Source organism: Amycolatopsis sp. NPDC004368, assembly GCF_053602515.1.
The window spans coordinates 1-52,587 of the sequence record NZ_JBSGDT010000030.1 but is presented as its reverse complement, the minus strand read 5'-3'; the positions used below and the strand labels follow the sequence as shown (position 1 = coordinate 52,587).

General features: G+C 69.1%; 70 protein-coding genes, 2 tRNA genes and 1 pseudogene (1 of these 73 only partly in view). 49 read left to right on the top strand and 24 right to left on the bottom strand.

Features of this window, described 5'->3' with window-relative positions:
- The 5 genes from ACWEOE_RS31985 to ACWEOE_RS31965 all read left to right on the top strand — a co-directional run.
- Positions 1-296, top strand: the 3' portion of a protein-coding gene (locus tag ACWEOE_RS31985; RefSeq protein ID WP_452015818.1) for a GNAT family N-acetyltransferase. 721 nt of this gene lie to the left of the window's left edge; only the last 296 of its 1,017 coding nucleotides appear in the window; its start codon lies off the left edge, out of view; its stop codon occupies positions 294-296.
- 152 nt (positions 297-448) lie between these two features.
- Positions 449-1,165 carry an ABC transporter ATP-binding protein gene (locus tag ACWEOE_RS31980; RefSeq protein ID WP_452015737.1) on the top strand — a complete coding sequence of 239 codons (717 nt, stop codon included), beginning with the start codon at positions 449-451 and terminating at the stop codon, positions 1,163-1,165.
- On the top strand, positions 1,162-3,087 hold the full coding sequence (locus ACWEOE_RS31975; protein WP_452015735.1) for a YhgE/Pip family protein: 1,926 nt from the start codon (positions 1,162-1,164) through the stop codon (positions 3,085-3,087). Before ACWEOE_RS31980 ends, ACWEOE_RS31975 begins: the two co-directional genes overlap by 4 nt.
- Positions 3,084-3,656, top strand: a complete 573-nt coding sequence (locus ACWEOE_RS31970; protein ID WP_452015733.1) for a TetR/AcrR family transcriptional regulator — start codon at positions 3,084-3,086, stop codon at positions 3,654-3,656. Before ACWEOE_RS31975 ends, ACWEOE_RS31970 begins: the two co-directional genes overlap by 4 nt.
- A 268-nt stretch (positions 3,657-3,924) precedes the next feature.
- Positions 3,925-4,752: a DUF72 domain-containing protein gene (locus tag ACWEOE_RS31965; protein WP_452015816.1), complete on the top strand. Its 828-nt coding sequence runs from the start codon at positions 3,925-3,927 to the stop codon at positions 4,750-4,752.
- Positions 4,753-4,785: 33 nt separating this feature from the next.
- Here the strand turns inward: ACWEOE_RS31965 and ACWEOE_RS31960 are convergent, their stop codons facing one another.
- From ACWEOE_RS31960 to polA, 4 genes and pseudogenes are all read right to left on the bottom strand, one after another.
- Positions 4,786-4,923 (bottom strand): CU044_2847 family protein, encoded by a 138-nt coding sequence (locus ACWEOE_RS31960; RefSeq protein WP_452015731.1) that lies wholly within the window; start codon positions 4,921-4,923, stop codon positions 4,786-4,788.
- 166 nt (positions 4,924-5,089) lie between these two features.
- Positions 5,090-5,539: pseudogene (locus ACWEOE_RS31955) on the bottom strand (MarR family winged helix-turn-helix transcriptional regulator); the annotation flags it as partial.
- Positions 5,540-5,600: 61 nt separating this feature from the next.
- Positions 5,601-6,155, bottom strand: a complete 555-nt coding sequence (locus tag ACWEOE_RS31950; protein ID WP_452015729.1) for an EF-hand domain-containing protein — start codon at positions 6,153-6,155, stop codon at positions 5,601-5,603.
- Between the two features lie 195 nt (positions 6,156-6,350).
- Entirely contained in the window at positions 6,351-9,113 is a 2,763-nt protein-coding gene (polA, locus tag ACWEOE_RS31945) for a DNA polymerase I (protein WP_452015727.1), read from the bottom strand.
- A gap of 62 nt (positions 9,114-9,175) precedes the next feature.
- Here polA and ACWEOE_RS31940 point away from each other — a divergent pair, with 62 nt between their 5' ends.
- Complete coding sequence (locus ACWEOE_RS31940; protein WP_452015725.1) at positions 9,176-9,619, top strand: PaaI family thioesterase; 444 nt, start codon at positions 9,176-9,178, stop codon at positions 9,617-9,619.
- A gap of 55 nt (positions 9,620-9,674) precedes the next feature.
- Here the strand turns inward: ACWEOE_RS31940 and ACWEOE_RS31935 are convergent, their stop codons facing one another.
- The 6 genes from ACWEOE_RS31935 to ACWEOE_RS31910 form a co-directional block, all read right to left on the bottom strand.
- On the bottom strand, positions 9,675-10,388 hold the full coding sequence (locus ACWEOE_RS31935; RefSeq protein ID WP_452015723.1) for an ABC transporter ATP-binding protein: 714 nt from the start codon (positions 10,386-10,388) through the stop codon (positions 9,675-9,677).
- Positions 10,375-11,304 (bottom strand): ABC transporter ATP-binding protein, encoded by a 930-nt coding sequence (locus ACWEOE_RS31930; RefSeq protein ID WP_452015721.1) that lies wholly within the window; start codon positions 11,302-11,304, stop codon positions 10,375-10,377. The genes ACWEOE_RS31935 and ACWEOE_RS31930 overlap by 14 nt, the downstream gene beginning before the upstream one ends.
- A complete protein-coding gene (locus ACWEOE_RS31925; protein ID WP_452015719.1) occupies positions 11,301-12,449 on the bottom strand; it encodes a branched-chain amino acid ABC transporter permease in 1,149 nt (382 codons plus the stop codon). The genes ACWEOE_RS31930 and ACWEOE_RS31925 overlap by 4 nt, the downstream gene beginning before the upstream one ends.
- Positions 12,446-13,456, bottom strand: coding sequence for a branched-chain amino acid ABC transporter permease (locus ACWEOE_RS31920; protein WP_452015814.1), 1,011 nt, complete (start codon positions 13,454-13,456; stop codon positions 12,446-12,448). The genes ACWEOE_RS31925 and ACWEOE_RS31920 overlap by 4 nt, the downstream gene beginning before the upstream one ends.
- 93 nt (positions 13,457-13,549) lie before the next feature.
- Positions 13,550-14,728 (bottom strand): branched-chain amino acid ABC transporter substrate-binding protein, encoded by a 1,179-nt coding sequence (locus ACWEOE_RS31915; RefSeq protein ID WP_452015812.1) that lies wholly within the window; start codon positions 14,726-14,728, stop codon positions 13,550-13,552.
- Positions 14,729-15,173: 445 nt separating this feature from the next.
- On the bottom strand, positions 15,174-15,788 hold the full coding sequence (locus ACWEOE_RS31910; protein ID WP_452015717.1) for an ANTAR domain-containing response regulator: 615 nt from the start codon (positions 15,786-15,788) through the stop codon (positions 15,174-15,176).
- 172 nt (positions 15,789-15,960) lie between these two features.
- On the opposite strand from ACWEOE_RS31910, the gene ACWEOE_RS31905 reads away from it, so the two are divergent.
- Positions 15,961-16,034: transfer RNA gene (locus ACWEOE_RS31905), tRNA-Leu, on the top strand.
- A gap of 246 nt (positions 16,035-16,280) precedes the next feature.
- Positions 16,281-17,438 carry a site-specific integrase gene (locus tag ACWEOE_RS31900; protein WP_452015715.1) on the top strand — a complete coding sequence of 386 codons (1,158 nt, stop codon included), beginning with the start codon at positions 16,281-16,283 and terminating at the stop codon, positions 17,436-17,438.
- A 141-nt stretch (positions 17,439-17,579) separates the two neighbouring features.
- Here the strand turns inward: ACWEOE_RS31900 and ACWEOE_RS31895 are convergent, their stop codons facing one another.
- Together ACWEOE_RS31895 and ACWEOE_RS31890 are read right to left on the bottom strand one after the other, a co-directional pair.
- A complete protein-coding gene (locus ACWEOE_RS31895) occupies positions 17,580-18,008 on the bottom strand; it encodes an NUDIX hydrolase (protein WP_452015713.1) in 429 nt (142 codons plus the stop codon).
- On the bottom strand, positions 17,992-18,645 hold the full coding sequence (locus tag ACWEOE_RS31890; protein ID WP_452015711.1) for an NUDIX hydrolase: 654 nt from the start codon (positions 18,643-18,645) through the stop codon (positions 17,992-17,994). The genes ACWEOE_RS31895 and ACWEOE_RS31890 overlap by 17 nt, the downstream gene beginning before the upstream one ends.
- Before the next feature lie 670 nt (positions 18,646-19,315).
- Between ACWEOE_RS31890 and ACWEOE_RS31885 the strand changes: the two genes are divergently transcribed.
- Positions 19,316-19,591, top strand: coding sequence for a hypothetical protein (locus tag ACWEOE_RS31885; protein WP_452015709.1), 276 nt, complete (start codon positions 19,316-19,318; stop codon positions 19,589-19,591).
- Here ACWEOE_RS31885 and ACWEOE_RS31880 read toward each other — a convergent pair.
- Positions 19,588-20,142: a helix-turn-helix domain-containing protein gene (locus tag ACWEOE_RS31880; RefSeq protein ID WP_452015707.1), complete on the bottom strand. Its 555-nt coding sequence runs from the start codon at positions 20,140-20,142 to the stop codon at positions 19,588-19,590. The genes ACWEOE_RS31885 and ACWEOE_RS31880 overlap by 4 nt on opposite strands.
- A 65-nt stretch (positions 20,143-20,207) precedes the next feature.
- Between ACWEOE_RS31880 and ACWEOE_RS31875 the strand changes: the two genes are divergently transcribed.
- The 32 genes from ACWEOE_RS31875 to ACWEOE_RS31720 all read left to right on the top strand — a co-directional run bounded on the left by ACWEOE_RS31875 (position 20,208) and on the right by ACWEOE_RS31720 (position 39,438).
- Positions 20,208-20,489 carry a helix-turn-helix domain-containing protein gene (locus ACWEOE_RS31875; RefSeq protein ID WP_452015705.1) on the top strand — a complete coding sequence of 94 codons (282 nt, stop codon included), beginning with the start codon at positions 20,208-20,210 and terminating at the stop codon, positions 20,487-20,489.
- Positions 20,486-20,743, top strand: a complete 258-nt coding sequence (locus ACWEOE_RS31870; protein WP_452015703.1) for a helix-turn-helix domain-containing protein — start codon at positions 20,486-20,488, stop codon at positions 20,741-20,743. Before ACWEOE_RS31875 ends, ACWEOE_RS31870 begins: the two co-directional genes overlap by 4 nt.
- Positions 20,740-21,777 (top strand): YqaJ viral recombinase family nuclease, encoded by a 1,038-nt coding sequence (locus ACWEOE_RS31865; RefSeq protein ID WP_452015701.1) that lies wholly within the window; start codon positions 20,740-20,742, stop codon positions 21,775-21,777. The genes ACWEOE_RS31870 and ACWEOE_RS31865 overlap by 4 nt, the downstream gene beginning before the upstream one ends.
- A 29-nt stretch (positions 21,778-21,806) precedes the next feature.
- Positions 21,807-22,904 (top strand): recombination protein RecT, encoded by a 1,098-nt coding sequence (gene recT, locus ACWEOE_RS31860; protein ID WP_452015699.1) that lies wholly within the window; start codon positions 21,807-21,809, stop codon positions 22,902-22,904.
- Complete coding sequence (locus tag ACWEOE_RS31855; protein ID WP_452015697.1) at positions 22,904-23,827, top strand: hypothetical protein; 924 nt, start codon at positions 22,904-22,906, stop codon at positions 23,825-23,827. Before recT ends, ACWEOE_RS31855 begins: the two co-directional genes overlap by 1 nt.
- Entirely contained in the window at positions 23,824-24,657 is an 834-nt protein-coding gene (locus tag ACWEOE_RS31850; RefSeq protein ID WP_452015810.1) for a DNA adenine methylase, read from the top strand. The genes ACWEOE_RS31855 and ACWEOE_RS31850 overlap by 4 nt, the downstream gene beginning before the upstream one ends.
- Positions 24,654-24,890, top strand: a complete 237-nt coding sequence (locus ACWEOE_RS31845) for a hypothetical protein (RefSeq protein WP_452015695.1) — start codon at positions 24,654-24,656, stop codon at positions 24,888-24,890. Before ACWEOE_RS31850 ends, ACWEOE_RS31845 begins: the two co-directional genes overlap by 4 nt.
- A gap of 86 nt (positions 24,891-24,976) precedes the next feature.
- Positions 24,977-26,080, top strand: coding sequence for a helix-turn-helix domain-containing protein (locus ACWEOE_RS31840; protein WP_452015693.1), 1,104 nt, complete (start codon positions 24,977-24,979; stop codon positions 26,078-26,080).
- On the top strand, positions 26,077-27,384 hold the full coding sequence (locus tag ACWEOE_RS31835; protein ID WP_452015691.1) for a replicative DNA helicase: 1,308 nt from the start codon (positions 26,077-26,079) through the stop codon (positions 27,382-27,384). The genes ACWEOE_RS31840 and ACWEOE_RS31835 overlap by 4 nt, the downstream gene beginning before the upstream one ends.
- 251 nt (positions 27,385-27,635) lie before the next feature.
- Positions 27,636-28,064 (top strand): SsgA family sporulation/cell division regulator, encoded by a 429-nt coding sequence (locus ACWEOE_RS31830; RefSeq protein ID WP_452015689.1) that lies wholly within the window; start codon positions 27,636-27,638, stop codon positions 28,062-28,064.
- Positions 28,064-28,300, top strand: coding sequence for a hypothetical protein (locus ACWEOE_RS31825; RefSeq protein WP_452015687.1), 237 nt, complete (start codon positions 28,064-28,066; stop codon positions 28,298-28,300). The genes ACWEOE_RS31830 and ACWEOE_RS31825 overlap by 1 nt, the downstream gene beginning before the upstream one ends.
- Positions 28,297-28,464, top strand: coding sequence for a hypothetical protein (locus ACWEOE_RS31820; protein WP_452015685.1), 168 nt, complete (start codon positions 28,297-28,299; stop codon positions 28,462-28,464). Before ACWEOE_RS31825 ends, ACWEOE_RS31820 begins: the two co-directional genes overlap by 4 nt.
- Positions 28,461-28,829, top strand: a complete 369-nt coding sequence (locus ACWEOE_RS31815) for a hypothetical protein (protein ID WP_452015683.1) — start codon at positions 28,461-28,463, stop codon at positions 28,827-28,829. The genes ACWEOE_RS31820 and ACWEOE_RS31815 overlap by 4 nt, the downstream gene beginning before the upstream one ends.
- Before the next feature lie 14 nt (positions 28,830-28,843).
- Positions 28,844-29,299 (top strand): DUF7432 family protein, encoded by a 456-nt coding sequence (locus ACWEOE_RS31810; RefSeq protein ID WP_452015681.1) that lies wholly within the window; start codon positions 28,844-28,846, stop codon positions 29,297-29,299.
- Between the two features lie 3 nt (positions 29,300-29,302).
- Positions 29,303-31,207, top strand: coding sequence for a DNA cytosine methyltransferase (locus ACWEOE_RS31805; protein WP_452015679.1), 1,905 nt, complete (start codon positions 29,303-29,305; stop codon positions 31,205-31,207).
- Positions 31,208-31,218: 11 nt separating this feature from the next.
- The gene (locus ACWEOE_RS31800) at positions 31,219-32,058 is read left to right on the top strand and encodes a hypothetical protein (protein ID WP_452015677.1); all 840 of its coding nucleotides are present in this window, start codon (positions 31,219-31,221) and stop codon (positions 32,056-32,058) included.
- 56 nt (positions 32,059-32,114) lie between these two features.
- Positions 32,115-32,288: a hypothetical protein gene (locus ACWEOE_RS31795; protein WP_452015675.1), complete on the top strand. Its 174-nt coding sequence runs from the start codon at positions 32,115-32,117 to the stop codon at positions 32,286-32,288.
- 9 nt (positions 32,289-32,297) lie between these two features.
- A complete protein-coding gene (locus ACWEOE_RS31790; protein WP_452015673.1) occupies positions 32,298-32,486 on the top strand; it encodes a hypothetical protein in 189 nt (62 codons plus the stop codon).
- 46 nt (positions 32,487-32,532) lie between these two features.
- On the top strand, positions 32,533-32,757 hold the full coding sequence (locus tag ACWEOE_RS31785) for a hypothetical protein (RefSeq protein WP_452015671.1): 225 nt from the start codon (positions 32,533-32,535) through the stop codon (positions 32,755-32,757).
- The gene (locus ACWEOE_RS31780; protein WP_452015669.1) at positions 32,750-33,403 is read left to right on the top strand and encodes a hypothetical protein; all 654 of its coding nucleotides are present in this window, start codon (positions 32,750-32,752) and stop codon (positions 33,401-33,403) included. The genes ACWEOE_RS31785 and ACWEOE_RS31780 overlap by 8 nt, the downstream gene beginning before the upstream one ends.
- Positions 33,396-33,731, top strand: coding sequence for a hypothetical protein (locus tag ACWEOE_RS31775; RefSeq protein ID WP_452015667.1), 336 nt, complete (start codon positions 33,396-33,398; stop codon positions 33,729-33,731). Before ACWEOE_RS31780 ends, ACWEOE_RS31775 begins: the two co-directional genes overlap by 8 nt.
- Positions 33,728-33,868 carry a hypothetical protein gene (locus tag ACWEOE_RS31770; RefSeq protein ID WP_452015665.1) on the top strand — a complete coding sequence of 47 codons (141 nt, stop codon included), beginning with the start codon at positions 33,728-33,730 and terminating at the stop codon, positions 33,866-33,868. The genes ACWEOE_RS31775 and ACWEOE_RS31770 overlap by 4 nt, the downstream gene beginning before the upstream one ends.
- Positions 33,865-34,635: a hypothetical protein gene (locus ACWEOE_RS31765; protein WP_452015663.1), complete on the top strand. Its 771-nt coding sequence runs from the start codon at positions 33,865-33,867 to the stop codon at positions 34,633-34,635. Before ACWEOE_RS31770 ends, ACWEOE_RS31765 begins: the two co-directional genes overlap by 4 nt.
- Positions 34,628-35,350, top strand: coding sequence for a hypothetical protein (locus ACWEOE_RS31760; RefSeq protein ID WP_452015661.1), 723 nt, complete (start codon positions 34,628-34,630; stop codon positions 35,348-35,350). The genes ACWEOE_RS31765 and ACWEOE_RS31760 overlap by 8 nt, the downstream gene beginning before the upstream one ends.
- Positions 35,350-35,679, top strand: coding sequence for a hypothetical protein (locus tag ACWEOE_RS31755; protein WP_452015659.1), 330 nt, complete (start codon positions 35,350-35,352; stop codon positions 35,677-35,679). Before ACWEOE_RS31760 ends, ACWEOE_RS31755 begins: the two co-directional genes overlap by 1 nt.
- 10 nt (positions 35,680-35,689) lie before the next feature.
- Positions 35,690-36,976 carry a DUF5131 family protein gene (locus tag ACWEOE_RS31750; RefSeq protein WP_452015657.1) on the top strand — a complete coding sequence of 429 codons (1,287 nt, stop codon included), beginning with the start codon at positions 35,690-35,692 and terminating at the stop codon, positions 36,974-36,976.
- Positions 36,973-37,188, top strand: coding sequence for a hypothetical protein (locus ACWEOE_RS31745; protein WP_452015655.1), 216 nt, complete (start codon positions 36,973-36,975; stop codon positions 37,186-37,188). The genes ACWEOE_RS31750 and ACWEOE_RS31745 overlap by 4 nt, the downstream gene beginning before the upstream one ends.
- A 24-nt stretch (positions 37,189-37,212) precedes the next feature.
- Complete coding sequence (locus tag ACWEOE_RS31740; RefSeq protein ID WP_452015653.1) at positions 37,213-37,623, top strand: DUF4326 domain-containing protein; 411 nt, start codon at positions 37,213-37,215, stop codon at positions 37,621-37,623.
- Positions 37,620-38,363: a hypothetical protein gene (locus ACWEOE_RS31735; RefSeq protein WP_452015651.1), complete on the top strand. Its 744-nt coding sequence runs from the start codon at positions 37,620-37,622 to the stop codon at positions 38,361-38,363. Before ACWEOE_RS31740 ends, ACWEOE_RS31735 begins: the two co-directional genes overlap by 4 nt.
- Before the next feature lie 2 nt (positions 38,364-38,365).
- Entirely contained in the window at positions 38,366-38,836 is a 471-nt protein-coding gene (locus ACWEOE_RS31730; RefSeq protein ID WP_452015649.1) for a hypothetical protein, read from the top strand.
- Positions 38,837-38,839: 3 nt separating this feature from the next.
- Positions 38,840-39,136 (top strand): hypothetical protein, encoded by a 297-nt coding sequence (locus ACWEOE_RS31725; protein WP_452015647.1) that lies wholly within the window; start codon positions 38,840-38,842, stop codon positions 39,134-39,136.
- 2 nt (positions 39,137-39,138) lie between these two features.
- A complete protein-coding gene (locus tag ACWEOE_RS31720; RefSeq protein WP_452015646.1) occupies positions 39,139-39,438 on the top strand; it encodes a hypothetical protein in 300 nt (99 codons plus the stop codon).
- 65 nt (positions 39,439-39,503) lie between these two features.
- On the opposite strand, the gene ACWEOE_RS31715 is transcribed toward ACWEOE_RS31720, so the two are convergent.
- The 5 genes from ACWEOE_RS31715 to ACWEOE_RS31695 form a co-directional block, all read right to left on the bottom strand.
- Positions 39,504-40,274, bottom strand: coding sequence for a metal-dependent hydrolase (locus ACWEOE_RS31715; RefSeq protein ID WP_452015644.1), 771 nt, complete (start codon positions 40,272-40,274; stop codon positions 39,504-39,506).
- A complete protein-coding gene (locus ACWEOE_RS31710; protein ID WP_452015808.1) occupies positions 40,274-40,522 on the bottom strand; it encodes a WhiB family transcriptional regulator in 249 nt (82 codons plus the stop codon). The genes ACWEOE_RS31715 and ACWEOE_RS31710 overlap by 1 nt, the downstream gene beginning before the upstream one ends.
- Positions 40,523-40,711: 189 nt before the next feature.
- The gene (locus ACWEOE_RS31705) at positions 40,712-40,864 is read right to left on the bottom strand and encodes a hypothetical protein (protein ID WP_452015642.1); all 153 of its coding nucleotides are present in this window, start codon (positions 40,862-40,864) and stop codon (positions 40,712-40,714) included.
- Positions 40,861-41,127 (bottom strand): hypothetical protein, encoded by a 267-nt coding sequence (locus ACWEOE_RS31700; RefSeq protein WP_452015640.1) that lies wholly within the window; start codon positions 41,125-41,127, stop codon positions 40,861-40,863. Before ACWEOE_RS31700 ends, ACWEOE_RS31705 begins: the two co-directional genes overlap by 4 nt.
- 49 nt (positions 41,128-41,176) lie before the next feature.
- Complete coding sequence (locus tag ACWEOE_RS31695; protein WP_452015638.1) at positions 41,177-41,464, bottom strand: hypothetical protein; 288 nt, start codon at positions 41,462-41,464, stop codon at positions 41,177-41,179.
- Between the two features lie 115 nt (positions 41,465-41,579).
- On the opposite strand from ACWEOE_RS31695, the gene ACWEOE_RS31690 reads away from it, so the two are divergent.
- The gene (locus tag ACWEOE_RS31690; protein ID WP_452015636.1) at positions 41,580-41,768 is read left to right on the top strand and encodes a hypothetical protein; all 189 of its coding nucleotides are present in this window, start codon (positions 41,580-41,582) and stop codon (positions 41,766-41,768) included.
- Here the strand turns inward: ACWEOE_RS31690 and ACWEOE_RS31685 are convergent.
- The 6 genes from ACWEOE_RS31685 to ACWEOE_RS31660 form a co-directional block, all read right to left on the bottom strand.
- Positions 41,765-42,322, bottom strand: a complete 558-nt coding sequence (locus ACWEOE_RS31685) for a hypothetical protein (RefSeq protein WP_452015634.1) — start codon at positions 42,320-42,322, stop codon at positions 41,765-41,767. The two genes, ACWEOE_RS31690 and ACWEOE_RS31685, sit on opposite strands and share 4 nt — an antisense overlap.
- A gap of 156 nt (positions 42,323-42,478) precedes the next feature.
- Positions 42,479-44,554: a hypothetical protein gene (locus tag ACWEOE_RS31680; RefSeq protein ID WP_452015632.1), complete on the bottom strand. Its 2,076-nt coding sequence runs from the start codon at positions 44,552-44,554 to the stop codon at positions 42,479-42,481.
- A gap of 85 nt (positions 44,555-44,639) precedes the next feature.
- Complete coding sequence (locus tag ACWEOE_RS31675; protein WP_452015630.1) at positions 44,640-46,643, bottom strand: hypothetical protein; 2,004 nt, start codon at positions 46,641-46,643, stop codon at positions 44,640-44,642.
- Between the two features lie 30 nt (positions 46,644-46,673).
- Positions 46,674-46,859 carry a hypothetical protein gene (locus ACWEOE_RS31670; protein WP_452015628.1) on the bottom strand — a complete coding sequence of 62 codons (186 nt, stop codon included), beginning with the start codon at positions 46,857-46,859 and terminating at the stop codon, positions 46,674-46,676.
- A 2-nt stretch (positions 46,860-46,861) separates the two neighbouring features.
- Positions 46,862-48,145 carry a hypothetical protein gene (locus ACWEOE_RS31665; RefSeq protein ID WP_452015626.1) on the bottom strand — a complete coding sequence of 428 codons (1,284 nt, stop codon included), beginning with the start codon at positions 48,143-48,145 and terminating at the stop codon, positions 46,862-46,864.
- Positions 48,142-48,417 (bottom strand): hypothetical protein, encoded by a 276-nt coding sequence (locus ACWEOE_RS31660; protein WP_452015624.1) that lies wholly within the window; start codon positions 48,415-48,417, stop codon positions 48,142-48,144. The genes ACWEOE_RS31665 and ACWEOE_RS31660 overlap by 4 nt, the downstream gene beginning before the upstream one ends.
- 141 nt (positions 48,418-48,558) lie before the next feature.
- On the opposite strand from ACWEOE_RS31660, the gene ACWEOE_RS31655 reads away from it, so the two are divergent.
- The 7 genes from ACWEOE_RS31655 to ACWEOE_RS31625 all read left to right on the top strand — a co-directional run bounded on the left by ACWEOE_RS31655 (position 48,559) and on the right by ACWEOE_RS31625 (position 52,478).
- Positions 48,559-48,927 (top strand): hypothetical protein, encoded by a 369-nt coding sequence (locus ACWEOE_RS31655; RefSeq protein WP_452015622.1) that lies wholly within the window; start codon positions 48,559-48,561, stop codon positions 48,925-48,927.
- Positions 48,924-49,592: a hypothetical protein gene (locus tag ACWEOE_RS31650; protein WP_452015620.1), complete on the top strand. Its 669-nt coding sequence runs from the start codon at positions 48,924-48,926 to the stop codon at positions 49,590-49,592. Before ACWEOE_RS31655 ends, ACWEOE_RS31650 begins: the two co-directional genes overlap by 4 nt.
- Complete coding sequence (locus ACWEOE_RS31645; protein WP_452015618.1) at positions 49,589-49,954, top strand: hypothetical protein; 366 nt, start codon at positions 49,589-49,591, stop codon at positions 49,952-49,954. The genes ACWEOE_RS31650 and ACWEOE_RS31645 overlap by 4 nt, the downstream gene beginning before the upstream one ends.
- A 65-nt stretch (positions 49,955-50,019) precedes the next feature.
- Positions 50,020-50,271 (top strand): hypothetical protein, encoded by a 252-nt coding sequence (locus tag ACWEOE_RS31640; protein WP_452015616.1) that lies wholly within the window; start codon positions 50,020-50,022, stop codon positions 50,269-50,271.
- On the top strand, positions 50,264-50,605 hold the full coding sequence (locus tag ACWEOE_RS31635) for a hypothetical protein (protein ID WP_452015614.1): 342 nt from the start codon (positions 50,264-50,266) through the stop codon (positions 50,603-50,605). The genes ACWEOE_RS31640 and ACWEOE_RS31635 overlap by 8 nt, the downstream gene beginning before the upstream one ends.
- Before the next feature lie 95 nt (positions 50,606-50,700).
- Positions 50,701-50,772 (top strand) — tRNA-Glu (locus ACWEOE_RS31630).
- Positions 50,773-50,882: 110 nt separating this feature from the next.
- Positions 50,883-52,478 carry a TROVE domain-containing protein gene (locus ACWEOE_RS31625; RefSeq protein WP_452015612.1) on the top strand — a complete coding sequence of 532 codons (1,596 nt, stop codon included), beginning with the start codon at positions 50,883-50,885 and terminating at the stop codon, positions 52,476-52,478.
- Positions 52,479-52,587 lie beyond the last annotated feature (109 nt).

Genomic DNA, 52,587 nt, shown 5'->3' with positions numbered 1-52,587 from the left:
CGCTCGCGCAGTGCGCGTGGGTGGACTCGTCGCCCGGCACCGAAGCCGCCGAGCTGTTGCCGCCCGGGCTGTGGGCGTACGTGAACAACGTGGTGACCTCCCCCGGCCACCGCGGCGCCGGGATCGGACGGGTGCTGATGGACCACGTGCACCGCGAGCTGCTGCTTCCGGGCACCGTCGGCGCGTACCTCTACTACAACCCCATGAACCCCCTCTCCTCGGTGTGCTGGCACCGGCAGGGCTACCGTCCACTGTGGACCTCGTGGGAAGCCCACCCGGCGAGCGCGCTGCGCTGATCGGAGATCCTGGTCACAGGTGCCGGCCAAGCCCGCTCATCGGGACACCCGCAACCCGGTCGTGTGACGTACGACCACCCGCCTTGCCGCTCGATGATCATGTGCGCTAATTTTTGCACTGACCGGTCAGTTCAAAACGTTGGAGTGTCCCCGTGCAGGTACGAGCCGACCGGGTGTCCCTCGAGGGCGCCCACGGCACACTGTTGCCACCCACCTCGCTGACCGTCGAGGACGGTTGCGTGACGCTGGTCCACGGCGAGCCGGGCGTCGGGATCACCGCGCTGGGCCTCGCGCTCGCCGGCCGCGTGAAGCCGACCACCGGCACGGTCACCGCCGACGTCCCCGGCCTGCTGCGCGACCTGGTGGCCGTGGTCGACGCCCCGGGTGTGAGCGACCCCGACGAGGCGCTCCCCCTGCGTGTCGTCGCCGGAGAGGAGCTCGCGCTGGCGCACCGGCCGGCGGGCAAAGACGACGTGGCGCGCTGGCTCGCCGACCACGACGCGGCGCCGTTCGCCGGCACCCGGTTCGAGAACCTCGAGCCCGCGCTGCGGACCCGGCTGCTGGCCGAGCTGGCCGCCGAGCGCACCGGCGTGCGTGTTCTGGTGCTCGACACCCCCGACCGGCACACGAGCCTGGTCGAGACGTGGACCGCCGTCGCCGAGGAGCACGCCCGCCGCGGCCTTGCCGTTGCCGTGCTGACCGCGACGACACCCGCGGCGGCGCTGCCCCATCCCCCGGCTCGCGTCGGGTCGACCGAGCAACCCGGACCGGTGCGCTTGCTCGCCCTCACCGAAGACAACCCGGCCGAAGAAAACCCGGCTGAAGAGACCCGCGCCGAGGAGCTCAGCGCGGAAGGAGAACCGGCATGACCACGCCCGACAAGCGCGCCGGCGGGCTCAACGCCTTCCGCATCGCCCTCAACGAACTGCGCCGGCTGTCGGCGGGCACGCTGCCGAAGCTGGCGATGGCCGCGCTCGTGCTCGTGCCGCTGCTGTACGCGTCCTTCTACCTGTACGCGAACTACGACCCGTACGGCCGCCTCGACAAGCTGCCCGCCGCCGTGTTCACCAGCGACACCGGCGCGAAGGACTCCACCGGTGCCACGCGCAACATCGGGCGCGAGGTGACCGACGAGCTCACGAAGTCGGGCACCTTCCAGTGGCACGACGTATCCGAGCAGGACGCCCGCGACGGCGTGCGCGACGACAAGTACTCCTTCGCGATCGGCATCCCGCGCGACTTCTCGACCGCCCTGCTGTCGTCGGGCAACTTCACGCCGCAGCAGGCCACGATCACGCTGACCACCAACGACGCCAACAACTACCTCTCGGGCACCATCGCCAAGCAGGTGGCCGACCAGGTGCGCAAGACCATCGCCGAGAAGGTGGGCGGCGAGGCGGCCGACCGCTTTCTCGTGGGCTTCTCCACGATCTACGGCAAGATCTCCGACGCCGCGAACGGCGCGAAGCAGCTCGCCGACGGCGCCGGGCGGCTGCAGACCGGCCAGCACCAGCTCGCCGACGGCGCGAGCCAGCTGGCCACGGGCTCCGGCACGCTCGCCACCGGCCTCGACACCCTGAAGACGGGCACCGCGCAGCTGCCGAGCCAGACCCAGCAGCTCGCGACCGGCGCGGGCCAGGTCGCCGACGGCAACCAGCAGGTGGCCGACGCCGCCTCGCTCGCCGCGTCCGCCTCGGCCGACATCCAGGGCAAGCTCGACGGCTACCGCGCGCAGCTCAATACGGACCTGCACAACGCGGGCCTGTCCGACAGCCAGGTCAACGACCTCCTCGCGCGGCTCGACCAGCTGCGCTCCCCCGTCGACCAGGCGAACACCAAGATCCAGACCGCCAGCGGCGACCTCGCGAAGCTGGCGAGCGGCGCCCGCCAGGTCTCCGACGGCGCGCACCAGCTGGCCGCGGCCTCCCCGCAGCTCACGACCGGGATCGCCCAGGCGTCCGACGGCGCGAACCAGCTGCGCGACGGCGCGGCGAAGCTCGATGACGGCGAGAAGACCGCCGTCACGGGGACCGACCAGCTCGCGAGCGGCGCGAACCAGCTGCGTGACGGGCTGTCCTCCGGGCTCTCGCAGATCCCGAACCCCGACGACCCGACCCGCACCGCCACGGCGAACACCATCGCCGACCCGGTGGCGGTGACGTCGAACGGTGTCGCCTCCGCCGGCACCTACGGCGCGGGCCTGGCCCCGTTCTTCATCTCGCTCGCGACGTGGATCGGCGCGTTCGTGCTGTTCCTGCTCATCCGCCCGCTGTCCACGCGCGCGCTCACCGCGGGCGCCTCGCCGCTGCGGGTGGCGCTCGGCGGCTGGCTGTCGTCGGCCGTGCTGGGGATCGCGCAGGTGATCGTGCTGTTCGCCGCGGTGACGTGGCTGGTCGGCATCCACATCGCGCATCCGCTGGGCGCCATCGGGTTCGCGATCCTGGTGTCGCTGGCCTTCACGTCGGTGGTCCACGCGCTCAACGCGTTCTTCGGCGCCGTCGGCAAGTTCCTGGGTCTGGTGCTGCTGGTGCTGCAACTGGTGAGCGCGGGCGGCACGTTCCCGTGGCAGACGATCCCCGACGCGCTCTACCCGCTGCACGTCGTGCTGCCGATGGGCTACGCGATCGACGGGTTCCGGCACCTGCTCTACACCGGCGCGTCGCTGCAGATCCTCGGTGACGTCGGCGTGCTGGCGGCCTACCTCGTGGGCGGGATCGTGCTGTCGACGCTGGCGGCGCGCAAGCACCGGGTGTGGACGGTGTCGGCGCTCAAACCCGAGTTGTCCCTGTGAGGGAGACGACCAAGCGGAAGCTCTTCGAGGCGACCCTGCGGCTTTCGGCCAGCAGGGGCCTCGTGGGGCTGACGGTGGACGACATCGCGACCGAGGCGGGCGTCGCCAAGGGCACGGTGTACTACAACTTCGGGTCCAAGGACGGGCTGGTCGACAGCCTGCTGCGCTTCGGCGTCGACCTGCTGGCCGGCCGCCTGCGCGAGGCCGTGACGGACGACGAACCGCTGGCCGTGATCGAGGCCCAGGTCGACACGACGCTGCGGTTCATCGCCGAGTACCCGGGGTTCTCCCAGATCGTGGTGAGCGAGCTGTGGCGCACGCCGGGCCAGTGGCACGACACACTGGCGCTGCTGCGCGAGGAGATCATCTCGCTCGTGAAGGGCCAGCTGCACCGCCTCGACGAGGCCGGCCGGCTGCCCGAGGGCGTCGCCATCGAGACCGCGGCGGCGGGGCTGTTCGGCACGATGCTGGTCGTCGCGCTCGACTGGCAGGTCTTCCAGCCCACCCGCACCCGGGCCGACGTGCGGGATTCGGTGATGGTGCTGATCCGGGGCCTCGGCCGCGGCTGAGACCCCGGACGGTGGTTCGCGCGCCGGTCAGTTGCAGTTGGCGCAGCAGCCGCAGCCCTTGCCGGTGCACGCGGCGCAGCAACCGTGGCGCATGACGAACTGGAAGAGGCGCTTGATCATCTCTCGGTCCTCCGCTATCGATCGACACCAACGCATGTCACGCTAAGTGAGGCGGCCGTGACGCGGGTACCGCTGACCGGGCGGGTGAGGCGGGTGAATCACCCGCCCGGTAGCCTCGATCGCTGTGAAACTCCACGTCGGCTGCGCGATGTGGACCCACGCGCCCTGGCAGGGCCGGCTGCTGCCCCACCCGCTGGCGCCCCGCGAGCGCTTGCGCGCCTACGCGACGTGGTGCAACGCGGTCGAGGGCAACACGACCTTCTACGCGACGCCCTCGCGCGACACCGTCGAGACCTGGGCCGAGCAGACGGCGCCCGATTTCCGGTTCGTGCTCAAGCTGCCGAAGCCCATCACGCACGAGGGCGGCCTCGGTGACGTCGGCCCGCTGCTGCGGACGTTCCTCACCGCGATCGAGCCGCTCGGGGACCGCGCCCACACCCTGTGGATCCAGCTGCCGCCGGCGTTCTCGCCGGAGGGCCTCGGCACCCTCGCGACCTTCCTGCGGCGGCTGCCGCGCGAGCACCGCTACGCCGTCGAGGTCCGCGACCGCGCGTTCTTCGAGGACACCCGGGCCGAGCAGGCACTCGAACGCGTCCTCGGCGGCATCGGCGCCGAGTGGATCACCTTCGACACCACGGTCCTGTTCGCCGAGCGGCCCACCTCGGAGGCCGAATCCGAGGCGTGGCTGAAGAAACCCCGCATGCCCCGCCGCGTCCGCGCCCTCACCGCCGACCCGGTGGTCCGCTACATCGGCCGCGACGACCCCGAAACGACGGCCGCCGGCTGGCGACCGTGGGCCGACGCCGTGGTGCGCTGGTTGCGCGAAGGCCGGTCCCCCACGGTGTTCGTGCACACCCCGGACAACGCCGATGCCCTGCTGCTGGCCCGCCGCTTCCACGACGAGGTGCGCGCCCGGGTGCCCGAGCTCGACCCCCTGGCCGAACCGTTGCCGGTCGGTCCGCCGACGCTGTTTTGAGCCGGCCCGCTCACCCCAAGGCGGCCCTCACCCTCAATCGGCGCCGTCGCGCCGCCATTTGAGCTTGACCTCCAGCTGTCCCTCAACGCCGGTTTTCGCGATGACGGCGCCGGCTTCCGCGCTGAGCCTCACACCGAACTTGATCTCCACCTCGTCGGGCCGGCGGGTCATGCGTCCGTAAGTCTTTTCCGTCCGAAGGTGGTCCGGACCTCCCCCGATCCCGGGCCACGGCCCGGAGTTCGCGCGCGAGCCGCCCGGCGGCCGCCCCGAAGAAAGCGCTGTCGAACTCGGCCGCGATGCCCGCCGCCGCGGTGGCCAGCACGTGTCCGGCGGCGGTGAGGGAGACGCGGACGGCGCGGGCGTCACGTTCGTGGGCGGCCCGGGTGAGGAGGCCGCGATCTTCCAGTGCGCGCAGCACTTTCGACGTCATCATCCGGTCGGCCCCGGCGTGCTCGGCCACTTCCTGCTGCGTGGCGGGACCGGCGGTGCGCTCGAGCCGCGCCGCCGCGGACAGCAGCAGGAACTGGGTGGGCGTGAGGCCCAACGGCCGCAACCGCACATCGAGGGCGGCGCGCCACGCGAGGGCCGCCTGGTGCAACCAGAACCCGGCTTCTCCCACCGGTGCGGCACCTGAGGCTTCGTCGGCCTCGTCGGCGTCTTCGGCGAGGCCCACCTCAGCACCGTCCACGCTGTCTGTGGGTACCTCGGCCCCACCGTCGACGCCGGAGCCCGCAGCGGTGGCCTCCGAGCCACATTCCTGCTGGGTGAGATCGAAACTCTGATACATCGTGTACCCCCGTCCGCCCGCCGCGCGCCGCCGGAAGCCGGGGCCGCGGCGGGCGGGGTGGTCAGCGGGCGCCCAGCGGGAGATCGAAGCGGCCGAAGACCCACGTGCCCGGGGCATCGGCGTTGTCGCCGGCCCAGAACTCGTACCAGTGCCGGGCGAACTCGTCGGCGGTGAGGTAGCCGTCGCCGTTGAGGTCGAGGGCCGGGAAGACCGTGTCGGTGTCGGTGGCGGTGCCGTTCCAGGTCTCGATGAGGCGGCGGTACTCCTCGCGGGAGATGCGGCCGTCGCCGTTTTCGTCGATGACCTCGAACATCGCGGCCGCCGTGCCGGTCACCGCGTCGGGCATGTCGCCCAGCTGGTCGACCACGAGCAGGACCTCGTCGAGCGTCACCTTGTCGTCGCGATCGATGTCGGACGCGGCGAGCAGCGTGGTCCACCAGCCCATCATGATCTCGCTCAGCCGCGCCGCCTGGGCGGAGTCGGGGGCGAGGCCGCGGGCCTTGGTCCAGCGATCGGTGAGCGCCCGGAAGTCGGCCTCGGTGAGGAAGCCGTCGCCGTCGACGTCCATCGCGCCGAACACCGTGGTGATCTTGCGTCTCTGCAGTTCGCTCGCCATCGTCCGCCGTCCTTTCTCCGGTCCCCCTTGGCCGGGGACCCCGTGGGCGAAGAACAGCGTTGTCGCGACTCAAGATCACCTGAACCGGCACAAGGGTTCTCCCCCGGCCCGACCCGGTGATTTCGTTAGTGACGCGAAGTAACCAAAAAGGCTCCCTCCCCGCGGGGAAGGAGCCCTTCTGGTCCGTTCGGCGTTCTAGTGCGCTGCTTCGTTCCACGAACGGCCGTACCCGACCGAGACCTCCAGCGGCACCGCGAGGTCGTACGCCGACCCCATGCCCGCACGCACGAGCGCCTCGACTTCGGCGCGCTCGCCCTCGGCGACCTCCAGCACGAGCTCGTCGTGCACCTGCAGCAGCACCCGGCTGCGCAGCTTCGCCTCGACCAGCGCGCTGTGCACGTTGAGCATCGCGACCTTGATGATGTCGGCCGCGCTGCCCTGGATCGGCGCGTTGAGCGCCATGCGCTCGGCCATCTCCCGGCGCTGCCGGTTGTCGCTGTTGAGGTCGGGCAGATAACGGCGGCGGCCGAAGATCGTCTCGGTGTAGCCGGTCTTCCCGGCCTCGCCGACCACGGACTGCAGGTAGTCGCGCACACCGCCGAAGCGGTTGAAGTACGCCTCCATCTGCGACTTCGCGTCCTCGGTCGAAATCCGCAGCTGCTGCGACAGCCCGTATGCCGACAACCCGTACGCCAGCCCGTACGACATCGCCTTCACGCGGTAGCGCTGCTCCGCGGTGATCTCCTCGGCCGGCACGGAGAACGCGCGCGACGCGACGAACGTGTGCAGGTCCTCGCCGCTGTTGAAGGCCTCGATCAGGCCCTCGTCCTTCGACAGGTGCGCCATGATCCGCATCTCGATCTGGCTGTAGTCCGCGGTCATCAGCTCCGCGTACCCCTCGCCGACCACGAACGCGTCGCGGATGCGACGGCCTTCCTCGGTGCGCACCGGGATGTTCTGCAGGTTCGGGTCGACCGACGACAGACGTCCCGTGGCCGCGATGGTCTGCTGCAGCGTGGTGTGGATGCGCCCGTCGTCGGCGACCGACTTGATCAGGCCCTCGACGGTGGTGCGCAGCCGCGTGGCGTCGCGGTGCTCCAGCATGTGCTGCAGGAACGGGTGCTCGGTCTTCTCGAACAGGCTCTGCAGCGCCTCGGCGTCGGTCGTATACCCGGTCTTCGTGCGCTTCGTCTTCGGCATGCCGAGCTCTTCGAACAGCACGACCTGCAGTTGCTTCGGCGAACCCAGGTTGATCTGCTTGCCGATCACCTTGTACGCCTCTTCGGCGGCCAGCGTGACGCGGCTGAGGTAGTGCGCCTCCAGCTCGGTGAGCTGCTCCACGTCGACGGCGATGCCCGCGGCCTCCAGCTCGGTGATGACCTCGAGCAGCGGCAACTCCAGCTCGGCGAGCAGCTTCGCACCGCCCAGGTCCTCCAGCTCCTTGCCGAGCGCGCCGGCGAGCTCGAAGATCGCGCGGGCCTTCACCAGCTCGTCGGAGATCTCCTTCTGCTCCAGGCCCTCGGCGCCGCCGTCGAGCAGCGACAGCTGGCCGTCACCCTCGCCCGACTCCGACCGCAGCTCGCGGTGCAGGTACCGCAGCGCCAGGTCGTCGAGCTCGAAGGTCCGCTGGCCCGGACGCACGAGGTAGGCCGCCAGCGCGGTGTCCAGCACCAGGCCCGCGAGCGTCCAGCCCCGGGCGCGCACGGCGTGCAAAGCCACCTTGAGGTCGTGGCCGATCTTGCGGATCCTCCCGTCGGCCAGCCACGCGGCCAGCGCGGTGTCGTCGGCCTGGTCCATCGCCGTGACGTCGACGTACGCGCCCTCGCCGTCGGCGCACGCGAAGGCCAGCGCTCGCAGGTCGGAGCGGATCGACGTGCCCGTGGCGCGGAACGCGACCGCCACCGGCTCGCCCTCGCCGGTGTGCGCGGCGAGCCACGCGCCGAGCGCCCCGGGCGCGAGCGCCTCACCCGAGACGTCGAAGCCCTCCTCCGCTTCGGGCTCGGCGCTGCTGAGCGTGGCGAAGAGCCGGTCGCGCAGCACGCGGAACTCCAGCTCGTCGAACAGGCGGTGCACCGCGTCGCGGTCCCACGCCCGCAGCTCCAGCTGGTCGGGCACCAGGTCGAGCTGCACGTCGCGGACCAGCTCGGTGAGCTGCCGGTTGAGGGTGACCGCGGTCAGGTTCTCGCGCAGCGCGTCGCCGACCTTGCCCTTCACCTCGTCGACGCGGTCGATGAGGTCGGCCAGCGTGCCGAACTGCCGGATCCACTTCGCGGCCGTCTTCTCCCCCACCCCGGGGATGCCCGGCAGGTTGTCCGACGGGTCGCCCCGCAGCGCCGCGAAGTCGGGGTACTGCGCCGGCGTGAGGCCGTACTTCTCCTCCACGGCCTCGGGGGTGAAGCGGACCAGGTCCGACACACCGCGCTTCGGGTAGAGCACGGTCACGTGCTCGTTCACCAGCTGCAACGCGTCGCGGTCGCCGGTACAGATCAGCACGTCGAAGTCGCCGGCACCCGCCTGCGTGGTGAGCGTGGCGATGATGTCGTCGGCCTCGAAGTTCTCCTTGACCAGCGACGGGATGCCCAGCACCTCGAGCACCTCCTTGACCAGGTCGACCTGGCCGCGGAACTCGTCGGGCGTGGTGCTGCGGTTGGCCTTGTAGTCGGCGAACGTCTCCGACCGGAAGGTCTTGCGCGAGAGGTCGAACGCGACCGCGAGGTGCGTGGGCTCCTCGTCGCGCAGCAGGTTGATGAGCATCGAGGTGAAGCCGAACACCGCGTTGGTGACCTGGCCGGTCTTCGTCTTGAAGTTCTCCGCAGGCAGGGCGAAGAAGGCCCGGTAGGCCATCGAATGACCGTCGATGAGCAGCAGTTTCTGCCGCTCCGCGGAGCCTTTCGGCCGCTCTGCGGTGGTCGCGCCGGCTGTGGTGTTCACTACGGTTCGGTTCTCACTCGGGCTCACGGGAGCGAGTCTAAGGTGAGGGTCCGACACTCTTACGTGTCGCATAGGTTGAGGAGCATTGAGTGACGGAGCAGGCCGGCGACTTGGCGCTGGAAAACCGTGCGGGGGTCGACCCCGCGGCCGCCGACCAGCAGCTGAACGACAAGATCGGGCTGAAGATCCTCGAGGCGACCCCCGAGCGCGTCGTCGGCACGATCCCGGTCGAGGGCAACCTCCAGCCGTACGGCCTGCTGCACGGCGGCGCCAACGCCACGCTCGCCGAGGCGCTCGGCTCGTACGTCGCCGCGCTCAACGCCGGCCCCGACCGCGCCGCCATGGGTCTCGAACTGTCCTGCACGCACCACCGCGCCGTCCGCTCCGGCACGGTCACCGGCGTCGCCACCGCGCTGCACGTCGGCCGCGGCACGGTCACCGCGGAAATCGTGCTCACCGACGACGAAGGTCGGCGGACCTGCACGGCCCGCTTGACCTGTGTCGTCCGGGACCGCCCACCGGGCGCGAACTAAAACCGGCCCCGCGCGCCGAAACGCACGGGGCAGGTTTCGTGAAGCTCCTCAAGCGTCAGCCGACGCCGAGGTAGGCCTCCTTGATGCTGGTGTCCGCCAGCAGTTCCTTCCCGGTCCCGGACTTGGTGATCCGCCCGGTCTCCAGCACGTACGCGCGGTGCGCCCGCGAAAGCGCCTGCTGCGCGTTCTGCTCCACCAGCAACACCGTGGTGCCCTGGCGGTTGATCTCCGTGATGATCCGGAAGATCTGCTGGATGAACTGCGGCGCGAGCCCCATCGACGGCTCGTCGAGCAGCAGCAGCCGCGGCTTCGCCATCAGGGCACGCCCGATGGCCAGCATCTGCTGCTCACCACCGGACATCGTGCCGCCGACCTGGGACTTGCGTTCCGCGAGCCGCGGGAACAGCTCGAAGACGCGGTCGAAGTCCGCCTGCAGGTTCTTGCGGTCCTTGCGCGCATAGGCGCCCATGTCGAGGTTCTCGAGCACCGTCATGCCGGGGAAGATCCCCCGGCCTTCGGGCGACTGGGAGATCCCCCGGACCACCCGCAGATCACCGCGCAACCGCGAGATGTCCTCGCCGTCGAAGCGGATCGAGCCGCCCGAGATCGGGCGGATGCCCGAGATCGCGCGCATCGTGGTGGACTTGCCGGCCCCGTTGGCGCCGATCAGCGTGACGATCTCGCCCTCGTCGACCGTGATGGACAGCCCCGACACGGCCTGGATCCGGCCGTAGTGGACGGACACATCGGACAGCTCAAGCAACGTCATCGTCGGGCACCCCCAGGTAGGCGGCGATCACGGCCGGGTTCTCCCGGATCTCGGCAGGCACCCCTTCCGCGATCTTCTTGCCGAACTCCAGCACCACGATCCGGTCGGTCACGCCCATGACGAGCTTCATGTCGTGTTCGATCAGCAGGACGGTGAACCCGTCGTCGCGGATCGTCCGGATCAGCCCCATGAGCTCTTCCTTCTCCGCCGGGTTGAACCCGGCGGCCGGCTCGTCGAGGCACAGCAGCTTCGGCTCGGTCGCGAGCGCCCGCGCGATCTCCAGGCGCCGCTGGTAACCGTAGGGCAGGTTCTTCGCGCGGTCGGCCGCCCGGTCGGCGATGCCGACGAACTCCAGCAGCGCCATGCCCTTCTCGATCGCCTGCTTCTCCTCGCGGTGGTGGCGAGGCGTGCGCAGCAGCGCGCCGACCAGGCTGGTCTTGTGGCGGGCGTCGGTGCCGACCACCACGTTCTCCAGCGCGGTCATCTCGGAGAAGAGCCGGATGTTCTGGAACGTGCGCGCGATGCCCAGCTGCGTGATGGCGTGGCGGGAGGCCTTGCCGAGCGGCTTGTCCTCCAGCAGCACCCGGCCCGAGGTGGGCCGGTAGACGCCGGTCATCGCGTTGAAGCACGTGGTCTTGCCGGCACCGTTGGGCCCGATCAGGCCCAGGATCTCGCCGCGGCGGATGTCGAACGACACGTTGTCCAACGCCACCAGGCCGCCGAAGCGCACGGTGACCTCGTCGACCTTCAACAGCGTCTGCCCGACGGCGACGTCGATCTCACGGTCCGGTGCGACGACCTCGGCGACCTGAGCCTCGTGCTCGGCGAGCTCCTCCGCGCTCATCTGGGCGACCTCGGCGACGAGGCCGCCCTCGGCCGGGACCTCGGGCCCCGAGCCGTTGCCAGGGACGGTCATGCCTTCTCTCCCGGGGTGTCGGAGGCCAGCGAGCCGTCACTGCTGACCTGTTCGCCGCGACCGAGCAGCCGCTGGTACGCCTGCCTGCCGTAGGTGAGCAACCGTTGCCGCGCACCGAGCAGGCCCTGCGGGCGAAAGATCATCAGGATGATCAGCGCCAGGCCGAAGATGAGGTACTTGTAGTTCGCGATCGCCTGGAACCGCAGCGGGATGTAGGCCACCACGATCGCGCCCAGCAGCACGCCGACCTTGTTGCCCGCACCGCCGAGGATCACCGCGGCCAGGAACAGCATCGAGGTGACGACGTCGAACTTCTGGTTGTTCACGAAGCCGAGCTGTCCCGCGTACAACGCCCCGGACAGACCACCGACCGCGGCGCCGGACACGAACGCCCAGATCTTGAACTTGTACGTCGGCAGGCCCATGATCTCGGCAGCGTCCTCGTCGTCGCGGATCGCGACCCAGGCGCGGCCGACACGGCTGCGCTCCAGGTTCCCGACGAGGAACAGCACCAGGATGATGAGCGTGACGCACAGCCAGTACCACGGCGTGCCGTCGGAGTTGTTGAACAGCGGGCTGCCGTCGGCGTTGGTGCCCGGCGGGTGCCCCACCGACTGGAAGCCGCGGTTGCCGCGCAGCGGGTCGACGTTGTCCGCCAGCAGGCGCACGATCTCACCGAACCCGAGCGTGACGATCGCGAGGTAGTCCCCGCGTAGTCGCAGCGTCGGTGTCCCGAGGATCACGCCGAAGATCATCGTGACCACCATGGCGATCGGGAGCACGACGAGGAACGGCAGCTTGTGCAGCGTCGAGTCGGGGCTCGTGAACAGCGCCATCACGTAGGCGCCGACCGCGAAGAAGCCGACGTAGCCGAGGTCGAGCAGGCCGGCCTGGCCGACCACGATGTTGAGCCCGATGGCGACGAGTGCGTAGCGGGACACCTCGAACATCGCGATCGGGAAGTCGTACCCCGGCTGCGTGCTGATGATCGGCGGGTTCAGCACGGGCAGCAGGTAGATCAGCGCCACCAGGGGCACGAGCACGAGCCACTGCTGCACGCGCGGCAGGTTGTTCCACCAGTCCGAAACCGGCCGCCTGCGCTTCGCCGGCGCGGCGGCGGCGGGCGGCGTCGAAGTCACCGTCATACCCGTGCCTTTCCGAGCGATTCGCCGAGGATACCGGTCGGACGGACCATCAGGATCAGCACGAGGAGCACGAACGCGACCACGTCGCGCCACTCACCGCCGAACAGGGACTGGCCGTAGTTCTCGGCGACGCCGAGCAGCAGACCGCCGAGCAGTGCGCCGCGCAGGTTGCCGATACCGCCCAGCACCGCGGCGGTGAACGCCTTGATGCCGAGGATGAAGCCGCCCTGGTACGAAGCGCCCTGCGGGATCTTCATCATGTAGAACAGCGCCGCCGCGCCGGCGAGCAGGCCACCGATGAGGAACGTGAGCGTGATGACGCGTTCCTTGTTCACGCCCATCAGCGTGGCGGTGTCCGGGTCCTGCGCCACCGCGCGGATGCCGCGGCCGAACTTGGTGCGGTTCACGAACGCGTTCACCGCGAGCATCAGCACGACCGACGCGACGATCGTGATGATCGTGACGTTGGTGACGTCGGCGCCGAAGATCTCGAACACGGGTTCGTTGCGCAGCAGCCGGATGCCCTGCTCGGCGTTGCCGCCGCGCCAGATGAAGAGGATCTGCTGCAGCACGAAGGACGCACCGATCGCGGTGATCAGGAAGACCAGCTTCGGCGCGCCGCGTTTCCTCAGTGGACGGTAGGCCACGCGTTCCAGGAGCACCGCCGTGCCACCGGACACGGCCATCGCCGCGAGCAGCGCCAGCAACAGGAACCCGATCACTTCGATGACCGGGAGCTGTGCCGTGGCCCCGGGCCGGAAGCCGAGGCCGAAGAGGGTGAACCACACCGCGTAGGCGCCGTAGATGAACACCTCGGAGTGGGCGAAGTTGATGAGCTTCAGAACGCCGTAGACGAGGGTGTAGCCCAGCGCCACGAGCGCGTAGATGCTGCCGTAGGCAAGACCGTCGATCGTGTTGGCCCAGAAGTTCTCAACGAAGGCGCCCACGTCGAAGGTGATCCAGCTGTCGCCCTGCGCGAGGACGAGCGAGCTCAGGTCATGGGTCATCGACACACTAGTTCTCCATGTGGGTCCGGGGTGCGGGTCCGGCGGGATCGATCCGCCGGACACGCACCCCGGTGAGTGGAACGGGAGCTGGGACTACTTGATCTCGGTGTTGCGGACGATCTTTCCGTTCTCCACCTTGTAGGTCCACACGGTGGTCGACGCGAGCTCGCCCTTGTCGTTCCACTTGAAGTGCTTGGTGAGGCCCTGGCCGTCGTAGGTCTTCACGAAGTCGAGCAGCGCCGGACGCGTGGTCTTGCCGCTGTCGATGCCCTTCAGCAGGATCGTCGCGAGGTCGTAGGCCTCGGGCGAGTAGGTGCCCGGGTCCTTGCCGGTCGCGGCCTTGTAGGCGTCGGTGAACTTGGTGAACTGGTCCGCCGGCACGCACGGGCAGGTGAAGTACGAGTTGGCGGCGGCGTCACCGGCGCCCTTCACGAACTCGTCGTCCTTGACACCGTCCGGGCCCACGAACTTCGCGGTGACGCCGGCGTCGTTGAGCTGCTGCGCGAACGGAGCGGCTTCCTGGTAGTAGCCGGAGTAGAACACCGCGTCCGGAGCGGCGGCCTTGACCTTGTTGACCACGGCCGAGAAGTCGGTCTGCTTGCTCTTGACCTTGTCCTCGCACGCCAGGGCGCTGCCGAGGCCCTGCTTGGTCGTCGCGGCGAGACCGGTGCCGTACTCGGAGTCGTCCTCGATGACGCAGACCTTCTTGGCGCCGAGCTCACCGGTCATGAACTTCGCGGCGGCCGGGCCCTGGCTGTTGTCGTTGCCGAGGCCGCGGAAGAAGGTCTTCCAGCCGTTGTCCGCCAGCGTGGGAGCCGTGGCCGACGGGGTGACCGTGACCAGGCCGGCGCCGTTGAAGATGTTGCCCGCCGCCTTGGACTCGCCCGAGAACGGGAGGCCCACCACGCCGATGATGCCCGGCGTGTTCACGATCTGGGTCACGATGCCGGGGGCCTTGTCGGGCGTGCCCTCGGTGTCGAACTGCTCCAGCTTGACCTGGCAGCCCGGGTTCGCCTTGTTGTGCTGGTCGACCGCGAGCTTCGCCCCGTTGAGGATGTTGATGCCCAGGGCCGCGTTGGCACCGTTGATGGTGCCCGCGTACGCGATGGAGGTCGGCGAACACTGCGCCTTGCCGTCGCCTGCGGGGTCCGCGGCGTCCGCGGCGGCGGAAGGAGCCGCCGCCTGGGGCGCGTTGCTGTCGGATCCACCGGATCCGGTGTCGTTCCGCGCCGCGCACGCGCTCAGGGAGATGGCCCCCGCAGCCGCCAGCACGAAGATCTTCGTGAGTCGTGCTCTCTGCACTCTTCCTCCAAATGCCAACCCACCGCCACGTGGGCGGTTCGTCCCTGCGTGGGACCTGACTGGCCGCTGAAAGTAGCCGCCCCGTGAGGTGTTGCACAGAGTTACTCAGTGTCTTGTATCCACATCGTGACGGTCGTCACCGGCAGTAACGGACGTTTTCCACCCGATTGTCGTAATCCGACAACCGGGTGATGACGCTGAGTATGCAGACGGGTATCAATCGGAGCACTTGACCCACGGTGCTAACGATGTCAGCGGTCGATGAACTCCCCTGGCTCCTGAAGCGCGACAGGTCATGATCAGCCTCGAAGGTAGCAAACGCTTCAGCGGGCACCGCGCAGCGCAACCGAAGACCACACCAAAACGGACGCGACCCCCTGGTCGCGCCCGTTTTGATCACTCGTTCGAGTGAGACTCAGCCGATGCTCTCGACCACGGCCTCGGCCACCGCCTTCATCGTCGTGCGGCGGTCCATGGCGGTGCGCTGTATCCACCGGAACGCGTCCGGCTCGGTGAGGCCCTGGCGGCTCATCAGCAGGCCCTTGGCGCGGTCGATGACCTTGCGGGTCTCGAGCCGGTCGGTGAGGCCCGCGACCTCGGCCTCGAGCGCCTGCAGCTCCGAGAAACGGCTCACAGCCAGCTCGATCGCCGGCACGAGGTCACGCTTCGCGAAGGGCTTGACCAGGTACGCCATCGTGCCCGCGTCGCGCGCCCGCTCGACCAGGTCGCGCTGGCTGAACGCGGTCAGGATCACGACCGGCGCGATCCGGTCGCTCGTGATCTTGGCGGCCGCCTCGATGCCGTCGAGCTTCGGCATCTTGACGTCGAGGATGACGAGGTCAGGCTTGAGGTCGGTGGCCAGGTTGATGGCTTCCTCACCGTCGCCGGCCTCGCCGACCACCTCGTAACCCTCTTCGCGCAACATTTCGACCAGGTCGAGCCTGATGAGCGCCTCGTCCTCCGCGACGAGCACCCGACGCTGCGGCACGGTGGCGGCGGCACCGCTGGCCTCGGTAGCCTGTTCGGTCACCGGGGTCCTCCTGAAGGCTCGGCGGAACGGTTGACTCGCGGTGACCCGCGAAAGGCCAGCCTACCGGGAACGATCCAGTTCCCAAGATGGCGTTCACCACGAAGTGGCGACCGCGACACCCCCGCCCCGGTCCACTCGGGTCGCGGATGATCCCGTAATGTTCACCGGGCGCGCCCCCGTAGCCCAACTGGCAGAGGCAACGGATTCAAAACCCGTCCAGTGTGAGTTCGAATCTCACCGGGGGCACTCTCCGTACCAGGTCAGAGCGGTGCGTCACCCAAGTGCATGGCTGAGATCCAGCAGAAATCCATGCATAATGGAGTTGACCATGAAGCAGCGCACCGGCGCTGACTCACTTGGGGAGGCGTGATGGCTCGTCCGCCGATGCCGCTCGGAAGCCACGGAAAGGTCCGAACCTACGGTCGCGTCGACGACGCGTGGATCCCGAAAGAAGACCTCCCCAAGGGAAGCCGACCCAAGGCTTGGCGCGCGATGGCGAACTACCGCGGCCACGACGGGAAGACCAGCCAGTACGAGCGCAGCGCGACCAGCGAGACGAAGGCCGTCCACGCCCTCAAGGAACACTTCGCGAAGCTCTCCGGCACGAAGGTCAAGCTCGGCAACGGCAGCCGCTTCAAGGACGCCATCCCGCTGTACCTCGACAAGGTCAAGCAGCTCGAGCGCAGCCCGTCCACGTACGACCGGTACGAGCGGCGCCTGCGTGTGCACGTGGAGCCGGCGCTCGGCAACCTGCTGCTGCGTGAGTGCGACACGCCACGGCTCGAGGACTTCTTCAACTCGCTCCAGAAGAACGGCCTGGCTGCCGCGACGCGGCGTGGAATTCGCACCGTGGTCTCTGGAGTCATGGACCTCGCGGTCATGAGTCGTGTGTTCGAGGTGAACCCGGTGCGAGGCATCTCGGACATCAGCGGCAAGGCCGTCCGACCCTCCGCCGCGTTCGACGCCGAGGAGCTCGGGGCGTTCTTGGCGAAGGTCGACGCTGATAAGAAGGCGATCAAGTACGACCTGCCGGACTATCTCCGGTGCCTGTTCGGCACCGGCGCCCGGTTCGGCGAGGCGCTGGCGCTTCGCTGGTGCGACATCAACCTTGGGCACACGCCAAGCACCGCCGAGGCGTGGGGGAAGAAGAAGATCCTGCCGCCCCGGTCGGTGTGGTTCAACGGCACAATCATCTGGGTCAAGGGCCAGGGCGCCGTGCGCAAGGAGACGAAGACCGAGTCGGGCAATCGCGTGGTGTCGCTGCCGGACTTCCTGTTCACGATGCTGCTCGTGCGCAAGCCGACCGGTGTGCTCGACACCGCGCCGGTCTTCCCCAGCGGCCGGTTGGGCTACCGCCACCCGTCGAACGTGCAGCGGTCGATTCGTGCACTGCGGGCGCGTATCGGCTACGACGACTTCCGCACCCACGGCGGGCGCAAGACGGTCGTCACTGCGCTCGACGCGGCCGGCCATTCCGCACGGGAGGCAGCTGACACGGTTGGGCACAAAAACGTGTCGATGACCCAGGACGTCTACATGGACCGTGGCCGCATCAACCCGGCGGCCGCCGCGTCAGTCGATGCGTTCGTGCGCGGCGCGATGAAGCCAGTGGGCCCAGTCGACCCGGAGGGGCAGCGAGAGACGGCCTGAGACACAGAACAGCGGGAGCACCGAGGGGGTGAGGGTGCTCCCGCTGTTCAACCAGGTCGGCACGCGTCCCGCGAGCGGGGCGCTGAACCTGCTGCAGAATATCCAACCAGGCCGGTCTCAGCCGAGTCGTTGAGGAAACGGTCAGTTACGGCCGATAGCCGCGTCGAGGTACTCCTGGACGGGCTCAAAGAACCCGTACGGCACGTACTCCTTCAGTTCGGCGTGCGTCACCCACGCAACTTGGTCGAGTTCCTCGGCATCGGCGACATAGGCATCGCCGGAGACGACGTCGCATGCCGTGTAGTACATGCGGCGTCCTGTCTTCGGGTGCACGCGGTCGCCGAGCGGCTTGGCCTCGGCGACGACCAGGCCGGCCTCTTCCTTCGTTTCCCGCACGGCAGCGGCGGCGGGCGTCTCGCCGGGCTCGACGGCGCCGGCGGGGAACTGCCACGACAGCTCGCCTTCCTTCACCCGGCGCCGCACCAGCAACACGCGGCCCTCGTGGACGATCACGGCCGCCGACACCGCGGGCTTCTCGACCGCGGGCTTGACGTCAGTGGACTGGGTCACGGAGGTCCTCCAGGGCTTCGAGTACGGGATGGAACACCCTGCCCGGCTCGATGAACCGGTGCAAGTCGGTTACGCGGCTCCAGAGGACGTCGGTGTTCTCGACGGGGTCGCGGTTCTCGGGCTCGCCAGCGAGGTAGTCGGCGAGGTAGTAGTCGCACCACACGTTGGTGACCGGGTGCAGGCGTGCGCCGAGGTGTTCGCGGATACTGCATCGGATGCCAGTCTCGGCGAGGGTTTCCTGGGTGGCAATCGCTCGGGAGTCGGCCCCGGGTTTCACCATGCCGGCGGGGAACTGCCAACCGGGCCCGTCCCCGTCGCGACGGCAGACCAGCAGAACGGATTCGTCGCGGACGACGACGGCAATCGCGACCCGGAGCTCTCGCGCCCCATCGAGTTGACGCTGTTTGGTCCCGACGAGGAGTTCGAACCTGGTCCGGACCTCGCCGGGCGCTTGCGTCAGGACGACGTCCAACAGCTGCTGTCGCTCGGGCCCCGGCACCATGTTCGGGTCGCGATGCCAACGAGCCACACTGCGCGTGGAGATCCCGAGGCGACCAGCGAATGCCTCCTGGGTGTCGCGGAAGGCCTCCTGCAGCAGGCACGCCGTGCGACCGGTCCAACCGGCCACCACGTCCATGTCGCCACCCCCTGGTTGTGTGTCATGCCCGCGTCACCACTGGTACTGCGTCGCGTCATGGGCATCGTGTGTCGCGGACCGCATGCTTAGCGTATGTCGAGGGCAGCAAATGTCAACCAGTGTCAACCGCAGCGGGCGCCGGCGATCTTCGCGCTTCCCCTCGTGTGCGCGAACGACGGCGTCGAGCACCTGGTGCCGGACGACGAATACGCTCGTGCGCTTGTGTTTGGCGGTCAGGCTCGCGCCGTCTGCGGCCACAAGGCCACGCCGGCGGCGCCGCATCAGCGCGCCACCGGCACGTGTCCAACGTGTCAACCGGCCGCCGCGGTGCTCGGGCTGACGCCGGCGTGACCCATCGCGGGGCCGGGACTGCCCCCGATCGCTCCCGGCCCCGCGATGTTCCAGTGACTCCGGCGTAACACCGTCCGGGCGGCTGAGGACACACGGTGTGGAAACGCACCCACAGTGGTCCGTTGGGTGTACTTATTGCTCCATACGCATGAGATGCACTCAGGCCGGATGCGCACACAGCACCGGAGTGGTGGACTGGGAAACCTTCCCACGATGGACGAACTGCAGACCAATCCGTTGATCGTCGTCACTCGCCCAAAACCGGGAGACGGAGATCAACGTGAGAGGCGGCGCGGGGGCCGCTGGGAGGGAACGAGGAATGCACGAAACCTGGTCCAGAACCAGTGCGAACCCCGCAATCGACACCGCCGAGCAGGCCATCGCGGCCCGGTTACTGAAGCACGGCATCGTCTCCGACCGCGCGATCGTCACCGGCTACGTCGTGACCGCTGAGACCGCGACATTCGACATCGACGGCACGGTCGTTGAGCACTGCTCGTGGATCCCTTCGGCGAACCTCAGCCTCGACGCCCAGATCAGCATGCTCGAGCGCACACTCGAAGCGCTGCGGCGCGAGCAGCGCGCGGCCAGCTAGCGACGCTGCTTCGACGGCGTCCGGCTCACCGCGGCCACCTTCGGCTTCCCCATCGGCGGAACCTCGGGCTCTTCGCCGTCCTCGTGCGGCAGCATCGACTCGATGAGGTCGAGCAGCGCGGCACGCTGCGGCTCGGTCAGCCGGGCGAACGACTCAAGCAGGCGGCTCTGCGACACCGTCGGCCGCTGCGCCCCCTTCGGCGCGTGCTTCGGATCGATGCCGGCCATGCGCAGTGCCTCGGCTACGTCCAGCCCGACGACATCCGCGGCGGACGCCACGACGGAGGCGCGCGGGTTAACCGGCGACTCCATCCCGTTTCCGACCTTCCGGATACCGGTCTCCAGCTGCCCCCAGGTCGTGACGGAGAAGCCAGCGGCCTTGGCGGCCTCTCGCTGGCTCAGTCCTGCACCCTCGCGGGCCTTCTTCAGCTTCGGGCCCAGTGTCCAGGGGCGCTTGCCGTTTCCTGCTGCCACAGGCTGCATGTTGGGCCATTCTTTCCCGTTGCGCCAGCAGATCGTTTTTCGGTCACCGGAGTTGACGCAGGTCAGCACCGATTAAGAGCGTCAAACCACGTCAAATATTGATAGTTGACACGGTTTGACATAAAGTCGTGCCTATGAAGCACTCTCAGACACCCCCGGACGGGGTTCCGTGGCTGGAGTTGCAGGTGATCCTCGATCGCGACGGCGCGTGGAGCGGGAACGCTCTGGCCGAGGCCACCGGCTACTCGAAGGAACACGTGAGCCGCCTCCGCAACGGCAAAGTTCCCGTCACCCCAACGGCTATCGCGAAGTTCGCGAAGCTGCTGAAGGTCCCCTACTCGGTGCTCGCCCCCTCGCCTCGCGACGGCGACGTCCGGCAGGTCGACGTGGACATCGAGGGAGGTGCAGCGGCGTGAGCAAGGCCTCTACTTCGGATGTCAACTACGAGGAGATCGACAAGCTCCCGCAGCTGGGCTTCTCGACTGCAGAGGCCGGCGTGATGCTCGGCAAAATTTCAGAGGCACGGGTTCGGCGCCTAATCCGTTCGGGCAAGCTCCGTGCCCGAAACACCGGCGGCGAACGCGGCAACCAGGGTTCCTACATCATCTCGAAGGCCGCGATCCTCGAGTTCCTCGCTGGCAGCGACGAGCCCCTCCAGAGCGCCTCGTGACGGCCGCCCCGCTCCACCCGCCCGTCGGGATCAAACCCACCGTCGCCGAGCTCGTGCTGCCGGTCGGCGCCGACCGGATGGCGTGGCTCGCGACGCGGCGGACTGGCCTTGGCGGCAGCGACGTATCGGCGCTGGTCGGCCTCAGCCACTACCGCTCCCCCTACGAGCTGTGGCTCGACAAGGCCGGCGACCTGCCGCTCGTCGACGACAGCCCGTCGGAGGCGGCGGAGATGGGCACTCTCCTTGAGCCCATCGTCCGCGACCGGTTCGCGCGCGTACACAACCTGACCGTCAGCCTCGCCGGCACCTACCGCTCTCGAGAGTGGCCGTGGATGCTCGCGAACCCGGACGGGATCTGCTCGGACGGCGCCGGGTACGAGGGCAAGACCTGCAGCCAGTGGGTCGCGCACGAGTGGAAGGACGGCCAGACCGCGGACCACGCGGAGCTGCAGGCGCAGTGGGGCATGGCGGTGACGGGTCTGCCCGCGTGGCACGTTGCCGTGCTTATCGGCGGCCAGCACAACGAGTACCGCCTGATCGAGCGCGACGACGAGCTGATCGAAGTGCTCGTCGATGTCTCGTGCCGGTTCTGGAAGGACCACGTGCTCGGCGGCGAACCGCCAGCGTGGGACGGCTCGGACGCGGCGACGAAGTACCTGCGCGAGCGGTACCCCGTGGCGGACGAGGAACGGATCGTCAACGTCGACGAGGACGAGCGCGACGAGATCGTCCGGCTCCACGAAAAGACGGCGGCTGCGGAAAAGGCCGCGAAGGCGGATGCGGACGCGGTGAAGAACCGCGTGCGTGGCCTGCTCGGCGACGCGGAACAGCTGATGTGCGGCGAAGCCGTGGTCGCGACGTGGGCCAACAGCGGCAAGTTCCTCGAGAAGCAGCTCCGCGCGGAGCACCCCGACCTCGCCGCCGAGTACACGCGCGCCGTCGCCGAAGACGTCCTCGACGTCGAGCGGCTCGCCGAGGAACACCCCGAGGTCTACACCGCGTGCCGCGCGCGGGTCCTCAAGTTCAAGAACTGACCAACCCGGAACCAGGGAGCACAGTCCTCATGGGAGCGAACCTCACCCGAAGGGTGCAGCAGAACACGAACGCGCCGGCCTCGACCGGCGAGAGCAGGCCCGCAACGATCAGCCAGCAGATCCAGCAGATGGAGCAGTCGTTCAAGCTCGCGATGCCGCGCGGCGCCGAGGCCACGCAGCTGATCCGCGATGCCCTCACGTGCCTGCGGATGACGCCGAAGCTGCAGCAGTGCGACCCGCAGACCGTGCTCGGCGCGCTGATGACGTGCGCGCAGCTCGGGCTCCGTCCCGGCGTGCTCGGGCACGCATGGCTGCTGCCGTTCTACGACAACCGGTCGAAGTCGCACAAAGCTCAGCTTGTCATCGGGTACCAGGGCCTCGTCGAGCTCGCGCACCGATCGGGGAGGATCAAGAGCCTGATCGCGCGGACGGTGTTCAGCAACGACACGTTCGAGGTCGAGTACGGGCTCGACGACAACCTGATCCACCGGCCCGCGCTCGGGCACCGCGGCGACCCGATCGCCTACTACGCCGTCGCGAAGTTCACCGAGGGTGGCCACGCGTTCCTCGTCATGACCCACGAGGAAATGGAAGACCACCGCGACCGCTACGCCATGGCCAAGAACCGTGATGGCCAGGTCGTTGGGCCATGGCGAGACCAGTTCGAGGGCATGGCGCACAAGACGTGTGTGCGGCAGCTTGCCAAGTGGATGCCGAAGTCGACCGACTACGCGTCGGCGATCGAGGCCGACGGCTCGGTCCGCGTCGACCTCACCCCGCAGCCGGACGCGCTGCTGCACGGCGAGCACCCGCGGCCTGACGACATCGACGGCGAGATCGTCGAGGACGAGCCCGTCGGCGCCGACGAGCCGGACAACTCGGTGCCGATGGCCACCCAGGCGCAGCTGACGAAGCTGCACACTCAGCTCAGCAAACTCGGCGTCGACGACCGCGAGAAGCCGCGGATCCTGGCTCTTCTGGCGAAGCGCGAGATCGCCTCGTCGAAGGACCTCACGAAGGAAGAGATCACTGGGATCATCGATCTGCTCGAGGAGATGCTCGGGCAGGACGACCCCGCCGGAGTGCTCCAGTCCACCTTGGCGCAGCTCAGCGAGGCGAACGTCTGATGGGCCGCGAGATCAAACGTGTGCCACTCGGCTTCGACTGGCCGCTGGACAAGGTCTGGTCCGGCTACTTCATGCCCGACCGCCTGACCGACGAGCAGCCCTGCCCGGCCGGCTGCCACCTCGGATACTCCGACCACGCCAAGAACCTCCAGGACCTGTGGTACGGCAATATCCCCTTCGACCCGGCCACCACCGGATCCACGTCGTTCACCGCCGACACGCCCGCAGTGCGCGCCTTCGCCGAACGCCAGATCACCCGCTCTCCCGAGTTCTACGGTCGCGGCGAGGACGCGATCGTCCGGGAGGCGCGCCGGCTCGCCGATCTGTTCAACGGCCAGTGGTCCCATCATCTCGATGACGATGATGTTGCTGCGCTGGTCCGGGCTGGCCGTCTACACGACTTCACCCACAGCTGGGTCGAGGGCGAGGGCTGGCAGCTGAAGAACCCGCCCGTCACGCCGACCGCCGCCGAGGTCAACGAATGGTCGCTGAGCGGCTTCGGCCACGACGGAATCAACTGCAGCGTCGTCATCCAAGCCCGATGTGAACGCGACGGCCAGCCGTACGGCTGCACCACATGCGACGGCCACGGCTCGCTCGAAGCGTTCAAGGGCCAGCGTGCCGAAGCCGAAGCGTGGGAGCGCACCGAGCCACCGACAGGTGACGGCTGGCAGCTGTGGGAGACCGTCTCCGAAGGCTCGCCGGTATCGCCGGTTTTCCCTGGCGCTGAAGCCTTGGCGCAGTGGCTCACCACTCCTGCAGGCGGTCGTGCAGCCGGCCCGTCGCGACGGCCGCTGACGATCGAGCAGGCGCGCGGATTCGTCAGCGCGGGCTGGGCACCGAGCGGCTTCATCAACGCTGGCGGTGTCCACGACGGCGCCACCTACGTTGGTACCGAACGTGCCCTCGGCGGTGATTGGTGAAGCCGCCGCTTGCCTACTTCGGTGGGAAGACACGGCTCGCTGACCAGATCGCGGCCGCGTTCCCTCCGCACGAGCACTACGTCGAGCCGTTCGCTGGGTCTCTCGCGGTGCTGCTGGCGAAGCCGAGGTCGCGCATGGAGACCGTGAACGATCTCGACGGCGATCTGATGACGTTCTGGCGCGTGCTGCGCGACCGCCCGGACGAGCTCGCGCGCGTCTGCATGCTCACCCCGCACTCTCGCGAGGAACACCTCGATGCATTCGATCGCCCCGACGACCTGGACGACATCGAGCGCGCTCGGCGCGTCTGGACCTACCTCACCCAGGGCCGAGCCGGCGTCCTGCGGAACACCGGCTGGCGCCACTACGTCGCTCCCAGCGGCTCGGCGACGTCGATGCCCGGCTACCTGGCGGGCTACGTCGAACGCATGGCCGCCGCGGCTGAGCGCCTGGCTGGCGTTTCGCTCGAGTGCCGACCAGCACTGGAGCTGATCGAGCGATACGGGCGAAGCTCGAGCTGCCTGCTCTACGTCGACCCTCCCTACCTAGGCAGCGCCCGCGTCTGGGGCAACAACTATCGACACGAGATGCGCGAAGAGGACCAGCACCGCGAGCTCGGCGCGGCGCTCCGCGACTGCGAAGCAACGGTGGTGCTCTCTGGCTACGACTCGCCGCTCTACGCCGAGCTGTTCGTCGGCTGGCACGTCACCCGCATCGAAACCACGACCGGGCAAGGCGGCAGCCGACAGGAGCGCACCGAGGTGCTGTGGTGCAACCGGCTGCCGCAGCCGACACTGTTCGCGCTCTCAGACTGCGGAGTGCCGGCGTGAACGCCGCGGAGACAGCGCCGGGCCGCGTCGCGCATGACCGTCGGCGGCTCACGGCACACGACGCGCGGGCCTGGCTGGTTGATTACCTGGCCGCGTGCCTACGCGACGCCGAGGCGCCCGAGGATGCCACCAGCGCCGCGGACCCGGCCACGTTGCGCACGGTCGTGGAGGACCTGTCGCACATGCTGCGCCGCTGGGATGTGACCGCGGACTGCGACCACAGTCCACACTGAACCGTTACACGTCGGGGGCGTCATCTCAGCTAAGTTGAGTTGACACGATTTGACATCTAGTGGACACAACCAGGAAGGCACCACGGGTGGGTAACAAGATCACGCGTTGGGCGCTGAGGCAGCAGGCAGGAGCAGCGCCAGCGAAAGCGGTGCTGCTCGTCCTCGCCGGTTACGCCGACCCCACCGGCCGCTGCGCCGACCTGCCCCTCGCCGACATCGCCGAAGCCTCCGAACTCTCCCGCAGCAGCGTGAAACGCGCGCTTGCAGCACTCGACAAGGCCAAGCTCATCGAGGTCACCGAGACGCACCACGACGACGGACGCCGATCGATCAACAAGTATCAGTTGTCGATCAAGCCCCCGGTTCAGAGTGAACCGGGCCCCCGGGTCACACAGACCCCTCCCCCGGTTCACAGTGAACCCGGCCCCCGGGTCACTGTGAACCGGTACGGGTCCACAGTGACCCGGCCACTGACCAGCGAAAACGAAAATGGGGGGGTCACAGTGAACCGGCCCTCCTCTTCTTTACCTCCTTCGGAGGTAGTGGTCCCGCGCGCGGGCGCGACACGCGCGCACACGCGTACGCACACACGCGACGCGCACGCGAGGACGGAAGAACCCACACCGCAGCGGCAACGCCTCGACGAACTCAACGACACCGCCGTACGTCCCGACACCCGACGGCTCATCGCCGCATGGCGAGCAGGCCACGCCACCCCCGTGACCGACAAGCTCGTCCGGCAGATGACCGACATCGTCGACAAGGCCGTGCGTTCCGGGCGCGACAGCGAATGCCTCGCCGCCGCGCTGCGCGAGTGGAATGCCCGCCCAGACTTGTTCTCGCCGAAGATGCTGGTGAACCTCTACGACGACGCGGTGTCCCGGAAGAACGCCGGGGAGCCTCTCGATCGCCCGCTCATCGACGACAACGGCCACCCCCGCATCGACCCGCAGCAGATTCCCGACGAGGCCCTCACCCGCGCAGTCGTCGACCGCGTCCTCGGGCCCGAATCCACCCAGCCGCCGATCTACCCGCCCGACGCTGACCACCCCCACGGGTACGACGATCCCGCCGAGATCGCCGCGCGCCGCGAGTTCTTCGCGGAGTGGGCCGCGGCCCGCCTCGCCGAACGTCGCCCGCTCGCCCGCCGCGCGCTGATCAAGGCCTGGAACCGCGAGGGCGCAGCATGAACGACCACCAACCACCCCAGGACATCGGCGCCGAACGGGACCTCCTCGGCGGCCTCATCCTCGCGCCGAAGGCCATCCCGTACGTGATCGACAAGCTCACGGCGGACGACTTCTACCAGCCGAAGCACGGCGCGATCTTCGATGCGATCGTGGCCGTGCACGACGCCGGCAATCGGCCCGACGTGGTCACGATCATCGAGTACCTCCGCGCAGGCAAGAACCTCGACCGCTGCGGTGGTGGCAACTACGTCTACGAGCTGTACCAGGGCGCCGTCACCGCCGCGAACATCGACTACTACGTCGAGATCATCACCGCGGCGGCCGCGCAGCGTCGCGCGATCGAGACCGCCGTCCGGATCCACGACTTCCTGCAACGCGACGTGCTCGCCGAAGACGTGCCGGATCTGCTGGAGCAGGCGCGCGGGATGCTCGACGAGGTCACGGCCAAGTACCGCGGTCGCCGCGACGACGAGGGCGAGTGGATCGGCGACCTCGCCGCCGCGACGCTCGCGCGGTACGCCGAGCCGCAGCCGCCGGCCGTCGCGACCGGTTTCCCGGACTTGGACGACCTCCTCGACGGCGGGTTGCGGCCGGGCACGTTCACCGTGATCGGGGCGCGCCCCTCGGTCGGGAAGTCGATCCTTGGCGAGCAGATCGCGCTGCAGGTCGTGCAGAACGAGGACCGCGGCGTGCTGTTCGCGTCGCTGGAGATGTCGCGCGCCGAGGTGATGGACCGGGCCTTCGCGCAGCTGGGCGGGATCGAGCTGTCGCACCTGACCCGGCACGAGCTCACGGACTACGACTGGCGGAAGGTTCGCGAGTGGACGGAGCGGCTGAAGCAGGTGCCGCTGCGGGTCGAGGACACGCCGCACTTGTCGATGTCGAAGCTGCGTGGCCTGGCGCGGGACCTCACCCGGCACCCCGCTGGCTGTGGCCTGGTGGTGGCGGACTACCTGCAGCTGATGACCTCGGGCAAGCGCGCCGAGTCCCGGCAGCTGGAGGTGTCGGAGTTCTCGCGGCAGCTGAAGTTGCTGGCGAAGGAGCTGCACTGCCCGGTGATCGCGCTGGCGCAGCTGAACCGCGCGGTCGAGGGCCGCTCCACGCCGCGGCCCGTGCTGTCGGATCTGCGCGAGTCCGGGTCGATCGAGCAGGACGCCGACAACGTGTGGTTCCTGTGGGACGACCCAGAGCTTCAGGGCGAGCGGCAGCTGACCGTGGCGAAGACACGGCAAGGCCGCACGGGCGAGGTGCGGCTGCAGTGGTCGCCGCACTACGCCCGCGCGAACTCGTTGCGGGCGGTGTGAGGTTTCGGCCCTGAGAGGGCCTGTGGCGGGTTGAAGGGTGCTTCTGGCCCCGTCGTGCGGTGCTGGTGGTGTTCGCGGTTGACGCGGCGCCACGGCCGCGCGGCGGGGCGTTTTTCGTGCAGTGCCTCGTCGGCCGTTCGGGGTAACTCGTCAACTCGCATCTTGTGAGTTGACACGGTTTGACATAAAGTGCGATACCACCAGGTAGCACGTACATCGCTGAACCACCCCTCCAACCAGGAGCAACGATCATGGGGACACCCGATCTCAGCCGCGCACCCGCGCACATCGAGCGCAAAATCCAGGCCACTCTCGTCGGCCGCTCCACCAGCCGCGGCGCCAAGCTCGTTGTCGCCGTCCACTACAGCCCCCGCGACCCGTTCGCGGTCGAGATGGAGTTCGACACCGCGACGCCCGTCCGGTGGGTCTTCGACCGCCGGCTCCTGATGCTCGGTCTCATCGGCTCCGTCGGCGACGGCGACGTCCACATCGAACGCACCGCCGACGATCGCCACGTCACGATCACGCTCCGATCGCCCGCCGGCCGCGCCGACCTCGACCTCCCGATCGACGCCGTGCGTGAGTTCCTCAACGCCTCGTACGCCGCCGTCCCGTTCGGCAGCGAGCACGTCGACGTCGACACCTGGATCGCCTGCATCCTCGACGGAGGCGACTGGTGATGGCCGGCAAAAGGCGCATGCCAGCGGCGCAGCTGCGTTCGCAGTTGGCGCGGTTCGCGACGTTCACCGAGCAACGCCGCGACGAGGACAACGCCATGGCGGAGACGAACAAGAGCAGCGAGTACCTCTACGGCTTTTACCGCGGCCGGGCGAGCGCGCACGCGCTTGCCTTGGCTTCGCTCTACGTCTGGACTGGCGGCGAGTTCGGTGAACTGCTGCCGGGTGAGACGTCGTGAAGAAGATCAGCCGCATCTTGAATCAGTCGATCGGCGACGGCCGCACTGAGGCAGAAAAACGCGAGGCGGAGTACCAGCGCGCTGAGGGCATGGTTGAGCCAGGTTCGTCGGTCCAGCGCCGCCGCGAGGAACGCGACGCGCAGAAGAGCGGGGACGACGAATGACCACCGCCGCCGACTCCCCGATCCTCGACGACCTCCGTGCCGCGATCACCGCTGGTGCCCGTGACCTCGTCGACCTGAGCCGCGCTGCGTGCGCCGCCGGCGTCCTACGCGGCGTCGTGCTGGAGCCGCACGCGGTTGTTGCGGCGCTCGGTGTCCTCGCCCGCCTCGGCGAGATCGAGTACACGCGCAAGCCGCGGCGCGGCGGCTACCAGCCCGCGCTTCACATCCGACGCCCCGACTGCCGCTGCCAGCCCGAGCACACCGGCACTGGATACCGCCACCGCGGCCCGCTCCCCCACGACTTCGCGCCCGCCGACGGGGACGACGTTGCCCCCGACGGCACCACCATCGAGATCCACCAGTAGCTCAGGAGATCACCATGTCCGAAATGCAGCCTCGGCCCGAGTCGTTCGAAGACCTCCCGGACCACGAGCGCCAGCCGATCACCATTGCCCGGATCAGTATCGACGAAACCGGGGCGCCGAAGGGCGTCCTGGCCGCCGCCGACTCGCTGTTCGCCGCCCTGCGCGCCGCATATGGCGCCGACCTCACCATCCAAACTCACGCCGGCGACATCACGGCCAACCGGCCTCGGGCGGGAGCAGAACAGCAGAAAGCCCTCGAGGAAGCCCAGGACTCTTGGGACCGACGCAATCGCGAGTTCGTCGCCGCGGACGAGCGAGCCAGGCTGCAGGTCGGCGACACATACTCTCCCGGCTACGTGGGCGCGACGTGCGAAAACGTTTACCACCTGCCGTGTTCTCTCCCGTACACCCACCAAGGCAAGCACATCAAAGTCGTCGACGACATCGTCACCGCGATCAGCGAGCGCTGATCGATGGTGCCCGAGAACCGAACCCGCACCGCGGAGCACCGGCCCGCGACGCGCCGGCGTCGTTTCAAGCACGACGACCTCGTCGCCGTGGACCTGTTCAGTGGCTTCGGTGGCCTCACGCGCGGCATCGAGATGGCCGGGTTCACGACGATCATGGCCGCGAACCACAATAGCTACAAGGTCGAGGTCCACGAGGCCAACCACCCGGACGCCGAGCACTGGATCGCGAACCTCGTCGACAAGGATTCCTCGGACTACCACTCCGCTCGCGACCTCCCGGCCGGAGACATCCTCGTAGCTGGCGTCAGCTGTGTGAACCACTCGCAGGCGAACACGCAGAAGGCCTACGAGCAGGGCATGAGCCTGTTCGACCTCGACGACCCTGAGTTCGACGCCCGAGTCACGCGGTCCGAACGCGACCGAGCGACGGCCAACTGCGTGCTCCACTACGCCGCCGAGCACCACCCGCGGCTCATCCTCGTCGAGTGCACCACCGAACTCACCTCGTGGGGCCCCGCGCTGCCCGGCCGGCCGAAGGTCGGCGACGGCTCGACCTACCGGTGGTGGCTCAGGATGTTCGAGGGTCTCGGCTACCGGCATCGTGTGCTGTACCTGAACTCGATGTTCTTCGGCGTGCCGCAGTCGCGGGACCGCTTGTACATCGCGTTTTGGGACAGGAAGCTGCCGACTCCGGATCTCGACCATCGGCCGGAGGCCTGGTGCGATCGCTGCTCCCGTGTGGTCGAGAGCGTGTGGTCGTGGCGCACGGGCGTCCCGGCGAGCGGTTCGGTGCGGTACGGCAAGCAGTACGACTACCGCTGCCCGTCCTGCCGCGGTCCGGTGATCCCGCCGATGACGCCGTCGCTCGCCGCGCTTGACTTGAGCAACCTCGGCACCCGCATCGGCGACAAGCCGGTCAAGACGTTCAAGGACGGGTTCACGGGGCCGCTCGCGAGGGCGACCATGGCGCGCGCCGAGCGCTGCCGCCAGCGGTTCGCCGAGTTCCCCGCGGTGCTGATGCCGGCCAAGGCCGTGCACGGCACCGAGAAGCACCCGTGGCAGCCGATGGCGACGCAGACCAGCCAGCAGGAGACCGCGATCCTGTCGACCGGTGCGCTGATCGGCGCGGCCGGAAACACCTACGAGCGGCCCGGTTCCGACTGTCGCAGCCGCGGCCTGGACCAGCCGCTGTGGGCGCAGACCGGCACGAACGGCACGGGCCTGGTCACCCCACCGGTCGCAGTCGCTACGGGCACCGTGATGGCGGCGCACCGGCACAACGGCGACGGGCAGCACATCACGCGGCCGATGGACACGGTGACCTCGACCCATGAGAAGGCCGTGCTGCTCGCGATCGACAACTACCAGGGCGCGCCGCGCAGTGCGGCCGACCCGCTGCCGACGCAGGTCGGCTCGGAAACCCTCGGCGTGGTGTCGGCCGGCATCGTGCCGTTCCGGCGAAACACCGTACCGACCGTGCACGGCGAGGCGATGCCGACCGTGACCTCGGACCAGATCCCCGGAATGCTCACGGCGACGGGCACGCTGTTCGCCGGCTGGTACAAGCAAAACGGGTCCGGCGCCGATGCGACCGCGCCGCACCCGCTGACCGATCCGCTCGGCACGCTCACCGCCCGCGACACCACTGCGCTCCTCGCCGGCGAGTGGCGGGCCGCGCTCGCTGACCTCACGCTCGAGGACTGCTACTTCCGCATGATGGCCGCCCACGAGATCGGCCGCGGTTGCGGCTTCGACGTCGACTTCCCCGGCTACCAGGGCAGCTTCATCGTGTGGGGCTCCGCGCGGGACCAGACCGACGGCTTCGGCAACGCCGTGTCTCCGAACGTCGGCGCCTGGATCGGCGCCCGGCTCCGCGAAATCCTCCACCGAGTCGAGAACGCAGCGTGAAAGGCAGCGCCATGACCATCGACCAGGCCGCTTCGGTTACCAGGCCACAGTCGCGCGCCGAGCTGGAGCAGCTCGTCGCGTCCGAGGCGTCGCGTCGGATGCTCGGCGCCGCGCCGCAGTCCCGCGAGGCGGCCGCCCGGGTGGAGTACGACGTCGCCCTGGCGGTCGCGTGGGCGGAGATCGAGCGCTTGCGGCACGAGCGCGATCACGCGATCGACGTCGTCCTGGAGGAGCTGGAGGAGGAAGCCGCTGGCGAGCCCGTGGCGGCGCGGCCATTCCCGCTCAGGCCCGACTTGCACGCGGCTCGGCTTCTCGCGCGGGCAGACGCGGTGTCGATGCTGCGAGAGCTGTACGCGGTCCTCCTCGAAGCGTTCGTCTGGGACGGTCAGCTCCATCCCCACGAGGAACTCGTCGCCGCGTACGTCAACGACATTGCGAATGCCGCCGCGCAGCAGAGCGCTCCGTCGGTGCTGTGGCCGGTCGCCGCGGAGTACCCAGCGGACGACGACCTCGCCGAGGTCCGCACGCTGCGGGACGACGTGGCGCGGCTCCTCGGCATTGGCCCGGGCGGTGACGGCACGATCCACCGCCTGGACGTGGTGGCGGCGCTTACTCGCTGTGTCGCGCTCGGCACGGTGGCCGGCGAGCGGACGTGGGAGCTGGGCGAGCTACGCCGCGAGGTCGCGCGGATTCTCGGCGAGATCGACGACATGCCGTGCCTGCACAGTGAGTGTCCGGGCCCGGTGGAGCCGTCGCCGAAGCCGCGGTGCTCGTTGTGCCACACGCGAATGGCGCTCAGGACGCTGCTCGCGAAGGACCCCAACCAGAGCTGGACAGTTGACACGGTTTGACATAAAGTGTGCCACATCGACATGACACGAGCTGGGCAGCAAAGCGAGGCCTCGCAGTGAGCGAACCGAAGAAGACGTGCCCCACGAAGAAGCGGCGCTATCGCAGCAAGGTCTCCGCTGACAAGACCCTCGCGCACATCTGGCGCAACCCGCGGCCAGGCCGTCGGCTCGAATCCCGCGCCTACCCCTGCATCGTCTGCCAGGGCTGGCACCTCACCTCGAAAGGCTGAGACCACAACATGGCCGAAACCACTACCCAGTCGGAGCGCCCCAACGGTTGGCAGACCGCGTTCGGGATTTCGATCCTCGGCGCGCTCGGGCGCCGTGACCGCCATGTCTACGGCGGCACCGCGAACTCGAGCAAGGTCGCCCGCCGGCGCGCGAAGAACCGCGTTGCCCGCGCCAGCCGGAAGGCCAACCGCCGATGAGCACCCGAAACCAGCTGCCCGGCGGATCCGAGACGGGCGGGAACTAGTGAGCGACCAGACCAAGCCGAGTCCGCGCGAGAAGGCTATCGCCGACATCTGCGCCCGGACTGGCAAGACCCGCGAGCAGGCCGTCGCGTTCCTCGACCTCGCGCGGTCGGCGTTCGCCCGGCGCGGATGGGCCGAGGGCGAGTCGCTCAACCAGGACCAGATCGGTGAGCGCCTGGCCACCTTCATGGGAGCCAAGCCCGACGAGGAGAACCGCGATGTCTGACCAGACTGCCACCCTGCACGACGCGATCGCGATTGGGATCAACCGTGGCTTGCACGACCTCGGCGCCGACATCCACGGCTGCACACCGCCGATGCTCACCGGCCACGTGATCCAGCAGCTCCGCGTCTCAGGGCTTCACCCGTCGTCTCCGGTTCCTTCACCCGCTGAGGGCGGGAATGCCAGCGAGCGACCAAACGCGGGCCAGCACGGCGACCTCTACGCCGAATCGACGGACACCGTCTACGTCCACGACTCCGTCACCGGCTACTGGACCGGCTTCGCGCGCACCGACGGCGAAGACCTCGACCAGGAGAAGCTGCCCGACGACGCGGTGCCACTGCACGGGCACCGCGACGAGGACGCGCGCCAGCACCTTCGGAACGTCGGCGCACAGCGCGACGTCGAGAAGCGCCGCGCCGACACTGCAGAGGCGGCAGAGCGCATCGCGTCGATGCAGCGCGACCGCATCGCCGCCGAGCGTGACGAGGCCCTGGCGAAGCTCGACGAGATCCGCGACGCGGTCGCCGAGGTCCTCGTCGACGCGGGCGACCACTACCAGGACAACGACGACTGCATCGAAGGATGCCCCGCCTGCGCGCTGGCCAACGTCCGCAAGATCGTCAACCCGGGGGCCACCCGTGGCTGACACCGATGCCCGGCTGTTCGAGCTGTTCGACCAGCACTGCAAGGACTCGATGGGCCATGAGCTGAGCCCCGAGTTCTGGGAGCTGAGAGGCCACCGAGTGACGTCACCGGTAGAGCCATGTGACCAGTGCGGCCAGAAGGTGTTCCTGTTCCTCGCTCGCGGTTGGGAGCAGCCGCGCTGGCTCACTCTCGGGGAGCTGCGTGACGCCGACACCCTCTTCCCGTACGCCACCACCCGGTGGCACCGGTGCGGCGATGGCGAGTCCTGGTCGGTCGAGGCTGCCCTGTTCGTTGAGTCCGCCATGCGCGAGTGGGCGGTGACTCGGTGAGCGTGTGCGAGGGCTGCCGTGGCGGCGGCGACAACTGGGACTGCATGGGGGAGAACGACCCCGAGACCTGCAACTGCGAGAACTGCACCGGCAACCCGAACTGCCCGGAGTGTGGTGGAGAGGACGACGACCAGTGAGCATCGAGAACCGCCAGGCGCATGCGGACTACTGCGCGCGTGCCGACAACCACGACGGCGCATGCGAGGCCCCCGACTGGTACCCCCGCCAGGAAGACGGCGAACCGCGCGTGCCCGAGATCCGATGGATTCCGAACATCGGCGCTTACGCGAAGGTTGGGGGTGCCTGGTATTCCCTGGAGGTCGACATGTCCAGGCCGCTGACCCTGCCCGCCGACGCCGTCCAGCTCGCCCCGGTCGGCGAGGACCCCCGAATCACTGAGGCCCGCGCTGTCGTGGCGATTTTCGATGGGCTGGAGTTGTACCCACAGCCGAAGTACGACGAGCGGTTCCGCAACGCGCTGAAAGCGCTCGGCGACCTCCGCGCCATCCTCGACTGCGCCCCGGCCCGCTGCGCCCGCGAGATCCGCGAAGCACTGAGCGATCCGAACCGCTGCGACTACGAGGTGTTCCCCTGCGGACTGCCGGGTGGCCATGAGGGAGGCCACCGGACTATCGCCAGCGTCCGGGGCGTAACGAACCTCGACAGCGCCCCGGCCCGCGAAGAGCGGTCACTCATCCTCGGCCCGCCTGACTTCTGTGAGAAGTGCGGGCAGCAGATGTGCACCCCCGGCGGGATTCCGATCGACGAGTGCCCGTGCGCGGCCCGCGTGGACCGTGCTCGTGCCGCACGCGAGGAGGCTAGCCAGCAGGCGTCGTGCGGACGCGCGGACGCCGACTGCGGGCAGCGTGGCGGATCGGCTCACTGCGGAGGATGCCGTGGCTGACACCGACCGACGCATCCCGCTGGCCCTGATCCCAACACGGCAGCCGATCACTGTCGTCGCGGCCCTCGTGAAGCTGCTGGGCGCCGTGCTCGTCGGCACGGACGCGGCCATGGCGCCGGGCAACAGCGCCGACGTCGCGTCCACGCTGCTGTCAGGCGACACCGACCCGAACGTTCTGGCCGGCCGCCTCTACGCCGCCGCACAGGTGCTGGGCGCGGATCTGAGCGACAGCGAAGCCGCCCTGATCGACCACGCCGCCGACGCCTCCGGCGAGACGATCGACGACGCCGTGCAGAGCCCGACGTTGACCATCGGCCACCAAACCGCAAGCGACGACGGCGCAGTCGACATCACGTTCGGCGTCGAGGAGGGCGAGGCAGCTGCGAACCTGGCGCACCACGTGCTCGCCGCGTTCATGCCGCTCGCCGAACGCATGGGCGTCGAGAACTACCTGGAATACGAAGGCGTCGACCGTTCGACCGGCCGCCGCGCACTGCTCACGTTCCACGTTCCCGGCGGCAAGCGCCCCTCGCTGCTGCACCAGGAGGCGGCAGCCGAGCGGGACCAGATGCAGTCGCGCGTCGCCGCGGCGCTCGCAGTTTGCGACGCCGGCGAGCACCAGGCCACGCGCTGGGAACAGCCGTTCCCTATCCCGGCGTGGGTGACCGACGTTCGCGCGGCCCTGGTCGGCGACCAGACCACTGAGGAGGCGTGATGGGCAACTGCCGACCCCGTCGCCCGAAGCACAATCTCGCGCTGCTCGAGGCGATCCACGCGAACCACGTGACGTGCGTCCGCGACGAGGATCTCGCGCCCACCTACACGTCGAGCGACCCGCGCCACGAGATCAGCCGTAGCGACCACGAGCAGATCCAGCGGTTCGTGCTACGCGGACTCGTCGCGTACTCGCACCAGTGGCCGGCCAACTTCGGCAGCGGAAAGTTGCACCTCACCCCGGCCGGTGAGCACGAGCTCGCCGACCTGCGCCGCCACCGCCAACTCCTCGCCGCCGCCCTCCCGCGCGCCGCGAAGAAAACCGCCTGAGGAGACACCGATGGCCCAGAACAGCAAGATCGAATGGACCGACACCACTTGGAATCCCGTCACCGGGTGCACGAAAGTGTCGCCGGGCTGCGAGCACTGCTATGCCGAGACCCTGCACGAGCGGTTCAACGGCAAGGGCAGCTTCGCGACGGTGACGCTGCACCCAAACCGGCTCGACCTGCCGCTGCGGTGGAAGAAGCCGCGCCGCGTGTTCGTGAACTCGATGAGCGACCTGTTCCACAAGGACATCCCGGACGAGTTCATCGCGATGGTCTTCGCGGCCATGGCGCTCGCGCCGCAGCACACGTTCCAGGTGCTGACGAAGCGGCACGCGCGGATGCGCAGTCTTCTCAGCGACCCGTGGTTCTTCGAGGGCGTGCTTCCGCACGCGGTCGACCAGCTCTCCACGAGCGATTACGAGTTCCGATATCCGCTGCGGAACGTGTGGCTCGGCGTGTCCACCGAAGACCAGAAGTGGGCGGACATCCGTATCCCGGCGCTGCTCGACACGCCGGCCGCCGTTCGGTGGATCTCCGCCGAGCCGCTGCTCGGGTCGATCGACCTAACGAAGTGGATGCCGCCTGTCTCGCCGATGGACCCGGCGGTCGCGCCGAAGACGTGGGCCGAATGGACCTGGCCCGGCTGGGTCCCGGACGGCATTCGTCGGCCGGTCGAGGAGTTCTGGATGGAGCGGTGGGGTCGCGGGCCGCACACCTGGATGAGGGACATGCACGAGCAGGGGGCTCCCGCGTTCGGCGCGACGGTCACGCTCGACGACGGCTTCGGTCCCAACCCGTCGAAAACCTCCGGTCGGTTTGTCCACGCCTGGAACAACATCGGCCGCATCGTGCACGACGACGGCACGTTCTCGTACACCTCGTTCGGGCCGCGCGACGTGCGCGAGAACCAGCAACTCAACTGGGTTGTGGCCGGCGGCGAGTCCGGCCGGCGGGCCCGTCCCATGCACCCGTCGTGGGCGCGTTCGCTCCGCGACCAGTGCGCGAGCGCTGGCGTGCCCTTTCTCTTCAAGCAGTGGGGCGAGTGGGGGCTTGAGCCGAGAATCGACGTCCGCGGCCGCTACGACTGGAAGACCACCAACGTGACCGTCGCCGACGACGGCACGGTCTACCAGCCCGGAGACCTCGCATACCCAGACGGCCCGCGCTACGGCGAAGCCGTCCGCGCCGACCACAACCACGCACATCTGACCGGCATGTACCGCGTCGGCAAGACCAAGGCCGGGCGCGAACTCGACGACCGCACCTGGGACGAATACCCGCTCGGGATGGCGCGATGACCACGCACCGAACCGTCGCCGAGGCCACGGCGCTGCTGGCCCAGATGTTCCGTGCGATGGCCGCGGACATCGACTCGATCCCGCTGCCCATGCTCAACCAGGCCGTCGAGATCCTCCCCGCCGGCAGCCCCGAATTCGACCGCGCGCTCGCCGAACTCCTCGGACGCGGCGGCCTCACCCCGACCCACAACGACGTCGTCTCCGGCGACTGAGCCCGACACAGAAGGGGGATTTCGATGGACCTGGACCAGTTCGACGACGAAATCATGGGCGTCACCGCACACCGCGCACCCCGGCGGATCCAGCGGAAGCGCACCGCGGGCTGGCGGATGCCAGCCAACACCGTGTGCGTGACGCGCCCGTCGATCTACGGCAACCCGTTCAAGATCGCGGTGCCGTACTGCGGCCCGACGATCCGGCAGGCCAACACACCGCGCGAAGCGGTGAACGCCTTCACCGACTGGATCAAGCGGGAAACCCTTCACCACCTGATGTGGGATCGCGACTTGATCGCAGCTCACACCGCACTGAAGGCAGCACTCGCCCGCGGCGACCTCCGCGGCAAGAACCTCGCGTGCTGGTGCGCGCTCAGCCAGCCCTGCCATGTCGACGTTCTGCTGCCCCTCGCGAACGGCCCGGCCCGATGACCGCGCCCGAGCCGAAGCTCTGCTCCCGCGGCGATGGCCGCCCGGTGCACGCCCGCGATCTCTGCAACTCCTGCTACTCCGCGCACCGCCGCAGCGGCAACCTCAACGACTCCGGGTACTTCCCGGCTGTCACCGTGCGGCGGTACGTCGCGCAACTGCAGCAAGCCGGGATGAGCGGCGTCAGCATCGCCCGCGCCGCCGGCGTCTCCCCTGCCGTGGTCCGCAGCCTCACCGACCCCGCTGAGAAAGCGAAGCGTGTCCTCAAGCAGAACGCCGAACGGCTCCTCGCCGTCCAGCCGCCCGCCGAGACGACGCCGTCGAACTCGACGACCTTCACGATCGAACTCCCGTGGCCGCGGCCGCTGCTCAACTCGAACAGCATGCCGCGGAACCCGCACGCGCACGGCCGCTTGGTCCGCCAGGTTCAGCGCGACGTCATGCTGCTCGCCCGTCACCACAAGGTCCCGACCGGCCGCCACCTCACGATCCAGCTGCACTACGCGCCCGGCTCCTGGGACCGCATGGACAGCCACAACCTCCACCCCACGGTGAAGGCCGCTGTCGATGCGCTCGCCCGGCCTGCGCGAAAGGTCGACCCACGCAGGCCGGCGGCCGCGTGGATCGGGTTGTCGCTCGTACCCGATGACACCGACGAATACGTCACCATCCTCGCCCCGCAGATCGTGCGCCCACCGGCACCCGGCCCGCGCTGCTGGCTCACCATCGAAGTGGAGCGCTGACCATGACTCGCTGGGGAAAAGCCGGGGAGCGACTCAGCGACGCGGAAGTTGCGCGGCGACGAACGGCCATCCAGGCGCGCCGCGCCGCCCAGGCGACCCGCGACGCCCTCGCGCTCGAGCAAGCACACCAGGCGTGGCGCGAAGGTCGCGTCATCCCCGCCAGCATCACCGCGGCCCTCGACATGCACGGTCTCTACGGTCCCGAGGTCGACGAGGCCTGCGGTGCGCGTGAGCCCGACGTCGATCGTTGGGAAGCCGGCGACCTGTACCCGACGTGGGATCAGCTGCGCAAGCTCGCCGACCTGTGCGGCGTAACCCCGAGGTTCTTCACCGAAAGCCACGGCCGACTCGGCGCTCGCGAGACCAGCCTCCGATTCCACTTGCCCGCAGGCGACGCCCCCTTGCCAAACCCGGTCCTGTTCTATCGTCGGGAAGTCGTCGCGGCGACCGTCAATCAGCCAGAGGAGCGCTGAGCCGTGTCGTTCGAACCCGTGATCCAGTGGCAACTCCGATGCAACGGCGACACCACCTTCGGCCAGTGCCGCGCCGTCGTCACCGATGTCGACCCGGAGCTCGGCGTCTACCTCCCCGTGCTCCTCGACAAGGCGTACGTCGACCCTGCACTGGTCGACCACATGCAGCACGAGGGATGGATCATCTCCGGGCCGCCGGACGCGCCCCGCCTGCTCTGCCCAGACCACGTCGAAGCGGCCGCCTACCTCGCCGCGGCGCAACTCGACGGACTCCCCTTCGACACCGACCCCAGGACGTGACCGTGAACGTGAAGACCCACGACGAAGTCGTCGGCACCGACCTCGGCTACCGCTGGCACAAGCGCAACGGCAGCGAGCCGTGCGACGACTGCCGCGCCGGTCACAACGAGCGCATGGCCCGCTGGCGCGACTCCCGGAAACCCCGCGACGCCGTAGCCACGGTCCGCATCGGGGTGCTCGCCGAGATCCTCGACCTTCTACCCGCGCGCCGCCGAGCCGTCGCCGCCGAACTGCTCGGCGGCGAGACTGCCAGCCGCGTCGAGCACGTCAAGCGCATGCTGAGCAGGCCCAACGAGTCCTGACCGGAGACGCAAGTCGGCCGCGCAGCCCCCTGCAGCTGCGCGGCCGAAGTCGTCTACGACGACGGTCAAGCCGACGGCGGACGCTCAAAAGCGGCCCGCACAGAACCCTCCAGCACGCCCCAAGCGCCCGGCACCAACAGAACACCGAGCACCACGAACACGGGGAACACGACCCGCTTCTCGAACTGCTTTCCCGTGCGGAAACGAAGCCACGCCGGTGGCCGGATCTCGTACCACGTCTCCCCGGCGATCAGCAGTGGGAAGAGGAACGGGCACCCAGCTTCGGTGATCGAGTCGCCGAGGTCGTGCACGACGCAGCCGAGCGCCACGGCGAACCCGATCCAGCCGGCGGCATCCGCGAGCGCCGCGGCAGCGCCCGAGGTTGCGAGCAGCATGCCGCCGCCGGCGAGACCGGCAACGCCGACCCAGTCCCCCAGAACGTCGTCGGCGAGCAGCAGTCCGAACGCGACGACCGCGAGCACAGCCCACGGTCCGGCTGCCGCCGTCGCTACCGCGGCCATCGCGCCCAGCGCCAGGGCGAACAGCACCGTGTGCGACAGGTGCCGGTGCGTGCCGCTGCAATTCTCGTCACGAGGGCCCTTCGTGGCGGCGTAGAGCCGCGCCGAGCACCAGCGCAGGGCACGCGAGATCGCCCCCGTGACGGGACCGAGGAAGCGGGACGCCGATGCGCTCGGGTGGTCGAGGTCGGGCAGCAGCGCGAAACCAGCTGTCGTCGCCGCGAACAGCACCGGCGACGACAGCCCGGTCAAGCCGAGCACGGGCGCGACCGCGAGACCGGCGCACCAGCCGGTCATCGCGTGCGTGCGGCCCATCATCAGGCGGCCCGAGCGGCCGCCGCCGAGCGCCGCTTCAGGACACGGCGCTCGAGCTCGTTCAGGCCGCCCCAGATACCGGCGTCCTGGCCGGTGGCCATCGCCCACGCGAGGCATGCCTCGCGCACCGGGCAGCGATGACACACTGCCTTAGCCTCCGACTCCTGCCGGCGCGCGGCGTCTCCGTTGCCGACTGGGAAGAACAGCTCCGGTTCCTCCTCCGCGCACGCGGCGCGCTGACGCCAGTCCATGATCCCCTCCACGGTGATTGCCCGGCGCGCGATGGGCACCGGTGCCGCGGCGGGCTTCTCCACGCCTGAACGGCGCTGCGCCAGAGACATCCGGGATACCGTGACCCCGGCCTGCCTACCCGCCTGCTGGTCTCCTACGTGGACTCCCAGGGGACGTGACCCCTGGGAGCGCGGCCTGTCCGCTCGCCCTCACACGCCGTTGTGTGCAGCCAGAACAGCGTCGGCGTAGTCCTCGTCGAAACACTGGCGAAGGCACCACTCGGCCGCCTCATCACCGAGGTCCGCGACGTACCAGCCATACGCGATCACATCGAGTTCAAAGACTCGGTCCACTGTGGTCACACCCTCGAGGCGAGGTACGCGGCCGGCGATTCCGCCTGCTCGGCCAGCCAGTCGATCGTGTTGTCGTCGATCTGCTCAATGGTGGCGTTCCAGGCATCGGCGATGCCGTCCTCCTTGCCGTCGCCTTCGATGTTGAGCCTGTGGCAGAGCGCGCCGAAGGCGTCCTCATCGTCGACGATGTCCTCGACGAGGCTCGGGTCGGTGTCGCCCCAGGTGTTGGTGATGAGGGTGGTGACGTGTTCGTGCAAAGCGGCTCGGCGCATCGGTTCGGTACTCCTCGTTGTAGTGGTGCGGCCCCTCCCGTTGGAGGGATCAGCTCGCACGCCTCGTGTAGCTGCCGTTCTCCGTCATGACGTGGTCGTCGAGTTCGGTGTAGCCCTCGTAGTACGAGCAGAGGGCCGCGTCGATCTGCTCGGCGGTCGCCTCGAAGACTGTGCGGAAGGCCTGGTTCTCGACCTCGTGGAGATGCGGGTCGTCCAGGTCGTCCTCGGTGCAGTAGTCCTGCAGGAGTTGGTACGTGTCGTACACGCTGAGGTTCGGATTCTCCTCGCTCATCCGGTAATAGCCGGTGGCGATCAGCAGTGCCGTCAGGACGTCCATTGCGGTCCCTTCCCCTCGCTTCATGCCACATCGACGTGACACACTTTATGTCAAACCGTGTCAACCGGCAAGCTTTGGGCTACGATCGGCGCACACCCACTGAGGGAGGAAAACCGTGGCCGCCATCGAAATCTCTGACGACGCCCTCGACGTCGCCGCCGAACACGCCCGTGCCGCCGGCCTCAGCCTCACGGACTGGCTCGCGCGGGCCATTACCGCAACCGCCGCTGACGAGCGGCCCGTCGACGAACTCCTCGTCGACGACGGCGGATTTCCCAGCCCGCGCCTGCCCGCCCTCGGCTAGTCCTCGACGTCCACTTCGGACCCGAACGCGCCCGTCTGCTCACCCACGAGCACGGGCGCGTTCTTCGTCCACGAGCGACCATCAGGCGCCGTCGAACGCCACTCGCGCAGCAGCTCCGACAACGACGCCTCCGCCGCGTCGACGAGCCCTTCCCGCTCCCGCCGGATCCGCGTCCCCAGCAGCGTCAGGCCTCCCGCCGCGAGCAGCGCAACGACGCACAGCGCCACCACCCACCACGCGACGCTATCCGCGAGCACGCACACGATCAGGAGCACGAGCCCGATCCCGCCGGCGAACTTCGACGCCGTCAGCGCCTCGTTGTGATCGGAGAGCCGCTGTGCCGCCGCGGCATTCACACGAGCCGCGCCGATCTTGCGGTCGAGCCGCTCCAACGCGGGTTGCACGCGCTCCCAGCCCAGCATCTGGTTCGTCAGGTTCGTGATCTCGTCCTGGAAGTGCTGCCAGTGCGCGGAGTTCTCTGGCTGGGCGTCCCGCAGCACCTTCTTCCCGTAGATCTGCTGCTCCATCGCCTCGGCGTGCTTCTGGTAGTCCATGAGAGCCCTCTCTTCACTCTGTGTGCTCGTTTCACGCAAACACACAAACTGCTCCCCTGTGGCCGCCTCAGCGCCGGGAATAGCCTGATCAGGAACGACGGCGGGTGGCCGGGATGTTTGTGTGGTGTGTTTGTTCACTGAACGTGACAGGTTTGGCTAGCTGGCCTTCGGCAGGTACGTGTTCTTCACCGGCCGCTGCAGCTCACCGTCCCGCACCAGGGCCGTGAGCGCGTTCGTCACCGTCTGCGCGCTCGTCACCTCCGGACCACCATCGCCGCCGAGCGCCACGAGGATCTCCTCCCGGCTCATCGGCTCCTGCGCGACACTCACGATCGACAGCACGCGCTCCTTCAACGGCCGGGCGGCGACCACCTGCGCCACCGCCGCCGGCGCGCTCGCCACCGCAGGCTCCGCCGCCGCCCAGTCCGCACCAGACTCGATCTCGTCGAGCTCGGCGAGCAGCTGCGCCTTCGCCTCGTCGAACGGGCTCAGCGTCTCCTCAGACGACGCGACCACGTGCTGACCGGTCAGGTACTCCATCAGCGAGTCGTCCGCGTACCGGTGCCGGTTCGCGAACACCGCGCCCGCGAACTCGCGGGCCACCCGAGCCGAACCGGCGTCGAGGTCGATGTCGAGAAAGCGGCGAGCCCACGCGACATCCGACACCGTCGGACCGTCATGCAGCTTCGGCTTGCTGGGGTCGTTCTCCTGCATGTACGGAGCCTTCAACTTCACCACCGGCGCGTCCGGGCCGGGGTTGAGCCAGTACTCGCCCTTGTGCTCAGGGTTCGGCAGCGCCCAGTCGCCCGTCGCGCGTCCGATCTCCGCGATGTCGCCAGTACGGAACACCGTCTGCCACGACATGCCGCTGTTGATGTCCGTCGAGTACGGGCCCCAGTTCGGGTCCGTGGCGCGCTGGCCGGCCAAGTGCACCCACACGCCCGCGGACCCAGCACCGAACTGGATGTCGCGGACGAGCGCCGACATCGTGCGGACCTCGCCCTCGATCTTGATGAAGTGGCTCGTCATCGGCAGCGCGAACCCTGCCTCGTCCAGCTGCACAATGATCGTCTTGAAGTCGGCACGCGCCGACAGCGGCTGATTCTGCCGCCACCGCGCGATCGTGAACGCCGTCGCCAGCATCAGCAACGTGTGCTCCGGCCCCGAGGCGATCCAGTTAAACGGGATCTTGAACGGCTCGTTCATGTACGGCTCGATCCACCCGGCCAGGCCGTCGTACAGCTTTACCGTGCCGCACACCCACAGCACCGCATCCGTGCACCGCGTGACGTGCGCGAACTTGCAGTTGATACGCGACGACTTGCCCATGCGCGACAGGCCGGTGTCGGCGCCGTGCTGGTCCGCGCGCGTGTAGTGCGGGGTGCCGTCGATCTCGTGGCCGTCGAGGTACGGCTCCGTGATCGACGAAGGGGTCGGGTCGTCGACGTACACGTACGTCTCCGCCAGCGCGTCCTCGAGCAGCACCGCGAGCTCGTAGGCGCCGGCAGCCGCCGCCTTCGTCAGCGTCACCCAGCTCGAGTGCAAGTCCATGCCGAGCACCGTGGACAACGCGATCGCCATCTTCTCGGCGTCGTTCGCGTCGAGCTTCGTGACCTCGGCTGTTTTCTTGCCCTTCGCCGTGGTGACCGCCATCCGCGGCGGGATCCGCAGCACGAACGCGGCGCCGACCGGCTTCCGCGTCAGGCCCGATGTGATCCCGGTGGCGCTGCGGATCTCCAGCCAGTCGTGGCCCGACAGCTGGAACGCCGACTGCAGTGCCTGCACCGCTACGTTCATCGGCGAATCCGCGCCGCGCTCATCCGCCCCGGGCTCCGCGATCGCAGTCGGCTTCTCCGGGGCTGGCTTCAGCTGCGTCAGCATGTACTCGTGGCCGCGCGCGACGCCGTACTCCAGGCCGGCGATGGCAGCGAGGCCTGCGATCCAGACCAGCCACAGCTCCGGGCGGAGCAGAAACAGCAAGCCCCAGCCGACGTGTGCGGCGGCCGCAGCGGCCAGCCAGCGGGCGATCTGCTGCTGCCCCTCGAACGACACCTGCTCGAACATGCTGGCGCGGAACACCACGCTGCGGCTGCACGCGACGAACACCACTCCCGCGAGGAGGAACAGCAGGCCTCCGATTCCCACGGGCGCGCCGGCGAGCGCCATCAACGCGGCCGCAGCGCCGGTCACCACAGCCCCAGCGGCGGTCCAGAACAGCTTCCACGAGATCATGGTGTTGCCCTTCACGAGTGATCGAGTTCTGAGGGGTGGAACCGGGTGGGGTTGCAGTCGGGGCGCAACCCCACCCGGCAGTAGGTCAGCTGGCGACGACGCTGCTGGCCTTCTCGTGGAACGCCGCCGCCAGTCCGCGGCGCTGCTGAGCGGTCTCGTCGGCGGCGGCCGCCTCGCGCAGGAACTGCCCGCGGGACTCCTGCATGCCGGGCTTCTCCGCGAGGCCGGCCGCATCCCGACGCAGCTGGGTCGCACGCTCGTCGAGCGCGGCGGCGTCGCGGCGCGCCTCGTCGCCTGCGCTGAGCAGCGTCGACTTGAACGTCTGGGGGGTGGACTTGTCCACCATCGCTGTGTACTTCTGCGTGTCCACTGCCATGTCGCTCTCCTTCGTGATCTGCCCGGCTTCGCGCACTCGCGCGGCCAGGTCGTCCATGTCCACCACCGGCCCGGTTGCTGGCGGCGGGGTCTTCGGGGCCGGTGCGAGTCGCACCGACTCCTGTCGGGCGGGCGCCGGGATCGGGAACCCGGCGTCGTCGACGTCGGCTGGCCCGCTCGGCTGCGGGCGTTCCACGAGCGGGAATCCCGCGTCGTCGACCGGATGCGCGGCCAGCTCCTGATCGACCGCTCTTTGCTGGCGGCGGTCTTCCCGCCGCCGGCGCCGTTCGCTCAGCTCATCCGGCTTGGTCGCGACGCCGGCGTCGCCAGCTTCGGCCGCTTCGGCGGCCTTGGCCGCGCGGCGTTCGCGTCGCGCCCGCCAGCGCCGCCGCCGCTCTCCCGGCTCGTTCGCGGCCGCCGCGTTGCGACGCTGCCGAGCGGTTTTGCCCTCCGGCTTCGGATCCGGAGAGGACTCGCCGGCCGGAGCCTCCACCGCCGTGGCCGTCTCCTGCTGGGCCTGTCGCTTGAGGCGGCGGCGTTCACGCCACCCCATTCGGCCGCCATCCGCCTTCCGCTCCTCGGAGCGCCCGCCGTCGCGCGGGCCGGAAACCGACTCCAGACGCTCCCGCAGACGCTGCCAGCGTTTCGGTTTTGTTTCGGTGCCAGTGCTGGCGGACTTCGAGCCCGTGCTCCGGCCCGCGGTGGACCCGCCGCTCGACGAACCCGCGCCTGATCCGCCGGGTTTGCCCGTCGCACCGCCACCGAACAGCCGCTGGATCCGCGTTCCCGAGCCCCAGCCGGTGCCCGCGCCGCCAGCCTTCGACCCGGCACTGCCCGCGGAACCGGCGCTTGCAGCACGCGCGCCGGACGTCGACGGCGAAGCGCCGGTCTGCGTCTTGCGGCGCCACGGGAAGCGACTGCCCTTCGTCGGGCCGGCACCGCCCGCCGCCGAGCCGCCGGAAGCGCCACGACCCGCAGCCGACGCGCCCGAACTACCGGCCGCACCTGTGCGGCCAGCACCCGCACGCGCACCGGACGAACCCGCACCGCGGGAACTGGTCGACGACGCGCCCGACGAGCCGCCCCGTGCACGGTTGAACAGCCCACGGATGCCACCAGGCCGACCGCCCGAGGCGGAACCCGAGCTGGCGCCAGCGGCACCGCGTGCGCCCGGTCGGACGTTCGCGCCGAGCCGACCGCCGAGGCCGGAAGCCCCACCGGCACCGGGGGTCCCGGCCCGGCCGGTCGTGCCACCTGACCGCGAGAACGGCAGCTTCAGCCCGAACCTGCTGCGGCCGCCCGGTGCTTGCGTGCCGCCCGCCCCGAGTGCACCGCGCGCTGCGCCGCGGCTGGCGCCCGCGTTGCGGCCGCCGCCGAGCCGGCGCATCAGGCCCGCGCCCAACATGATCAGCGCGACCAAGAACGCCACACCGAGAAGGCCCGCGGCCAGCATCGGGGACTGGTGGTACATCGCAACTCCCGCCACTAGACCGAGCACCGGCACCGCCCACCCGAGCAGGCGGATCTTCGGAACCCCGTTCGACTTCAAGCCCGACCCCGACTTCGCCGAGGGCGGCTTCGCGCCCGCCTTCTCCGGCTCGTCGCGCTCCGACTTGCTCTTCTCCTCCGGCGGAGCCGCAGCCGGACGCGGCTGCGGCAAACCCGCCTTCGCGAACGCCTCCGGCAACGCCTTGACGTCGCTCTCGTTCGCCATGACCTGTCTCCCTGTCCTGTTCCGGATGGGTCAGCTGAAGGCGCCGGTGACGGCGTTGACGATTCCCGTCGCGAGCCCGGCGATGCCGTTGAGGACGACACCGAGGACGTGCGTCGCGGTCTGCGGGTGCTCCAGCACCCACCACACCGCGACCAGCAGCGTGCACGTGATGACCGCCCGGATCACCCAGTGGATGAGGCTGTGGACGAAGTCCATGATCAGTTGCCTTCCTGGTTATGTGCCTTGATCGCGTTCCGCACGTGGCGGTCCGAAACCTTGAACTGCTCGGCGATGAACTTCCGGTCGAGATCCGCGATCGCGTGGCCCTCGCGTTCCGCCCTGGCGAGCAGCGCGACCACGCGCGCCTTCGCGTCACCGGGCCCATCGAGTTCCGCCTTCGTCGCGCGAATCTGAACCCGACCGGAGTTCCGCGTCGCCGTGCGCGCTGTGCGCACGGCGGGCTTCCGGTTCCGCTTCGCCGCCGGAACCGTGCTGGTCACCGGCAGTGCCGCTGCGGCGGTCGGCTTGGGCGGAACAGCACCGTCACCGGAACTCCCGGGGGCTGCGAGCCGGAACCCGGAACTCTCTGCAGGCGCGTCGGGGACGGAACCGGAACCCGCCACCGCGGCTGCGTCAAGTTCCGGCCAGTACGCCGCCAGCAGTTCCTCAAACGTGCCCGCGCGCGACCAGTCGATCGGAACCTCAACCACTTCCGCCGCGTCCACCGCGACCCCGCCGCGCGGAACTCCCGACGACGCCGGTTCCGCCCGATCCAGGTGATCCAGTTCCGCCGACCGCAGCCCGCCGAGCCGCTTCACGAGCGCGTCGGTGAGCGCGATCGGAACCGTCGGGTTCCCGACCTTGCGGACGTATGCGAGCCGCCACGCGACCTCACGCGGAACCGCCGTGCCGAACGTCGCGACAATCCGCCCGCACTCCCGCATAACCCGCGGGTGCTTCCGCCACCGCAGCGCCCACAGCCGGATCTCTTCCAGCGGCATCCCGGACGCCGAGTGCCGGCGGCTGTGCATGTACAGCTCGAACGCGCCGACACCCATCAGCGAGGCGAGGGCGTAGACAACACCGACCTTCCAGTCGGTCTCGCGGCCGTGCGCGAAGTTGATGCCCGCGGCGATGCTGGCGAACACAAGCGTCGTGACCCGGTAGAGCCGGACTGGCGCGGTCGCGATCGAGTCGGCGTAGAGGAACGCGCCGAGCCAGCACAGGCCCTCGATCAGCAGCGTGGCGAGCACGGCGACCGGGGCCTCTGCGTTCGACCAGTCGCCGCCGGCGAGGCGGTCGAGGAACCACTGCAGCTGCGAGGGCACCGCGGTGGTGATGGACAGGACCACGGTGACGACGGTCGCGATGAGCGCGCGCCGCGCCGACCACGTCGACGTCTTGCGCGGGCGCTCGGCGCGCAGCGCGCGCGCCTTCTCCTGCTCGGTGAGGCGCTCCATCTTGCGCCGGTGCCGGCGCGTGGGTCCCTGGCGCTTCTTCATCCCGCGACCTCCGGCCTGAACGGCGCGGCCCAGCGACCGAGCGTGGACTTCGGGACGCCAGTCTCGTCCTCGAGCTCGCGCAGCGTCAGCGCGCGGCGGCTCAGGACTTCGGCGACGAGGCGCCCCACGACGATCTGCACGGTGTTCGCGTTGCGCGCGAGGTGGCCGACGAAGCTGACGAGGTCCTCTGTGGACGCTTCGGCGAGGTCGGTTCCGTGTTGGGCGGGGGTTCTTGCGGCGGTCGCGCCGTTCGCGTCGAGTGGCTGTCCCATAAGTGGGACTAGAACATGCACTGTCCCACCGGTGGGACAAGGTTAACCGCCACTAACCACAGTTGACACGGTTTTACACTTCAGTTGACCAGCGCGAACGTCACGTCCGCGCCGCTGTCCCGTTCTGAACCCGGAGGCACCGTGAGCACCGCCAAGACCTTCCGCAAGAAGCCTGTCGAGATTCAGGCCGCCCAATGGCAGGAGCCCGGCGATCACGCCGAGGTCGGCTACTGGCGCTATCCGCCGATCGACCCTGATACGGGCGAGATCAGCGCAGCTGACAACGCCATCTCGCTCGGGAAGTTGAGGCACTGCGACGCTCCGAGCAAGTTCCGCCGGCCTGAGTGCGCGGCCGTTATGGACGACCACGGCTGGATCGACACCCTCGAAGGCGGACACACCGTCTGCCCGGGTGACTGGGTCATCCGCGGGGTTCGGGGCGAGTTCTATCCGTGCAAGCCGGACATCTTCGCCGCCACCTACGACGAGGTGGTCGGGGGCGCGGCGTGAACCGCCCCGACCAGGTGCCGGCCGGGATGTGCCGCGTCTGCATCGAGAACGGCACCGTCGGATCCGCCCTCTTCTGCTGCGCCACCTGCCTCAACCACCTCCTGCGCGTCCTCCGCGAGCTCGGCGCCTACTGGAACGACTACCTGCCCCTCCTCACCCAGCACCCCCGCGGCAACACCGGGCGCATGCAACCCGGCTACGGATCAAGCTCGCCCGGCCGCGACGCCGTCTTCGCCGCGCTCGACCCGCGCTCCATGGCCAGCGACGTCGACGAAGACGGCGAAGCCCACACTCGCCGCCCCGACGACACCGCCGACTACATCCGCTCCATCCCCGGCTCGATCCAAGGCGTCGTCGACTGGATCGCCGCCGAACGCGGCGAAACCCCCGGCGCCGGCCTCGACTACATCCGCGCCAACCTCTACTGGTGCGGCCAACACCCCTGGATCGACGAACTCGCCGACGACCTCAAGGAACTCCACGCCCAAGCCCGCCGGCTCGCGAACGACCAGCCCGACGACCCCCTCGCGCAATGCCTCGTCGTCGGCTGCGACGGCCTCGTCTACGAAGGCGGCCCCGGGCAGCCCGCACGCTGCAACGCCTGCAAACGTCCCTACACCGGACTCGACCTCGTCCGCCTCGGCGTCGCAGCGGAGGCAGCATGATTGGCTACGCCAAGTCCCCGATGACCGCGCGGGACAGCATCTTGCAGCTCCTCGCAGCCTGCAGGATCAGCCACGTGCTGGAGCCACTTCACCCACCATCCACGCCGGAACATCGCGGCGCGCTCGACACCGCCGCTGCCGCCGCGGCCGACTACGCGACCCGCCACGCACCAGCCTTCGGAGGGTTCGAGCCGGTCGGCTGGGTGTGGGGAGGCCCAGAGCCGCTCGACAACCGTCGCGCCAAGCTCTCCGAAGGCGAGTGCTGGGTCGACCGGGCGGCCGTCGAGTACTACGGGAGCCACTTTTTGGCCCGGATCGGCGGCATCCCGCAGGGGAACGTTCACCCGATCGATCACCCATGACGGGCTGGCAACCACCAACGGAAACGCCGAAGATCCCCACTCCTCACCCGGAACAGGAGCAACCCGTGCCCGACAACAACTTCAGCCCCGGCGGCCCGGTCGGCAGCCTCGTCACGACCGTCGGACCCGGCGTCAGCTACGTCGACAGCGACCAGCAGCACACCTACACCGCGCAGCTCGATTTGATCGAGCCCGCCGTGCTCGCCGACCGGCCACGCCGCACACTGCGGATCATGGAAGTACTCCTCGAGGAAGCCCTCGACAACGTCCGCGACGCTCTCCAGCTCCGCAGCCAAGGCGGAGGCCACCATGCCTGAGTCCAGCATCAACACCGAGGTCACCCCGCCCGACCCCGACTTCGACGGTGAGCAGCCCCCGCAGTTCTTCCTCTCGGCGACCCTGACCGAGGTCGACGGGACGTACCGCGGCGCGAACCAAGCGATTCCGGCCGGCGCGACCGACGAACAGCTCGCCCACGCCCTACTCGACCTCGTCCACGGCGTCGCCGCCATCGCGGCCCCAAACTCGCTGCCGCCGTGCGCCGGCTCATGCCGCGCGACGGCCGGCGCCGCTGACGCCTCCCGGGGCCTCCGCCCCACCGCGACACACCGATGCAAAACCGTGTCAACTGGACGCAAGTTGATCTGTTAGCGTTGTCGAGCACTCCCGGTGCGAAGCCCAGCGGTTACTTCTCTGCTACGAAAAACACCGCAGGGCAACCTTTTCTCGGGAGCCACAACTTCAGAGGTGTGCCCGGTGCGCAGGGGACGGTTACTTCCTCTCTCACAGGAGAGACGCGGGTTCGAATCCCGCCGCTAGCTCTGGCTGGCGTCGACCAGCGGCCTAGGTCACTTACGTCACCGTCACCGACTTTTTCTCGGGCCCCACTCTGAAGTTGCACGCTCCCCTCACGAAATGAGGGTTGAGGATGTCGAAGTTCAACACCACCAGCGCGCGCCCCGCGGGCCACTCGCCGGTGTTCAGTGAACGCACGCCCAGCGGCCATACCCACGAAGGCGGCGCCGGCTACGCGCGCGACACCAAGAGCGAGCTGTTCCTCCTCGCCGTCACGAACATGGTCGGCGAGCACACCTTCTACGAAAGCGCCGAGCAGCGCGACACCCGGTACGCCGAACTCGTCCGCGCCGCGACCCTCGCCGACCCGGACTGGACCGCGCGGTTCCTCGCATGGCTCCGCGGCGAAGCGAACATGCGCACCGCCGCACTCGTCGGCGCCGCCGAGTTCGCCGCGGCCCGCCGCGACGCCGGCCTCGACGGCATGTCCCGCCAGGTCATCGACAGCGTCCTCCAGCGCGCCGACGAACCCGGCGAGATGCTCGCGTACTGGACATCCCTGTACGGCAAGAACGTGCCCAAGCCCGTCAAGCGCGGCGTCGCCGACGCCGTGAAGCGGCTCTACAACGAGCGCTCCTACCTCAAGTGGGACAGCGACGCCCGCGGGTTCCGCTTCGCCGACGTCGTTGAGCTCACCCACCCCGACACCCGGCTCGACTGGCAGGACGCCCTGTTCCAGCACATCCTCGACGTCCGCTTCCACCCCGACCGCGAGATCCCCGCAGAGCTCGAAACCCTCGGGCTCCGCACCGAGCTGCTTGCGTGGCCCGTCGAGAAGCGTCGCAAGTTGTTCACCACCGGGAACCTCGACGACGCGCGCTCACGGCTGCGGCAGGGCGGCATGACGTGGGAAGCGCTCGCCGGGTGGCTGCAGTGCCCGCTGACCGCAGCGGCGTGGGAGTCCGTGATCCCGTCGATGGGCTACATGGCGCTGCTGCGAAACCTGCGCAACTTCGACCAGGCTGGCGTCTCTGACGAGGTCGCGCAGGCCGTCGCCGCGAAGCTCGCTGACCGCGAGCAGGTCGCACGGTCGCGGCAGCTGCCGATGCGGTTCCTCTCCGCGTACCGGGCGGCACCGTCGCTGCGGTGGGCGTGGGCGCTCGAGCAGGCAATCACGCTGTCGCTCGCGAACATCCCGACGCTCACCGGCCGGACGCTGATCCTGGTCGACACATCCGGGTCGATGAACTCCGGGTTCTCCAAGGACGGCACGCTGATGCGGTGGGACGCGGCCGCGGTGTTCGGGATCGCCCTCGGGGCTCGCTGCGAGCAAGCGGACGTCGTGTCCTTCTCCAATGGGTACTACGGCGGTACCGGGACGAAGGTATTCGGGCTGCGGCCTGGAGAGTCGCTGCTCCGTTCTGTCGAGCGGTGGAAGAACGGCGGGTACTTCATCGGCGGCGGCACCGACACCGTCGGCGCCGTCAAGCAGCACCTGCGCGGCCACGACCGTGTCGTCATCCTCACCGACGAGCAGGCCACCTACGGCGACGTCGGACACACCGTACCCGCCAACACGCCGCTGTACACCTGGAACCTCGCAGGCTACAAGCTCGGACACTCCAGCTCAGGCGGGCGCAACCGGCACATCTTCGGCGGACTTACCGACCAGGCGTTCCGGATGATCCCGCTCCTCGAAGCCGGCCAGAACGCCGCCTGGCCGTTCTGATGCCCCGAGCGAGACTCCAGCAGGTCGGCCCTGGGTGCCGTACTCAGCCATCCGCTCGCCTCCGGTACTCCGCCACGAAATCCAGCAGCTCCGGCCCCCGGGGCCGCCG

What these genes read in the sequence shown, in the direction of transcription:
- ACWEOE_RS31975 (WP_452015735.1), top strand. Translation starts at nt 1,162, where the DNA reads ATGACCACGCCCGACAAGCGCGCCGGCGGGCTCAACGCCTTCCGCATC.
- ACWEOE_RS31965 (WP_452015816.1), top strand. Translation starts at nt 3,925, where the DNA reads ATGTGGACCCACGCGCCCTGGCAGGGCCGGCTGCTGCCCCACCCGCTG.
- ACWEOE_RS31960 (WP_452015731.1), bottom strand. Translation starts at nt 4,923, where the DNA reads ATGACCCGCCGGCCCGACGAGGTGGAGATCAAGTTCGGTGTGAGGCTC.
- ACWEOE_RS31950 (WP_452015729.1), bottom strand. Translation starts at nt 6,155, where the DNA reads ATGGCGAGCGAACTGCAGAGACGCAAGATCACCACGGTGTTCGGCGCG.
- ACWEOE_RS31935 (WP_452015723.1), bottom strand. Translation starts at nt 10,388, where the DNA reads ATGACGTTGCTTGAGCTGTCCGATGTGTCCGTCCACTACGGCCGGATC.
- ACWEOE_RS31930 (WP_452015721.1), bottom strand. Translation starts at nt 11,304, where the DNA reads ATGACCGTCCCTGGCAACGGCTCGGGGCCCGAGGTCCCGGCCGAGGGC.
- ACWEOE_RS31925 (WP_452015719.1), bottom strand. Translation starts at nt 12,449, where the DNA reads ATGACGGTGACTTCGACGCCGCCCGCCGCCGCCGCGCCGGCGAAGCGC.
- ACWEOE_RS31920 (WP_452015814.1), bottom strand. Translation starts at nt 13,456, where the DNA reads ATGACCCATGACCTGAGCTCGCTCGTCCTCGCGCAGGGCGACAGCTGG.
- ACWEOE_RS31900 (WP_452015715.1), top strand. Translation starts at nt 16,281, where the DNA reads ATGGCGAACTACCGCGGCCACGACGGGAAGACCAGCCAGTACGAGCGC.
- ACWEOE_RS31890 (WP_452015711.1), bottom strand. Translation starts at nt 18,645, where the DNA reads ATGGACGTGGTGGCCGGTTGGACCGGTCGCACGGCGTGCCTGCTGCAG.
- ACWEOE_RS31885 (WP_452015709.1), top strand. Translation starts at nt 19,316, where the DNA reads ATGCACGAAACCTGGTCCAGAACCAGTGCGAACCCCGCAATCGACACC.
- ACWEOE_RS31875 (WP_452015705.1), top strand. Translation starts at nt 20,208, where the DNA reads ATGAAGCACTCTCAGACACCCCCGGACGGGGTTCCGTGGCTGGAGTTG.
- recT (WP_452015699.1), top strand. Translation starts at nt 21,807, where the DNA reads ATGGGAGCGAACCTCACCCGAAGGGTGCAGCAGAACACGAACGCGCCG.
- ACWEOE_RS31855 (WP_452015697.1), top strand. Translation starts at nt 22,904, where the DNA reads ATGGGCCGCGAGATCAAACGTGTGCCACTCGGCTTCGACTGGCCGCTG.
- ACWEOE_RS31835 (WP_452015691.1), top strand. Translation starts at nt 26,077, where the DNA reads ATGAACGACCACCAACCACCCCAGGACATCGGCGCCGAACGGGACCTC.
- ACWEOE_RS31830 (WP_452015689.1), top strand. Translation starts at nt 27,636, where the DNA reads ATGGGGACACCCGATCTCAGCCGCGCACCCGCGCACATCGAGCGCAAA.
- ACWEOE_RS31825 (WP_452015687.1), top strand. Translation starts at nt 28,064, where the DNA reads ATGGCCGGCAAAAGGCGCATGCCAGCGGCGCAGCTGCGTTCGCAGTTG.
- ACWEOE_RS31815 (WP_452015683.1), top strand. Translation starts at nt 28,461, where the DNA reads ATGACCACCGCCGCCGACTCCCCGATCCTCGACGACCTCCGTGCCGCG.
- ACWEOE_RS31810 (WP_452015681.1), top strand. Translation starts at nt 28,844, where the DNA reads ATGTCCGAAATGCAGCCTCGGCCCGAGTCGTTCGAAGACCTCCCGGAC.
- ACWEOE_RS31805 (WP_452015679.1), top strand. Translation starts at nt 29,303, where the DNA reads ATGGTGCCCGAGAACCGAACCCGCACCGCGGAGCACCGGCCCGCGACG.
- ACWEOE_RS31800 (WP_452015677.1), top strand. Translation starts at nt 31,219, where the DNA reads ATGACCATCGACCAGGCCGCTTCGGTTACCAGGCCACAGTCGCGCGCC.
- ACWEOE_RS31790 (WP_452015673.1), top strand. Translation starts at nt 32,298, where the DNA reads ATGGCCGAAACCACTACCCAGTCGGAGCGCCCCAACGGTTGGCAGACC.
- ACWEOE_RS31780 (WP_452015669.1), top strand. Translation starts at nt 32,750, where the DNA reads ATGTCTGACCAGACTGCCACCCTGCACGACGCGATCGCGATTGGGATC.
- ACWEOE_RS31755 (WP_452015659.1), top strand. Translation starts at nt 35,350, where the DNA reads ATGGGCAACTGCCGACCCCGTCGCCCGAAGCACAATCTCGCGCTGCTC.
- ACWEOE_RS31750 (WP_452015657.1), top strand. Translation starts at nt 35,690, where the DNA reads ATGGCCCAGAACAGCAAGATCGAATGGACCGACACCACTTGGAATCCC.
- ACWEOE_RS31745 (WP_452015655.1), top strand. Translation starts at nt 36,973, where the DNA reads ATGACCACGCACCGAACCGTCGCCGAGGCCACGGCGCTGCTGGCCCAG.
- ACWEOE_RS31740 (WP_452015653.1), top strand. Translation starts at nt 37,213, where the DNA reads ATGGACCTGGACCAGTTCGACGACGAAATCATGGGCGTCACCGCACAC.
- ACWEOE_RS31735 (WP_452015651.1), top strand. Translation starts at nt 37,620, where the DNA reads ATGACCGCGCCCGAGCCGAAGCTCTGCTCCCGCGGCGATGGCCGCCCG.
- ACWEOE_RS31730 (WP_452015649.1), top strand. Translation starts at nt 38,366, where the DNA reads ATGACTCGCTGGGGAAAAGCCGGGGAGCGACTCAGCGACGCGGAAGTT.
- ACWEOE_RS31715 (WP_452015644.1), bottom strand. Translation starts at nt 40,274, where the DNA reads ATGATGGGCCGCACGCACGCGATGACCGGCTGGTGCGCCGGTCTCGCG.
- ACWEOE_RS31710 (WP_452015808.1), bottom strand. Translation starts at nt 40,522, where the DNA reads ATGGACTGGCGTCAGCGCGCCGCGTGCGCGGAGGAGGAACCGGAGCTG.
- ACWEOE_RS31700 (WP_452015640.1), bottom strand. Translation starts at nt 41,127, where the DNA reads ATGCGCCGAGCCGCTTTGCACGAACACGTCACCACCCTCATCACCAAC.
- ACWEOE_RS31695 (WP_452015638.1), bottom strand. Translation starts at nt 41,464, where the DNA reads ATGGACGTCCTGACGGCACTGCTGATCGCCACCGGCTATTACCGGATG.
- ACWEOE_RS31685 (WP_452015634.1), bottom strand. Translation starts at nt 42,322, where the DNA reads ATGGACTACCAGAAGCACGCCGAGGCGATGGAGCAGCAGATCTACGGG.
- ACWEOE_RS31680 (WP_452015632.1), bottom strand. Translation starts at nt 44,554, where the DNA reads ATGATCTCGTGGAAGCTGTTCTGGACCGCCGCTGGGGCTGTGGTGACC.
- ACWEOE_RS31675 (WP_452015630.1), bottom strand. Translation starts at nt 46,643, where the DNA reads ATGGCGAACGAGAGCGACGTCAAGGCGTTGCCGGAGGCGTTCGCGAAG.
- ACWEOE_RS31670 (WP_452015628.1), bottom strand. Translation starts at nt 46,859, where the DNA reads ATGGACTTCGTCCACAGCCTCATCCACTGGGTGATCCGGGCGGTCATC.
- ACWEOE_RS31665 (WP_452015626.1), bottom strand. Translation starts at nt 48,145, where the DNA reads ATGAAGAAGCGCCAGGGACCCACGCGCCGGCACCGGCGCAAGATGGAG.
- ACWEOE_RS31660 (WP_452015624.1), bottom strand. Translation starts at nt 48,417, where the DNA reads ATGGGACAGCCACTCGACGCGAACGGCGCGACCGCCGCAAGAACCCCC.
- ACWEOE_RS31645 (WP_452015618.1), top strand. Translation starts at nt 49,589, where the DNA reads ATGATTGGCTACGCCAAGTCCCCGATGACCGCGCGGGACAGCATCTTG.
- ACWEOE_RS31635 (WP_452015614.1), top strand. Translation starts at nt 50,264, where the DNA reads ATGCCTGAGTCCAGCATCAACACCGAGGTCACCCCGCCCGACCCCGAC.
- ACWEOE_RS31625 (WP_452015612.1), top strand. Translation starts at nt 50,883, where the DNA reads ATGTCGAAGTTCAACACCACCAGCGCGCGCCCCGCGGGCCACTCGCCG.